This is a genomic window from Variovorax fucosicus (genome assembly GCF_030316825.1).
Taxonomy (GTDB): Bacteria; Pseudomonadota; Gammaproteobacteria; order Burkholderiales; family Burkholderiaceae_C; genus Variovorax; species Variovorax fucosicus.
The window spans coordinates 732,572-787,468 of the sequence record NZ_JASZYU010000001.1 but is presented as its reverse complement, the minus strand read 5'-3'; the positions used below and the strand labels follow the sequence as shown (position 1 = coordinate 787,468).

Here is a 54,897-nt window from a genome sequence, read left to right as displayed (position 1 = left end):
CGGCGCCTTCATCGCGAGCTACACGGTGGTCGACAGCTATGCGGTCAAGTGGCTTGCGATGTCGCCGATCCTGCTCGACTACTTCGGCAACTTCGTGCGCGTGCTGTTGCTGGTGCCGGCTGCCCTGCGCGACCGCGCCACCACCGCGCAACTCTGGCGCTCGCAATGGAAGTACGCACTGCTGGTCGCTGCGATCAGCCCGGTCTCGTACGTGCTGGTGCTCTACGCGGTGCAGCAGGCGCCGATTTCCCATGTTGCGCCGGCACGCGAGGTGTCGATGCTGTTTGCCGCCCTCATCGGCGGCCATCTGCTGCGCGAGGGGGATCGCCTCCTGAGACTCGCCGGCGCCGGCTTCATCGCAGCCGGCGTGATTGCGCTGGCGCTGGGCTGAGCTTTGCGGTGAAGGCCGTGCTGTTCGGTTGCGATTTTTCCAGCGCGCCCACTGCGCGCAAGCCGATCGTGGTGGCGCACGGTGGCGTCGACGGTCGCCACGTGGTCTTGCGCCGGCTCGACACCTTTGCCACGCTGGCTGCGTGGGCCGAGTGGCTCGCGCGCACGCCGGCATGGGTGGGCGGATTCGACTTTCCTTTCGGGCTGCCGCGCGAGTTGGTCGTGCAGCTGGGTTGGCCGTTGCAGTGGCAAGCCTTGATGGCGCACTACGCGGCCCTGAGCCGGGCCGAAATTCGCGCCGAGTTCGCGGCGTTCTGTGCAGGCCGGCCAGCCGGCGGCAAGTTCGCGCACCGCGCAACCGACGGCCCGGCCGGTTCGAGCCCCTCGATGAAATGGGTCAATCCGCCGGTCGCCTTCATGCTGCATGCAGGCGTGCCGCGTTTGCTGGCAATCGGCGCATGTTTGCCGGGGCTGCATGTACCGCGCGAAGGTTGCGAGCGCGTCGCGCTGGAAGCCTATCCCGGCTTGCTGGCACGCGAGCTGATCGGGCGGCGCAGCTACAAGGCCGACGACCGCGCGCGGCAAACACCGCAGCGCCATGTCGCGCGCGCCGACTTGCTCGATGCCCTCGTGACTTCCGGCAGCGCCCGGCTCGGCCTGCGACTTGCACTGGAGCCAGCGCAACGCGACATCTTGCTGGCTGATGCGCAGGGTGACCGGATCGATGCCGTGTTGTGCCTGCTGCAGGCTGCCTGGGCAGCCTCGCAACCCGCGTGGGGCCTGCCGGTTTCGATCGATCCCCTGGAAGGCTGGATCGTCAGCGCCTGACCTGTCCTACACCGGTTCGCGGCGAGCGCGACGGCAGTGCGGCCCGTCGTGTCGATAGATTGAACATGTGGTTCACCTGAGCCATGTGTCGAATCCAACGGAAGGAACCGCTATGAACAAGGACCAAGTCGCAGGCCGCGTCGAGCAGGCCAAGGGCAAGATCAAGGAAGTCACCGGCAAGGTGACGGGCAGCGAAAAGCTGGAATCCGAAGGCGTTGCCGACAAGGCGGCCGGCAAGGTGCAGAGCACCTACGGCGACGTGAAGGAAAAGGCCAAGGATGCCATCAAGTCGGGCGCGGACAAGCTCTGACCGCATCGAACCTCAGGAGATATTTGAAATGACATCGACGAATCAACCCATCGCGCGCTCGCGCACATTGCTGGCGGTGTTGCTGGCCGGCAGCGCGCTGGCGCTCGGCGCCTGCGGCAACAAGGCCAACGACACCACGGCCGGCCAAAAAGTCGACTCGGCGGTCGCCAAGACCGAGTCGTCGGCCAAGTCCGCGGAATCCAGCGTGAAGCAAGGCGCTGCCGAGGCCAAGGACGCCGTGAAGGATGCAGCCGCCACCGTGGGCAACAAGGTGGACGACGCCAGCATCACGGCTAAGGTGTCCGCAGGACTCGCCAAGGATCCCGATCTGAGTGCCATCAAGATCGACGTCGACACCAAGGGTGGAACCGTCACGCTCGCCGGCCCGGCGCCTACCGCGGCGGCCAAGGCGCGCGCTGGCGACATTGCCAAGAGTGTTGAAGGCGTCGGTTCTGTCGACAACAAGCTCGAAGTCAAGATGTAAAAAAGGCGACTTCCAAAAAGGAAGCCCGGCAATCGCCGGGCTTTTTTGATGGGCACGCGTTCGGCGCAATGTTCAGGCCTTGCCGTCCTTGTTGCGCATCACCGTGGTGACCATGTCGGCGATGTCCGAAGACTTCAGGGCAGCGGCCACCAAGGCACCCACAGACAGCAGTCTCCAGGGGCGAACCAGGACAATCACCGCGCCGGCAGCCGCAGCCACGGCAACCAGTTTGGCCGGATTTTCCCGCGCATAGCGATCGAGCACCGGTCTTGCGAGCTGGCCCACGGCATTGGCGGGGTGGCGACGCCACCAGCGCTCGGCCATCGAGCGCGCGACCGGCAACCACGCAACGCGATCGAACAGGCTCGGCTTTCGCGGGCGAGGAGGCTGCGCGCCGGATCGCGCGCGCTCAGGGGCAACAGGCGGCGCTTCGCCGCGCAGTTGCTGAACCAGCGCTCGGCGAGAAATGGCCAGACGCTGCTGCGGCGTCAAGGCATCGCGGTCAATCGGCATCGGAGCCTCCAGCGAGATGCAGGGCGCGCACGTCGGCATCGAGTTGCGCGCTCAGGTCCTGGAACGCGTTGAGGTCGGTCGGCCGCGTTGCCACCCAGGCCGACAGGGCGGCAACCACCACCGCCACGCCGGGCACGGCAACCAGTATCCAGTGAAAGCTTCCATGCAATACGCCCAACATGACGGCGATGCCGATCAAACAGAGCGCCAGCATCGCGCTGACCGCAGCGACCACGCCTGCCAGCGCACGCCTGATCAAGGCGCGGCTGGCAAGGGCACTTTCCTCGCGGATCAGCGCCGCGTAGTTGGCAAGATGATCCGCAATCAGTTCGGGCCGCCCGAGCACCGTGGAAAAAATCGGATGAAGCATGGTGCTGCGAGTATCGGCGCTGCGGATGGAACCTCAGTTCAATAGTCGTCCCGGCGGCGCGTGGCCAGCACCAGCAGTGCAGCGATCGCTGCACCGGCGGCTGCGGCGATCAGCACCGAGCGCACTGGTTGGTCGGAGATGTACTTCCCAGTCACATCGGCGGCCTGTTCGATCTGGCGCTGTGCACGGGCGCTGGTCTTCGATGCCGACTCCAGGCCGCGCTGCACGGCTTGCTGAACGCGGTTGGCCAACTGCTCCACGGCGGGTTCGACCTGGCCGCGCAGACCGCGCACCTTCTCGCCCGCTGCGTTCACCGCGTTCTGCGCGTAGGCGCGGGTTGATTCCAAGGCGTCGTTGGCGGTTTCGCGAGCTTCGTCGGCCAGTTGCGATGCGGTCTTGACGGGTGCATTCATGGTGTTGTTTCCTTTGCTGAGATGGAGATTATTGTGGCCTGGCGAAAGATGGTAGCGGTGCTAGCCCCTTCGCATCAAGCTGGCAATGAAGCTGACGAGCGCCAGCACGATGAAGATCACAAAAAGAATTTTTGCGATTCCGACCGCACCGGCCGCAATGCCGCCGAACCCGAAGAGCGCTGCCACCAGCGCGATGACCAGAAATATGACTGCGTAGTGCAACATGCTGAACTCCTGACCGAGGCAGACCTCGCGTTAGTGGGGCACGTTCAGGGCTTGAACGGGCTGACTCCAGCGTAGGGCGGCCCTCCCAAAAGGCCTGTCAGCAGCAGCGGCCGGGGAGCGTAGGAGAGCGGCGAATCGACCCGGCCCGCTCAGCTCAGTTGCGCTGCACCGGAATCATCGCCATGAGGCGGGTGCCCTGGCCCGGGGCCGATGTCACGGTGAGCTTTCCGCTCGCGGCCTGAACGCGGTGCCGCATGCCTGCCAGCCCGTGGGTGGAAGGGCGCGCTGCGTCGGGCTCGAAGCCCTTGCCGTTGTCGGTGACCTCGACGATTACGTGGTTCCCGTAGTTCTTGAGCACGATGGTCGCCTCGGTCGCCTGTGCGTACTTGCCGATATTGGTGAGGCTTTCCTGAACCATGCGGTAGACCGTGAGTTGGCGCGCTTCGTCCAGCAGCACGGGCTCGAGCGCCAGATCGATCTGCACACCGGATCGGTCACCGAACTCGCGCCCCAGAATTTCGAGGGAAGCCACCAGGCCCAGGTTGGCCAGCGACGACGGCCGCAGGTCTTCGATGATGCGGCGCTTGAGCGCGATGCCGCTGTTGAGCAACTCGGTCAGATGCTGCAGGCGCTGCGTCGCGTCCGGCGAATCGGCCAGCCGCGATTTCAGTCGCGCCACATCGAGCTTGGCTGCCGTCAACAGCGAGCCGAGTTCGTCATGCAACTCGCGCGCGAGGTAGCCGCGCTCGGTTTCGCGCACGTCCTGGAGATGGGTTGCGAGTTCGGTCAGTGTCGCGGTGCGCTCGCTGACTTCGGTTTCGAGTGCATTGCGCTCGCGCTGCAGCGCCTCTTGCTGTCGCTCACCGGCTGAGCGCAACGCATGCGTTTGCCGCAGATACAGCCAGAACGCCAGCAATGCAAACAAGGCGACCAGGCCGATACCCAGTCGCCCGAGCGTGAGCGCCCTGGAAATCTGCTGCTGTCCGACCGCGAGCGCATGGTTGCTGACCGCGATCAGCTCACTGGCCTGAACGCGGATGGCGTTCATTTCCTCGCGACCCACGTCGGTGGTCAGGACGAACTTCCAGGCGTCGTCGCTGCCGCTCTGGCGCAGCCGCAGGCTCATGTCCATCTCGGCCAGCTTGCGTGCAACATGGCCGGACAGCCGGTTCAGCCTGGCCTGTTCATCGGGCCGCTCGGCGTAGAGTGCGCGCAGACTTGCGAGGTTGCCATCGACCTTTTTCACGGCACCGTCGTAAGGTTCGCGGTAGCTGGCCTCCCCGGTCAAAAGATAGCCGCGCTGGCCGGTTTCGGCGTCGAGAATGTTCTGCAGCAGGCCGTTGAGCGCCGCTCGCGCCAGTTGCGCCTCGCTGATCTCGTTGAGCGCGCGGCGCGACTCCCGGTAACCCGCTTCGTTGATCCCGATCAAGACCAGGGCAGCCAGCGCCGCCAGGACCAGGCTGAGCGCCATCTTGGGAACCACTAACCAGCGCATGATGTCTCCACAGAATTTTCCATTGTCAAATTCGGGAATAATTGGCGCTGAACAGGGATCGGAAGAAGCGGCACTCGAGGCCGCTCAAATCGACGAAAGCAAAGAATGATCAAGATCGGCATTGTGGATGACCACGCCATCGTGCGCTCCGGCCTGAGACAGTTTTTTTCGGAGCACGTCGACCTGCGCGTTGCAGGCGAAGCTGCCAGCGGCCGTGAAGCGATCGAACTGGTTCGCACCACCGAACTCGATGTCCTCGTGATGGATCTTTCGATGCCCGGCCAGAGCGGCATCGATGCGCTGGCCATGATCCGCGCCAAGGCGCCCGATGTGGGCATCCTGATCCTGAGCGGCTATCCCGAAGAGCACTACGCGATGAACCTGATTCGTCAGGGCGCGAGTGGCTATCTCAACAAGGAATGCGATCCGATCGAGATCGTGAACGCGATCCGCACCATCTCGCTGGGGCGGCGCTACATCACGCCGACCGTTGCCGAACTGCTGGCGCGCCAGCTCGATCGCAAGGACGACGCGGCACCGCACGAGCAGTTGTCGGAGCGCGAGTTCCAGGTGTTCCTGAAGCTGGCCAAGGGCGAGACGGCGGGCGACATCGCCAAGACCCTGTCGCTGTCGGTCAAGACGGTCAGTACCTACCGCACGCGCCTGATGGAAAAGATGAACCTGTCCTCCAACAGCGACCTCACCTATTACGCGCTGAAGAACAAGCTCATCGATTGAGCAGTCACGGCAGGCCTCAACCGCCGCGCAGGGCGGTTTGGGCAATGCAGTAGTCGACCAGCGCATCGATTTCATTTGATTTATCGAAGACTGCGTCGGCGCCGAGCACGGCGCAGCGCTTGCGTACATCCGCAGTTGCATAGTTGCTCAACACCACCACGCGCTGCAAGGGCGTGCGCCGCGCGCATGCCTTCAACACGCCCAGCCCGCTGCCCTGCTTGAGAAACAGGTCGACGATAGCAAGCTGCCATCGTTCGGGGTTGGCATGCAGCCACGCACAGGCGTCAATCTCGGACGTGGCAAAGCCGACTGCGGTGACACACGCGAGTTCTTCGAGTGTGCCAGCGAGGTTCTCGCGAATCGTCTCGTTGTCTTCGACGATAAAGGTGTTGAGTGTGGCGCTCATGGCCGAACGCGCCGATCATGCAAGTTCCCGAGCCTCCAGGCTGTAGGCGGCTTCCGACAAACAGTGTGCGTAGGCGAGGGCGCACATCGGTTGCGGCCCGGAGCCGACCCGGAAAGTGCTGCGCCGGCCTCAGGCTTGCAATATGAACAATGCGATGCGCCCCCGCAGTTCCGGCATTCCGCTGTGGGGCCGCATCGCGGGCGGTATCGCCGCAGTGCTGGCAGTGCTGCTGGTCATCGTGATGTTCTTTCCGTGGGACATGCTGCGCGAGCCCCTCAATCGCTATGTCAGCGAGAAGACCGGACGCAAGTTCGAGATCACCCGCCGGCTCGACGTGACGCCTGGCTGGCGCGGCGCCACCATTGCATTCGACGGCGTCGAGTTCGCAAACCCCTCGTGGGCGCGCGAGCCGTATCTGGTGAAGGCGCAGCGCGCCGAGTTCGAGATACGGCTTTGGCCTCTCCTCGGGGGCAAGGTGGTCATTCCGCGCCTGATGCTGGTGTCGCCCACGATGGGCCTGCAGTTGGAGCAGGACGGGCGCCGCACCTGGGCGCTTGGCAAGGACACTGGCGATGCGGACACCGTGCCGACCATCGGACTGCTGCAGGTGGACGGTGGCGGTGTCGACTTTCTCGCGGAGCATCTCGGTGTCGACCTGCACGCCGATTTCACGTTCGACACTGCGCGCGGCGAGATGCCGCTCGACTTTCGCGTGAAGGGCCGCTATCAGCGGCAAACCCTGACTGCCCAAGGCAGCACCGGCAACGTACTGCAGCTCACGTCGGCCGGGCAGCCGCCGTTCCCCATGGAAATCAAGGCCGTGGCCGGCAAGACGCAGCTCTCCGCCAAGGGCACCGTGGCTGCGCTGGCCGATCTCGACGGCATCGACGCGCAGTTCCAGCTCAAGGGCCAGACCCTCGGCGATCTCTACCCGCTGCTCGGCATCGCCCTGCCGCAGACCTCGCCCTACGCGCTCAGCGGCGATTTGCGCAAGCGCGCCAAGCTCTGGGAGGTTCAGGGCCTGAAGGGCAAGCTCGGACTGTCGGACATCGGCGGCGACATGCGCTTCGACCAGGCCCCGAAAACGCCGCACCTCAGCGGCAGCCTTCGTTCCCGCGTCATGGACATGGACGATCTCGGCCCGCTGATCGGCCTGCCGCCGACCGAGCGCGCGGCCAAGGCCGTGGAGGGTGTGGAGCCGCCGCCATCGATCACTCAGGTCAAGCGCGCGCAAAAGGATCCGGGCCGCAAGGTGTTGCCGACTGCAAAGCTCGATTTCGAGCGGCTGCGTGCGATGAATGCCGAGGTGCAATACACGGCAGAGAAAATCCGCAACGTGCGCGACGTGCCGCTGGATCGCGGCAGCGTGCACGTGAAGCTGGTCGACGGCGTGCTGACGCTCGATCCGCTCGACCTCGGCCTGGCCAGCGGCAAGCTGGCTGGCGCGATCCGTATCGACGCGACGCAGAATCCGGCTGATATCCGCGCCTCGCTCGACATCCGGGCGATGCAGCTCAATCGGCTGATTCCGAAGGTCGAGACGCTTAAAACCAGCTTTGGCAAGCTCGACGGACGCATCAACCTGTCCGGCCGCGGCAACTCGGTCGCGAGTTGGCTGGGCGGGTCATCGGGCGACGTGGCCGCCATCACCGGGCGCGGCGAGTTCAGCAACCTGCTGCTCGAGTTCATGGGGCTCGATGGCGGAGAGATCATCAAGTTCCTGCTGCGTGGCGACCGCAACGTCACGCTGCGCTGCGCGGCGGTGGCTTTCGATGTCAGCAAGGGCGTGATGGTCGGACGCAGTCTGGTGTTCGACACCACCGACACGGTGTTCAACGCCAGCGGCCAGGCCAGCCTGTCCGACGAGACGATGCATTTCGTGGTTCGTCAGCAGCCGAAGGACATGAGCATTCTTTCGCTGCGAACGCCGCTCGTGATCGGCGGCACCTTCGCTTCGCCCTCGGTAGGCATCGAGGCGGGCCAGCTGGCCGGGCGCGGCCTGGCTGCGGTGGCGCTCGGCGTCATCAACCCGTTGCTGGCACTGGTCGCAACGATCGAAACAGGGCCGGGCGTAGACGCCGACTGCAAGGGTGTGCTGGCCGATGCGAAGCAGCCGACCGCCGGCGCCGCCGCCGCGGGCGCTGCCAAGGCCAAGACTGCGCGCCAATGAACGTGAAGTGCTTGACGTTTCGGGGTAGGCCCCTTCCGCGAATGTCCCCCGCCCTGGAACCTCAGTGCCGGATCAACGCTAGATCAAGATCTTTGAATGCAGGGCCGAATTAGACGGCTGGGCGTTGGCCGCAAACGCTGCACTGCGGGTCGCGCGCGGTGCGCAAGGTGTCGAACCGGGTGCTGCGCCCATCGAACATCAACAGCTGCCCGGCCAGCGACGAGCCGATCCCTGCCAGCAGCTTGAGCGCCTCATGCGCCTGCAGCGTGCCGATCGTGCCCACCACCGGCCCGAACACGCCAAGGACGGCGCAGCGCGTTTCCTCGAAATCGGCGTCGGGCGGGAACAGGCAGGCGTAACAGGGCGACGCCGCATCGCGCGTGTCGAAGACGCTGAGCTGGCCATCGAAGCGAATTGCCGCCCCGGACACCAGCGGCTTGGCATGGGCCACGCAGGCCTTGTTGACGGCCTGGCGCGTCGCGAAGTTGTCACTGCAGTCGATCACCACGTCGGCGCCGGCCACCAGGCGATCCAGCGCTTGGGCATCGGCGCGCTGCGTGATCGGCTCGATCGCAATGGTGGGGTTGATCGCGAGCATCGCCTCGGCGGCCGAAGTCACCTTGGCCTGGCCCGCACGCGCCGTGGTGTGGGCGATCTGGCGTTGCAGGTTGGTGAGGTCGACCGTGTCGTCGTCGACCAGCGTGATGTGCCCGACGCCCGCTGCGGCGAGGTAGAGCGCCACCGGCGAGCCAAGCCCGCCAGCGCCCACTACCAGCGCATGCGCTGCCGAGACCCTGGCCTGACCATCGATGCCGAACTCTTCCAGCAGGATATGCCGCGAATAGCGCAGCAGCTCATCGTCCTGCACGTGCCGGCCCGATCAGTTCTCTTTCTTTTCTTCCTTGTTGTCGACGATCACCTGCGTCTTGCTGACCAGCACCGGCTGGCCCTTGAGGCGGTTGAGCGCCTGCACCAGCGGGAAGTCCTTGTCGGTGCCGAACTCGGGGATCTTGCGGTCCTGCGGCGGCTTCTTGGCCTCTTCCTCGAGGCGCTTGCGGGCTTCGTCGCGTGCTTTTTCGCGCTCGGGGCTCTTGGCCTCGGGGCCTTGGCCGCTGGCCAGATGCTTTTCGAGATCGGCCTCGCGCATCCGCAGCGCGGCGAACGGGCTGCCTTCGGCACTTTCGTCGATCAGCACGTTCGGCACGATGCCCTTGGCCTGGATCGAGGTGCCACTCGGCGTGTAGTAGCGCGCGGTGGTGATCTTCAGGCCGGTGTCGGGGCCGAGCGGGCGCACCGTCTGCACCGAGCCCTTGCCGAAGGTCTGGCTGCCCATCACGACGCCGCGCTTGTGATCCTGCAGGGCACCGGCCACGATTTCGCTGGCCGAAGCCGAGCCTTCGTTCACCAGCACCACCAGCGGCACCGACTTCAGTGCGGCCGGCAGACTGCGCAGCGGGTCGGCGCCGGCGCGGCGCTGGTAGTCCGCCGGGATCGCCTTGTAGATCGACTTGCTCTCGCTCAGCTGGCCGTCGGTGGTGACCACCGTCACGTTTTCGGGCAGGAAGGCGGCCGAGACGGCCACCGCCGCATCGAGCAGGCCGCCCGGGTCGTTGCGCAGGTCGAGCACCAGGCCCTTGATGTTGGGATCCTGCTTGTAGATCTCGTCGACCTTTTTCACGAAGTCGTCGACGGTGCGCTCCTGGAACTGGGACAGGCGAATCCAGGCATAGCCCGGCTCGATGACCTTGCCGCGAACCGATTGCGTGCGAATCTCTTCGCGCGTGATCGTGACCGGGAAGGTGCGGTTCTCGTCCTTGCGGAAGATCGTGAGCAGCACCTTGGTGTTGGCCTCGCCGCGCATGCGTTTGACCGCCTCGTTGAGGCTGAGTCCGCGCACTGCGGTGTCATCGATCTTGGTGATCAGGTCGCTCGGCTTCAGGCCGGCGCGGAACGCGGGCGAACCCTCGATCGGCGACACCACCTTGATCAGGCCGTCTTCCTGCGAAATCTCGATGCCGACCCCGACGAAGCGGCCACTGGTGCCTTCCTTGAATTCCTTGAAGGACTTCTTGTCGAAATACTGCGAGTGCGGATCGAGCCCGGCGACCATGCCGGAGATCGCATCGGAGATGAGCTTCTTTTCGTCGACCGGCTCGACATAGTCGGTCTTGACCATGCCGAACACAGCGGCGAGCTGTTGCAGCTCCTCCAGCGGCAGCGGGGCCAGCGAACCGCGCGCGACGGTTTGCAGTGAAACGGTGGTCAGTACGCCTGCGACGGCGCCGGCTGCAACCCAACCGGTGATCTTGAGTTTTTGGCCCATTTAAAAGTGTCCTGAGAGTGTCGGCCGTGTGGCTCGAACCAATATACACACCTTGGAAGCAATTTGCCTGCCGCGGTTCCGTCGACATGTCAACGGATGTGCATTTAGTTCAGGCTTTCCCCTGCGATGCCACGGCTGCGGCGGCTTTCGCGGCCGCTTCGGCGTCGCCGAGGTAATAGTGGCGCAATGGTTTGAGTTCGTCGTCCAGTTCGTACACCAGCGGAATGCCGTTCGGGATGTTGAGTCCGACGATGTCACTGTCCGAAATGCCGTCGAGGTACTTCACCAGCGCCCGGATCGAGTTGCCGTGCGCCGCCACCACGAGCCGGCGGCCGCTGCGGATGGCGGGCGCCATCGACTCGTTCCAGAACGGCAGCACGCGTGCCACGGTGTCCTTCAGGCATTCGGTCAACGGAATCTGCTCCGGCGCCAGCCTGGCGTAGCGCACGTCGCCGCGCTCGCTGCGCGGGTCGTCAAGTGCCAGTGGCGGCGGTGGCGTGTCGTAGCTGCGGCGCCACACCAGCACCTGCTCGTCGCCGTACTTCTTGGCCGTTTCGGCCTTGTTCAGGCCCTGCAGACCGCCATAGTGGCGCTCGTTCAGGCGCCAGGAGTGCACCACCGGCAGCCAGGTGCGGTCGAGTTCGTCCAGCGTGTGCCACAGCGTACGGGTGGCGCGCTTGAGCACGCTGGTGCAGGCCACATCGAACTCGTAGCCTTCGGCCTTGAGCAGGCGGCCGGCCTGTTTGGCCTGTTCGACGCCGGTGTCGGTCAGGTCGACGTCGGTCCAGCCGGTAAAGCGGTTTTCGAGATTCCAGGTCGATTCGCCATGGCGAATCAGTACCAGCTTGTGCATGGGAGGAGGCCTTTGGTGTCGGAGGTCAGGGACTGCGGAACCCGCCATTCTAAAATCTGTGGCTTTGCCAATCCCAACTCCCCAAGGAACCCTGTGAAATTCATCGTCGACAACTGGATGCTGCTGCTGATCACGCTCAGCTCGGGCGGCATGCTGGCCTGGCCCTTGCTGCGCGGTGCCGGTACCGGCTCGCTGACGGCCCAGGGGGCGGTGCAGTTGATCAACCGCGAGCGTGCGGTGGTGGTGGACGTGCGCGAACCCGAGGAGTTCGCGGCCGGCCACGTGACCAACTCGAAGAACGTGCCGCTCAACCTGATGGAAGAAAAGCTGACCTCGGCTGTCAAGAACAAGACCGTGCCGCTGCTGCTGATCTGCGGCACCGGCGCGCGCGCAAACCGTGCGGTCGCCACCGCCAAGAAACTCGGCTATGAGCAGGCCCAAGCGATTGCGGGCGGACTCAAGGCCTGGAAAGACGCTAACCTGCCGATTGAAAAAGCCTAAGCATTGGGCTTGGCCCCAGTCTTCGCGCACTGTTGAAATTGTGAAAGTCTTCCCAAGGTAGAGCGCATGCAAACCGTCAAGATGTACACCACCGCCGTTTGCCCGTACTGCATTCGCGCGAAGCAAATCCTCAAGTCCAAGGGCGTCGAGCAGATCGAAGAGATCCGCATCGACACCGACCCGCAGGCCCGCGCCGCGATGATGGAGACCACCCGGCGCCGCACGGTGCCGCAGATCTTCATCGGAGACACCCACGTCGGCGGCTGCGACGACCTGGTCGCGCTGGACGGGCGCGGCGGCCTGATGCCCCTGCTGCAAGCCGCCTGACCGCCATTTGCGACCGGCGATAATCGCCGGCTACCTCCCAAGCCCGCTGCGGGAAACTTTTCCCGGCGGGCGTTGTTTTGACATCCGAAAGCTCCGCCATGGCAGACACCCAAGACCCCGTGTTCCAGATTCAACGCGTCTACCTGAAAGACCTGTCGCTCGAGCAACCCAATTCGCCCGCGATCCTGCTGGATCCCGAGCAGCCGACCGTCGATATCCAGCTCGGCGTGGACGCCCAGCCAGTGGCCGACGGCATCTTCGAAATCACTGTGTCCGCCACGGTGCAGACCAAGGTGCAGGACAAGACGGTGTTCCTGGTCGAGGCCAAGCAGGCCGGCATCTTCGAGATCCGCAACTTGCCGGAAGACCAGATGGGCCCGATCCTGGGCATCGCCTGCCCTCAAATCGTCTACCCCTACCTGCGCGGCAACGTGGCAGATGTGATCCAGCGCGGCGGTTTCCCGCCGGTGCACCTGGCCGAAATCAACTTCCAGGCGATGTACGAGCAGCAGCAGGCGCAGGCCGCCGGCGAGCCGTCGCCGATCGTCACGCAGTAAACCCGCGCCACGCGCCGCGGCTGCCGCATGAAAATCTGCGTGCTCGGTGCCGGCGCCTGGGGCACCGCGCTCGCGGTCAACGTGGCCGCACGCCACCACGTCACGCTGTGGGCGCGCGATGCCGTGCAGGCCGCGCGCATGAGCGCCACGCGCGAGAACGCGCGCTACCTCCCGGGCACGCCGCTGCCGGCCGCGTTGTCGGTGCAGGCCGGCGATGCCGCTTCGGCCGTGCACGGCGCCGACCTCGTGATCGTCGCCACGCCGATGGCCGCGCTGCGTGGCCAACTGCTTGCACTGCGCGATCTTTCGGTGCCGGTCGCCTGGCTCTGCAAAGGTGTCGAGCAGGCGCTCGGCGCCTCGCAGTCCTTCGGCCTGCTGGCGCACGAGATACGGGCTCAGGTTGCCCCGGATCTGCTGGCCGGCGTGCTCAGCGGCCCCAGCTTCGCGCAGGAGGTGGCGCAGGGCCGGCCGACCGCGCTGGTGGCCGCAAGCAGCCATGCCCGGGTGCGCGACGTGCTCGTCGAGGCCTTTCACGGCCCGGCACTGCGGGTCTATGCCAACGATGACATCGTCGGTGTCGAGGTCGGTGGCGCCGTCAAGAACGTGCTGGCGATCGCCACCGGACTGTGCGACGGGCTCGCCCTGGGCCTCAATGCGCGCGCCGCGCTGATCACGCGCGGGCTGGCCGAGATGACGCGCTTCGGCCTTGCGCTCGGCGCACGCGCCGAAACCTTCATGGGCTTGTCGGGCCTGGGCGACCTGGTGCTCACCGCCACCGGCGACCTGTCGCGCAACCGCAAGGTCGGCCTGTTGCTGGCCGGCGGCCAGACGCTGGCACAGGCGGTCGATTCGCTCGGCCACGTTGCCGAAGGCGTCTACTGCGCACGCACCGTGGTGCAGCGCGCGCGGCTGCTGGGGCTCGAGATGCCGATTGCCGAGGGCGTGGTCGCGCTGCTCGACGGCGCCGGCAGTCCGGCCCAGGTGGTCGCCGCCCTGATGGCGCGCGAGCCGTCGTCCGAACCCGGGTGAGGGCCGATTGATGGCTGCGCCGGCTTGAGTTACGGTCAGCGCTCCATTCACAAGGAGACCATCCATGACCCGTTGCCGTCCGTATTCTCTTGTCGTGTCGCTGGCCGCCGCCGCGGTGCTGGCCGGCTGCGGCGCCGGCGGGCCGATGGCGTCCGCCCCGGCGCAGAAGCCCATGGGCTTTTTCCTGACCAGCGCCAATCCGGGGCAGGGCGCTGACTTCGGTGGCCTGCCGGGCGCCGACCGTTATTGTCAGAGTCTGGCCGCCAAGGCCGGTGCTGGCGGACGCACCTGGCATGCCTACCTGAGCAACAGCGCGCTGGCCGGCAGCCCGGCGGTCAATGCGCGCGACCGCATCGGTACCGGCCCCTGGTACAACGCCAAGGGCGTTCTGGTGGCCACCAACCTTGACGAACTGCACGGCTCCAACATGCTGACCAAGCAGTCGGCCCTCACCGAGGCCGGCCAGCCGGTCATGGGGCGGGGCGATGCCACCAACCTGCACGACATCCTGACCGGCTCCTCGCCCGACGGCCGCGCCGTGAGCGACGGCAAGGACAACACCTGCGGCAACTGGACCAAGAGCGGCGATGGCTCGGCGATCGTCGGCCATCACGACCGCATGGGGTTGCGCGACGATGCGCCCTCGAAGTCGTGGAACTCCTCACATGCCACGCAGGGCTGCAGCCTGGACGCACTCAAAAAGACCGGCGGCGGCGGCCTGCTTTACTGCTTCGCGGTCAACTGAACCGAATGTGCCTGCGCGCGCGGGCAAAATCGGGGCGACATGAGTGCCACGATCACCGCCCCTTTTGATTTTTCCCCCGTGCAGATCACCGAACTGGCCAGTGCCGATGCCGCGCGCACGCTGGCCGAAGACGTGGGCGCCGGCGACCTCACTGCCGCGCTGGTGCCAGCCGCCCAGCGCGCGCGGGCCCGCTTGCTGGTGCGCGAGGCGGCCGTGCTTTGCGGCACGCCCTGGGTCGAGGCCGTATTGCGCCAGGTCGACCCAGGACTGAACCTTGACTGGCGGCGCGGCGAGGGCCAGTGCTGCGAGGCCAACGAGGTGCTGCTGGAAATCGAAGGTTCGGCGCGCAGCCTGCTGACCGCCGAGCGCAGCGCGCTCAACTTTCTGCAGTTGCTCAGCGCCGTGGCCACCAAGACTGCGACCTATGTGCAGGCCGTTGAAGGCACCCGCGCACGCATCGTCGACACCCGCAAGACCCTGCCAGGCCTGCGGCTGGCGCAAAAGTACGCGGTGCGCGTGGGGGGCGGGCTCAACCACCGCATCGGCCTGCATGACGCCGTGCTGATCAAGGAAAACCACATCGCCACGGCCGGCGGCGTATCGGCTGTGCTGCGGGCGGCCGGGCGCGTGGCCCACCAGGCCCGCTTCGTGGAGATCGAAGTCGAGACGCTGGCGCAACTCGACGAAGCGCTGGCCGCAGGCGCCAGCATGGTGCTGCTCGACAACATGGATTTGCCGATGCTGCGCGAAGCCGTGCGCCTGAACGCCGGCCGCGCAGTGCTCGAAATCTCGGGTGGCGTGACACTGGAGCGCGTGCGCGAACTGGCGCAGACGGGGGTCGACCGCATCTCCGTCGGCGCCCTGACCAAGGACGTGAGGGCGATCGACCTGTCGCTGCGAATGGAGATGCTGGCATGAATGCCGTGATCGATATCGAATACGAACAACCCGCCTGCAACACGCGCCACGCCTGGGCCCGCGTGCCGGCCGAGCCATCGCCCGGCGAACGCACTGCGCTCAAGGATCGGATCCGCCGCCTGCTCAAGGAACGCAACGCCGTGATGGTGTCGCATTACTACGTGCACCCGGATCTGCAGGATCTGGCCGAGGAAACCGGTGGACTGGTCAGCGATTCGCTCGAAATGGCGCGCTTCGGGCGCGACCATGCGGCGCAGACGCTGGTGGTCTCGGGCGTGCGTTTCATGGGCGAGACGGCCAAGATCCTCTCGCCCGAAAAGCGCGTGCTGATGCCCGATCTCGACGCCACCTGCTCGCTCGATCTGGGCTGCCCGGTCGACGAGTTTTCAGCCTTCTGCGATGCGCATCCCGATCGCACCGTGGTGGTCTATGCCAACACCAGCGCGGCCGTGAAAGCGCGCGCCGACTGGCTGGTCACCTCCAGCTGTGCACTCGACATCGTGCGCGCCCTCAAGGACAAGGGCCACAAGATCCTGTGGGCACCCGACAAGCACCTGGGCAACTACATCCAGCGCGAAACCGGTGCCGACATGGTGTTCTGGCGCGGTGCCTGCATCGTGCACGACGAGTTCAAGGCCTTCGAGCTGGAAGCGCTGAAGAAGGAGCATCCCCAGGCCAGGGTGCTGGTGCATCCCGAATCGCCGGCCGACGTGATCGCGCTGGCCGACGCCGTGGGCTCCACCTCGGCCATCCTCAACGCTGCGCGCGAGTTCGATGCAAGGGAGTTCATCGTCGCCACCGACAACGGCATGATGCACAAGCTGCGCACGCTCAACCCGGGCAAGGTGTTCTACGAAGCACCCACGGCCGGCAGCAGCGCCACCTGCAAGAGCTGCGCGCATTGCCCCTGGATGGCGATGAACGGCCTGGCCGGCCTGGCCCATGTGCTGGAGACCGGCGCCAACGAAATCCAAGTCGACCCGGCGCTGGGGCAGCGGGCCAAGCTGCCGATCGACCGGATGCTGGCGTTTACCGCGGCGCTGACGGCAGGGCAGGGCGCCGGGGCGCTGGTGCCGAACATCGGGGCGGCGTAGTACCGCAGGCCGTCAGGCCGCGCTCTTCTTCGTGCTTCGCGTTTTTGACTTGTGCGCGACGTCGACGGCTTCCCTTGCCAGGGCTACCAGCGCAACCGGGTCTTCGATGACCTCAGCCGGCACCTGAAAGTATTTTTTCACCTGCACCCGGCCCTTCCGGGTGGTGTACGAAAAGCAAACGCTGCCCATCTGCTCGTACTTCGGCCGGGTCGTGTCGTCGACGGTGAAGTAGAGCGAATTGCCCATGACCATCGCGAACTGAACCGAGTTGGCGGACAAGCCGACGCCACCGAAGAAGCGCTTGGCGCTCACCCGCTCCATCGAAGCGAGCTGCTCCACGACGAAGTCGACGAAGCCTGCCGTGCTCATAGTTCCAGGTTGTCGATCAGGCGCGTGGGCCCCAGCTTCGCCGCGCCCAGCACCACCAGCGGCGCGTCGAGGGCGGTTGGCGCTTGCAGATCGGCTTGCCGGCGCACCGTCAGGTAGTCGGGCTGCCAGCCGCGCCGGGCCAGTGTCTGCATGGCCTCGGCCTCGATCTCGGCGAAGGGTTGACCGGCCTTCACTTGCGTGGCCATCTGACGGAGCGTGCGCGACAGCCACACCGCTTCGGCGCGCTCGGCTTCGCTGAGGTAGCCGTTGCGCGATGACAGTGCCAGCCCATCGTCTGCGCGCTGCGTTTCGCCAGCCACGATCTCGGTCGGCAGCGCAAATTGCCGCACCATGCCGCGAATCACCATGAGCTGCTGGTAGTCCTTCTTGCCGAACACGGCCACGGCCGGCTGAACGCAGGCCAGGAGCTTCATCACCACGGTGCTCACGCCGACGAAGAACCCGGGGCGGAAGTGGCCTTCGAGGATGTTGGCCAGCTCGGCCGGCGGATGCACCTTGTAGCTTTGCGGCTCGGGGTACAGCTCGCGTTCGTCCGGCGCGAACAGCACGTCGCAGCCGGCCTCGGCCAGTTGGGCGCAGTCGGAGTCCCAGGTGCGCGGATAGGTGTCGAAGTCTTCGTGCGGCAGGAACTGCAGTCGGTTGACGAAGATGCTGGCCACGGTGGCGTCGCCCCGTGTTCTGGCCTGGCGCACCAGGGCGATATGGCCCGCGTGCAGGTTGCCCATGGTGGGCACGAAGGCCGGGCGTTCGCTGCGGCTCAGCAGTTGTCGCAGTTCGGCGATGGTGTGGGCGATTTGCATGGTTCAGTAACCGTGTTCGGGGCCAGGAAAGCTTTGCTCTTTGACGGCGCCCACGTAGCGCCGCACGGCGGCCTCGATGCTGTCGCTGTCCGGCATGAAGTTGCGCACGAAGCGCGGCAGCCGGCCCGAGGTGAGGCCCAGCATGTCGTGCAACACCAGCACCTGGCCGCTGCATTGCACGCCGGCGCCAATGCCGATAACGGGGATCTGGAGTGCGGCCGTGACTTCCGCGCCCAGCGCGGCCGGCAGCAGCTCGAGCACCAGCATGCTGGCGCCGGCGTCTTGCAGTTCGCGCGCATGCTGCCTGAGCAGCGCGGCGCTGTCTTCGTCGCGGCCCTGGATGCGGTAGCCGCCCAGGGCGTGCACCGATTGCGGCGTCAGGCCCAGATGGCCGCACACCGGAATGCCGCGCTGCACCAGGAAGCGCACGGTTTCGGCAGTCCAGCCGCCGCCTTCGAGCTTGACCATGTGCGCGCCGGCCTGCATCAGCACGGTGGCGCTGCGCAGCGCTTGTTCCTTCGATTCCTGGTAGCTGCCGAAGGGCAGGTCGCCGACGACCCAGGCGCCGCGGTTGCCGCGCGCCACGCAGGCCGTGTGGTAGGCCATGTCTTGCAGGGTCACGGGCACCGTGCTGCCCAGGCCCTGCAGCACCATGCCGAGCGAATCGCCGACCAGCAGGCAGTCGACGCCAGCGGTATCGAGCACGCGCGCGAAGCTCGCGTCGTAGCAGGTCAGCATGGCGATTTTTTCGCCCGCCGCGTGCATTTCGCGCAGGCGGTGCAAGGTCAGCGGCTTGCGCGCTGAGGAGGCTTGTTCGCTCATGTCGGGCGCCTTGCGCCGCGACGCGAAGCGCCGATTAGGCGCCGTGCAGCATCTCGTGCCGGTTGGCCGCTGCAAACAGATCGTCGGCAAAGCGCCGATCGGTCTTGAGGTAGCTCACGGCCAGCGCGCGAACCTGTTCGGCTTCTTCGCTGGCGCTCAACGGCCGCGTGGCGGCAGTCTGGAACAGCGTGGCACGCAATGCCGCAAGGACATGGGCCGCGGCGACGGCCAGTTCGTGCAGAGCGGTGCCGATGGCCGGCGCCGGTGCCTGGCTGGGCATGGACAGAATGGGGGACATGACGATCACTCCTCGGCATCGGATTGATGCTGCAGTGCATTATAGGGTTTACCCTAATCATCTTGTGGAGTGTTCCTTCTAAACCGCTGAGGGCGGCACCAGCACGGTGGGTTCGGCCACCTCGGCCGGCGCGGGGTAGTCGCGGCTGAAATGCAGGCCGCGGCTTTCGTGCCGTGCCTGTGCCGAGCGCACGATGAGCCCGGCCACCTGCACCAGGTTGCGCAGTTCCAGCAGGTCGCGGCTGACGTGGAAGTGGGCGTAGAACTCCGCGATCTCGCCCTGCAGCAGCGCAATCCGGTGGCTGGCGCGCTCCAGCCGCTTGTTGGTGCGCACGATGCCCACGTAGTCCCACATGAAGCGGCGCAGCTCGTCCCAGTTGTGCGAGATGACCACGCATTCGTCGGCATCGGTGACGCGGCTGTCGTCCCAGCGCGGCAGCGCCGCCACCGCCGTCCCGGGCGCCTGGGCAATGGCCTCGGCCGCCGCGCGCGCGAACACCATGCATTCGAGCAGCGAGTTGCTGGCCAGCCGGTTGGCGCCGTGCAGGCCGGTGCAGGCGGTTTCGCCAATGGCATACAGGCCGGCCAGGTCGGTGCGGCCCGCGAGGTCGACGCGCACGCCGCCGCAGGTGTAGTGCGCTGCCGGCACCACCGGAATGGGCTGTTGCGTGATGTCGATGCCCAGCGCCAGACAGCGCGCCTGGATGTTGGGGAAGTGCTCGGCAATGAAGGCCGGTGGCTTGTGCGAGATGTCGAGGTGCACGCAGTCCAGCCCGTGCTTCTTCATCTCGAAATCGATGGCGCGCGCCACCACGTCGCGCGGCGCCAGTTCGGCGCGCTCGTCGTGGGCGGGCATGAAGCGGGTGCCACCGGCCGATTCCGGCAGCAGCAGCCGTCCGCCCTCGCCACGCACCGCCTCCGAGATCAGGAAGGACTTGGCTTGCGGGTGGTACAGGCAGGTCGGGTGGAACTGGACGAACTCCATGTTCGCCACCGCGCAGCCGGCGCGCCAGGCCGCAGCAATGCCATCGCCGGTGGCCGTGTCGGGGTTGGTGGTGTAGAGGTAGACCTTGCCCGCGCCGCCGGTCGCCAGGATGGTCTGCGGCGCGGCGAAGGTCAGTACTTCGTCGGTTTCCGCGTCCAGCGCGTACAGCCCCAGGCATCGGTTGGGCCCCGGCAGGCCCAGCTTGGCCGAGCCGATCAGGTCGACCAGCGTGTGCCGCTCGAACAGCGTGATGCCGGGCGTGCGCCGCACCTGGTCGACCAGCGTGCGCTGCACGGCGGCGCCGGTGGCGTCGGTCACGTGCGCGATGCGCCGCGCGCTGTGGCCGCCTTCGCGCGTGAGATGGAGCGCGCCGTCCTCCAGCGAGAACGGCACGCCCAGTTCGCGCAGCCAGGCGATGCATCCGGGCGCGTGCTCGACCACGAAGCGGGTAGCGGCGTCGTCGCACAGGCCGGCACCGGCAACCAGCGTGTCTTGCACATGCGACTCGAAGCTGTCGCCTTCGGCCAGCACGGCGGCGATCCCGCCCTGGGCCCAGCCGCTGGCGCCATCGGTCAGCGCGCGCTTGGTCAGCACCGCGACGCGGTGGGTCGGCGCCAGGTGCAGCGCCGCCGACAGGCCGGCCAGGCCGCTGCCGACGATCAGCACGTCGAACTGGAGGGGGTCCAATGGCACGAGATCGGGGTCGGGTCAGGCCGGCGAATACGCCAGCCGTACGTAGATGGGGGCAAAGGCCTCGGCCTGGGTGATGTCGACCAGTGTTTCCTTCCCAAGTTCGAGCAGGGCGATGAAGGTCACGATCAGCACCGGCGTGCCGCGGGTCACGTCGAACAGGTTCTCGAACTCGACGAACTGGCGCCCCTGGAGCTTGCGCAGCACGATGCTCATGTGCTCGCGCACGCTGAGTTCCTCGCGCGATATCTTGTGGTGCTGCACCAGCTTGGCGCGCTTGAGGATGTCGGCCCAGGCGTCACGCAGGTCGACCACGTTCACATCGGGAAAGCGCGGCTTCAGCGACTGCTCGATGTAGACCTGCCCCTTCCAGAAATCGCGCCCGGCCTGCGGCATGGCACTGATTGCAGCGGCCTGCACCTTGGTCTGCTCGTATTCCAGCAGGCGCCGCACCAGCTCCGCGCGCGGGTCTTCGGCTTCCTCGCCCTCGGCCGTCTTGCGCGGCGGCAGCAGCATGCGCGACTTGATCTCGATCAGCATCGCCGCCATCAGCAGGTACTCGGCTGCCAGCTCGAGGTTGGTGCGGCGCACCTCGTCGACGTAGGTCAGGTATTGCCGCGTCAGCCCGGCCATCGGGATGTCGAGAATGTTGAAATTCTGCTTGCGGATCAGGTAGAGCAGCAGGTCGAGCGGGCCCTCGAAGGCTTCCAGGAACACCTGCAGCGCTTCGGGCGGGATGTAGAGGTCGTTCGGCAGCGCGAACAGCGGCTCCCCATAGAGCCGGGCCAGCGCCACCTGGTCGATCACGTCGGGCATGGTGGCGAGCACCACCGTGCCGTCGGCCTCGACCGCGTCGCGCGCCGAATGGGCGGTCTTGCCGATCATGGGGTTGCTGCGAAATTCATAGCGCCACGCGCAGGCCTGGCGGGCGCGGCGGGCCGAATCGGCACTTACTTGACTTGGGTCTGGTAGACGTAGGGCTGCTGCGGCACGCGGGCCTCGCCGTACTCTTCCTGCAGGCCGCGGTCCAGATTCTTGTCCCACAGCAGGGCACGGCCGGCGCGCTGTTCGGCCTCGAGCGTCGGCTTCTTCTGCTTCATCTCTTCGATGAAGTTTGTGATCTCGGACGTGTAGTGGGGGCGATTGAAGATGGACATAGACTGAACCTTTGAGCCGAATTTTAAGGGGGATGGGATGGCGCAAAAGACACAACACATTTTTCGGGGCGCACGGGCGGGCTGGACGGCTGCCGCCATGGCCGGGCTCCTGTTGCTGGCCGCCTGCGATCCGCAGCGCATCAGCGAGCTGGAGGAGGGCGTGGCCACCGAGGCCGACGTGCGCGCCAAGTTCGGCCAGCCCGAGAACATCTGGGACGCGCCCGGCGGCGGCCGCGTTTTCGAATACAACCGCCAGCCGGCCGGCCAGAAGAACTACATGATCACGATCGGCACTGACGGCAAGATGAGCGCGCTGCGCCAGGTGCTCACGCCCGAAAACTTCGCCAGGGTGCAAACCGGCATGGCGATGGAAGACCTGCGCAAGATGCTTGGCAAGCCGGCCAAGGTTGCGCCCTATCCGCTGCGCAACGAAACCGAATGGGAATGGCGCTGGGTGCAGCCGCCGAATTCGCCGATGGTGTTTACAGCGGTTCTGAACAGCGACCAGCGCGTGCTGCGCAGCGGCTCGTCGCCGGATCGCTCGACCGAAGCGAACTGAGGCGGTTCGATTCAGCCGTGCGCCGGCTTGCCGCTCGCCAGCTCGTCCGCGAACCCCGAGCGTTCCATCACTTCGAGCGGCTGCGCCTGCACTGACTCGATGCACAGCACGCCGTCGCGCGAAAGCACGGCGCGGTGCAACTGGCGCAGCGCGTCGATGCCGGTGGCGTCGATGGAAATCAGATGCATCGCGTCGAGCACCACCGTCATGCCGCGCGGCGCGCGCTCGACCGCGGCAATCGCCTCGTCGAGCTTGGCAGCTGCGCCGAAGAACAGGGCGCCGTAGAGCTTGTAGGTGAGCACCGGCGGTTGCAGCGACACCAGCTCGACCGTGAACAACCCACTCATGCGCCGGATGAACAGCGCACAGGCCAGCACGATGCCGACCTGTACCGCCACCGTGAGGTCGAACACCACCGTCAGGAAAAACGTGCCCAGCATCAGCAGCCGATAGTGCCGGCTGAAGTGGCGCAGCCGGTACGGCGTGAACTCGCGCCACTCCCCCATGTTCCAGCCCACGAACACCAGAATGCCGGCCAGCACCGACAACGGCACGTGGTAGGCCAGTGGTGCCGCCAGCAGCACGATCACCAGCAGCGTCACCGCGTGCACGATGCCTGCGATGGGCGACGTGCCGCCCGAGCGGATGTTCGTCACGGTGCGCGCAATGGTGCCGGTGGCCGGCATGCCGCCGAAGAACGGCACCACCACGTTGGCGATGCCTTGCGCCATCAATTCCTGGTTCGGGTCGTGGCGCGGCTGGCCGCTGAGCTGGTCGGCAACCCGCGCGCACAGCAGCGATTCGATCGCACCGAGCAAGGCGATCGTGATGGTCGGCGTCACGAGCTGCTTCACGGTTTCCCACGAAAAGTTGGGCAATGCAAAGGCGGGTACACCCTGCGGAACGCCGCCGAAGCGGGTGCCGATGGTTTCCACCGGCAGCTTGAACGCCCATGCCACCAGCGTGAGCGTGACCAGCGCCACGATCGGGCCCGGCGTGCGCGCACCGCGCTGCACCGCGCGCGTCATCGTCACGCGGCTGGCCACGCGATGCACCACATGCCCGATCCGCGAATCGATGCGCAGCAGCAGCGGCCAGATGAACAGCCCCAGCAGGCAGACCAGCCCGAGGCCGAGCGCATAGGGGTTGAAGGTGTCGAGGTGCTGCGCCATGGTGTGCAACTGCGAAAACACGTCTGCCGGCATCTTCGCGATCGACAGCCCGAGCAGATCCTTCAGCTGCGATAAAAGAATCAGCACGGCGATGCCATTGGTGAAGCCGACCACGATCGACAGCGGAACGTAGCGCACCAGCGTGCCGAGCTTGAACAGCCCCAGCAGGAACAGCAGCACGCCGGCGCAAGCCGTGGCGATCAGCAGGTTCGCCAGGCCGTAGCGCTCGACGATGCCGTAGACGATCACGATGAACGCGCCGGCCGGCCCGCCGATCTGTATCACCGAGCCGCCCAGCAGCGAGATCAGGAAGCCCGCGATGATGGCCGTCCAGATGCCGGCTTCGGGCGTCAGGCCCGAGGCGATGGCGAAGGCCATGGCCAGCGGCAGCGCCACGATGCCGACCGTGGCGCCCGCGCCGAGATCCTTGAAGAAGCGTTCGCGGTTGTAGCCCTGGAGCGCGTCGATCAGCTTCGGGTGAAAGCGGGCGAGCTGCAGGCGGGAGGACATGGCGCCTATTGTGGGGTGCAGCGCGTCATCGCACCCGCATCCCGGGGGTCGCGCCGGGCCAGGGTTCGAGCACGTGGATGCCGGGGTTGGCCTTCTCGTCGGCATGGCCGGCCGCGAGCACCATGCCTTCGCTGATGCCGAACTTCATCTTGCGTGGCGCCAGGTTGGCGACCAGCACGGTGAGCTTGCCGATCAATTGTTCAGGCTGGTAGGCCGAGGCGATGCCGCTGAACACGTTGCGCTCGCGGCCCTCGCCGGCATCCAGCGTCAGGCGCAGCAGCTTGGTCGAGCCTTCGACCTTTTCGCAGGCCACGATCTTCGCCAGGCGCAGGTCGATCTTCACGAAGTCGTCGATGGTGATCAGCGGCGCTATCGCCTCGCCGCCGGGCAGGCTGCTGCCGGATGGCGCTTGCGCGGCGACGGCAGCAGCCGGCACCGGTGCTGCCTCGGCCGGCTCGAACAGCTTGTCGACCAGCGCGGGGTCGACGCGCTGCATCAGGTGCTTGTAGTCGTCGATCGCATGGCCCGCGCCGAGCGCGCCCGCCGCATCGGCCCATTCGAGCGGCGCGATCTTCAGGAAAGCCTCGACATTCGCGGCCAGTGCCGGCAGCACCGGTTTGAGGTACAGCGTGAGCAGGCGGAAGGCCTCCAGGCACACCGTGCACACGTCGTGCAGGCGCGCTTCCATGCCGGCCTTCTTGGCCAGTTCCCAGGGCTTGTTGGCGTCGACGTACTCGTTCACGCGGTCTGCCAGCGCCATGGTGTCGCGCAGCGCGCGGGCATAGTCGCGCCCATCGTACAGTGCGCGCAGGTTGCCGGCTTCGGCGCGCAGCGCGGCCAGCAGCTCGGCGCCGTCGGCCGACACCTCGCCCAGCTTGCCGCCGAAGCGCTTGCCGATGAAGCCGGCACTGCGGCTCGCGATGTTGACGTACTTGCCGACCAGGTCGCTGTTCACGCGGGCCACGAAGTCGTGGGGGTTGAAGTCGATGTCCTCGTTGCGGCCGCTGAGCTTGGCCGCGATGTAGTAGCGCAGGTGCTCGGGATTGAGCCCCACCGACAGGTAGCGCAGCGGATCGATGCCGGTTCCGCGGCTCTTGCTCATCTTCTCGCCGCTCACCGTGAGGTGGCCGTGCACGAAGATGTGGTCGGGCGCCTTTCGTCCGCTGAAGTACAGCATCGCGGGCCAGAACAGCGTGTGGAAGGTGATGATGTCCTTGCCGATGAAGTGCACCTGCTCCAGCTCGGGGTCGGCCATGTACTCGGTGTAGGAGATGCCGTCGCCGCCGGATTCGATGCAGCGCTTGTCCAGCAGGTTCTTCAGCGACGCGAGGTAGCCCACCGGCGCGTCGAGCCACACATAGAAGTACTTGCCCGGCGCATCGGGAATCTCGATGCCGAAGTAGGGCGCATCGCGGCTGATGTCCCAGTCGCCGAGGCCGCCCTTGCCTTCGTCGTCCTTGTAGAGCCACTCGCGGATCTTGTTCTGAACCTCGGGCTGAACATGGCCCGGCGCGGCGGTCCATTCCTTGAGGTAGGCCTCGCAGCGCGGATCCGACAGCTTGAAGAAGAAGTGTTCGGAGCTGCGCAGCTCGGGCCTGGCGCCCGACAGCGCCGAATACGGGTTGATCAGCTCGGTCGGCGCGTAGACCGCGCCGCACACCTCGCAGTTGTCGCCGTACTGGTCCTTGGAGTGGCAGTTCGGGCACTCGCCCTTGATGAAGCGGTCCGCCAGGAACATGCGCTTTTCGGGGTCGTAGAACTGCTCGACGCTCTTGCTCTCGATCAGCCCGGCCTTGTCGCGCAGGTCGCGATAGATCTGCTGCGCCAGGTCGTGGTTCTCGGGCGCGTCGGTCGAGTGCCAGTTGTCGAACGCGATGTGAAAGCCGTCGAGGTAGGGTTTCCGGCCGGCCGCGATCGCGGCCACGAAGGCCTGCGGCGACACGCCTTCCTTGTCGGCCGCGATCGTGATGGCGGCGCCATGCGCATCGTCGGCGCAGACGAAATTGACCTCGGCCCGGTTCATTCGCTGGAACCGCACCCAGATGTCGGCCTGGATGTATTCCATCATGTGGCCGATGTGGAACTTGCCGTTGGCATACGGCAGGGCGGTGGTGACGAAGAGTTTGCGCGGGGCGGACATCGGGAAGGGGCGCTTTCTGGGAGGGAGGAGCGGCATTTTAGGTGGCGGTCGCTGCGCCTTGCCGCGCGGCAACACCCCGAAGCCGGGTGGTGCGCCAAACTGCTGCGCGGCTTCTGGCTAAATATAGTGTCCCGTGTCCCGACCCGAAAGAAAGCTGCCGATGACGATGACCCCCATTCCCGCAACCCTTATTCCCGGCGACGGCATCGGCCCCGAGATCGTTGATGCCACGCTGGCCGCGCTCGATGCGCTCAAGGCTCCGTTCGAATGGGATCGCCAGATTGCCGGCCTCGGCGGCGTGCAGGCGGCCGGCGACCCGCTGCCGGCGGCCACGCTCGACAGCATCCGCCGCACCCGCCTGGCCCTCAAGGGGCCGCTCGAAACGCCGTCGGGCGGCGGCTACCGCTCGTCGAACGTGCGGCTGCGCGAGGAGTTCCAGCTGTATGCCAACCTGCGCCCCGCCCTCACCATCATTCCGGGCGGGCGCTTCGACAAGATCGACCTGATGGTGGTGCGCGAAAACCTCGAAGGCCTCTACATCGGCCACGAGCACTATGTGCGCATCGACGGCGACCCGCATGCCGTCGGCATGGCCACCGGCATCAACACCCGCCAGGGTTGCCGCAGGGTGCTCGAGTACGCCTTCGAGACCGCCATCGCCACCGGCCGCAAGAAGGTGACGCTGGTGCACAAGGCCAACATCATGAAGGTGCTGACCGGCCTGTTTCTGGAGACCGGCCTGCAGATGTACGAAGAAAAGTACAAGGGCAAGTTCGAGCTCGACACCATCATCGTCGACGCCTGCGCGATGAAGCTGGTGCTCAACCCCTGGCAGTTCGACATGCTGGTCACGACCAACCTGTTCGGCGACATCCTGTCCGACCTGGTGGCCGGACTGGTCGGCGGGCTCGGCATGGCGCCGGGCGCCAACATCGGCGCCGACGCGGCAATTTTCGAAGCGGTGCACGGCTCGGCGCCCGACATTGCCGGCAAGGGCATCGCCAACCCGATCGCGTTGCTGCTGGCCGCGGCGCTGATGCTCGACCACTGCAAGCTGCCCGAGAAAGCGACGCGGCTGCGCCGCGCCATTGACGAAACGCTCAACATCGACAAGGTGCGCACCGGCGACCTGGGCGGCACGGCCAACACCGCCGCGTTTACCAAGGCCCTGGTCAGCCGCATTCACGGGGCCTGAGGCGCGATGCCGTCGACCCTGCCCACGCTCTCCCTGCTCGAGACGCGCGTGCTCGGCGTGCTGGCCGAGAAGCAACGCACCGTGCCCGACAGCTACCCGCTGACGCTCAACGCGCTGGTGTCCGGCTGCAACCAGAAGACCAGCCGCAATCCGGTGCTGGAGGTGTCCGACGCGCAGGCCCAGGCCGCGCTCGACAGCCTGAAGGGCTACAGCCTGGTGTCGGAAACCAGCGGCGGCCGCAGCTTTCGCTATGCGCACAACGCGGACCGGGTGCTGCATCTGCCGTCGCAGTCGGTCATCCTGCTGACCGTGCTGATGCTGCGCGGCCCGCAGACGGCCGGGGAGTTGCGCATCGCCTGCGACCGCATGCACAACTTTGCCGACATCTCTTCGGTCGAAGGTTTTCTTGAAGAAATGGCGGAGCGCCCGGCGGGCGCGCTGGTGGTCAAGCTGGCCCGCCTGCCCGGTGCGCGGGAAAGCCGCTGGGCCCACCTGCTCAGCGGCGTGCCGGCCGAAGCAGCGGCTGGCCCGGAGCCGGTGTCTGCGGGTGACGATGTGTCGCTGGGTGAAGTGGCGGCGCTCAAGGCCAACCTTGCGCGGCTCGAGGCCGAGGTCGCCGACCTGAAAGCCCTGGTCGCACGCGTTTGCTCGGAGCTCGGAATCGCTTCGCCGGTGTAGCCGTCCATGAACTGTCTGCGACGGAATGTGATCGCTGTCGGCCTGCTGTTGGCGCTGGGGCTGACGGCGGCCGCCCGGGCGGCGCCGCTGGCGCCCAAGCCTGACGAACTGCCCATGTATGGTGGCGTGAACCGGGCCGCGATTCCGGAACTGAAGGTGGCCGACGAACGCTTCATCGCCGAGGTCAGCGCTCAATACGGCTCCCGCGAAAAAGCGGCGCGCGTCTGGACCGAGCAGGGTTTCATGTTCTATCAAAGGAACAACCTCGACATGGCGGTGCGGCGCTTCAACCAGGCCTGGCTGCTCGATCCGCGAAACGCCGAGCCTTATGCCGGCTTTGCTTCGGTGCTGCACGACCAGGGCAAGATCTGCGACGCCATGCGCATGATGGACGAAGCGCTCAAGCGAAATCCGCCGTCGTACCAGGGCATCTACCCCGATGCCGCGCGGATCACCACGCTCTGCGCCGTGAACGACCAGGCCCTCGTGCCGACGGTACGGGACGAGTTGCTGGGCAAGGCCGAGGCGCTGTACCAGAAGGCCGAGCAGATCGAGCCCGACAAGCGCTATGTCTACAGCTCGTGGGCCACGGCCTACTACTGGCGCGGGCTGTACGCCCGGGCCTGGTCGATGGTAGCCAGGGAGCGCGCCGCGGGGGGTCAACCCGCCGATGGCTTTTTGCGCCAGCTCAGGGCCAAAATGCCCGAACCTTCACTGCCGTGACCGAAACAGGACCAACCATGCACAACGATGCCCTCGCAGCCTGGCACGAACTCGTGCGCAGCCGCAACATGCGCGGCCTCGATGCGCTGTTGTCGGACCAGGTGGTTTTCCATTCGCCGGTGGTGCACACGCCGCAGGTCGGCAAGGCTGTCACGGCGCAGTACCTGCGCGCCGCCTTCAACGTGTTCTTCAACGACACCTTTCGCTACGTGCGCGAAACCGTTGCCGCCGACCACGCGGTGCTGGAGTTCCAGGTCGAGATCGACGGCATCGGCGTGAACGGTGTCGACATGATCAGCTGGGACGATGCGGGCAGGATCACCGCGTTCAAGGTAATGATCCGGCCGCTCAAGGCCATCAACCTCATCCATCAGAAGATGGCGGCGATGCTGCAGGCGAACCAGTAACAGCCGCGCGTCGCCCCGGCCCCGTTCACCAAGAGGAGCTCCCCATGCGCTGCACCCGTAGGCTTCTTGCTTCCATGGCCATGTCCGCCGTCGTTGCAGCTTCTGCACCGGCGCTGGCCGAGGACGCGCCGAGCACCGCTTTCGACGGCCTCTACAACGTCACGCTCACCTGTCCGCCGCACAACGAGGAAGACGATGCCAAGGGCTACGTGCACTACTTTCCGGCGGAAATCCGGCAGGGTGTGTTGCGTGGCACGCATGGCACCGAAGGGCAGCCGAGCTGGCACCTGCTCACCGGTACGGTTCCGGCCAACGGCGCGACCGTCCTGAAGCTCGATGGCATCGTCAGCAACCCGGCCTATGCGATCAACGGTGCCACCCGCGGCAAGCCCTACACCTATCGCGTGCGTGCCGCATTCGACACCAGCGGCGGCACCGGGCAGCGGCTCGGCAAGCGAAGGTGCGATTTCGTGTTCAAGCGTCGCTAGGCCGACGGCCGAGCCCATCCGAAGAACCGCATCACCTCGGCCCGTTGCCGCAACGCATCGGCGCGCCCGAGTGCCATCAGTTCGCGCGTGAAGGCGGTGTCGAACAGCAGGTAGCTCGCGAGCGCCGAGCCCTTGATGTCGGTGCCGCTGAGGCCTGCGCGCACTCCGAACAGGCGGCGCACGGCGCCGGGCAGGACGCCGACGTGGCGCGCGGCAATCACGTCGATGCGCTCCGAAGGCGCGATCACCAGCAGTTCCACCGGGCGCAGGCGGGACTGTGCGCGCAGCTCGGGCGGAATCAGCGTCAGCGTCTGGTTGATGCGGCGCAGCCGCTCGATATCGGCGGCGAGCGCATCCAGGAAGATGCTCGACATCGCGTGGCCGGCGATCTGCGCCAGCGTGGGGTAGCCGGTCATGGTGTTGGGGCCGGGGTCGGCCGGAGGCTCGTGCAGCCGGCCGGCACCGATCACCAGGATGCGCTCGGCGCCCAGGTGGATGGCCGGCGAGATCGGGGCGGACTGGCGCATCGAACCGTCGCCGAAGTATTCGGTATGGCCGTGGATCGGCAGCGCCGTGGCTGGAAACACGAACGGGATCGCCGAAGAGGCCATCAGGTGGTCGTGCGTGATGGAACCGGCCACCGCGATGCGCTGCGAGCGCACCCAGGGCTCCATCGGCAGCGCTGAATCGAAGAAGGTGAAGTGCTCGCCCGAGCTGTAGCTCGATGCCGTCACCGCCAGTGCCTGCACATGCCCTGCGGCCATGAGTCCGGGCAAGCGGTCGAGCGGCACCAGGCGCTGCAGCAGCGCGGCCAGCGGGCCGTTGTCGAGCAGCGAACGCGGGCGCATGCGAAGCCACCTGGCCAGCAGTTGGCCAACGCCCAGCAGCAAACGCATGCGGCCCATCGCGTCGAGCATGCCGAGCGCATCGGCGCGGTACACCTGCCCGGTGCTGAAGCCCTGCCAGACGTCCGCAATGCGGCGCACCGTGCCGTCGAAGTCGTCGGCACCACAGGCCAGCGCGGCGGCGTTGATGGCGCCGGCCGAGGTGCCGGTGATGATGGGAAAGGGGTTGGGCTGGTCGATTGCGCCGGCTTCGCGACGCAGGTCGGCGATCGCCTCCAGCACCCCGACCTGGTACGCCGCGCGGGCGCCGCCGCCCGTCAGGAGCAGTCCGGTGGCTGACAATGGGACGGGGCGCGGCGAGGGCATACCTGGGCCACTAGACTACCCGCCACTCAGGAGTTTGATCAATGGCAGTTACCCAAGAGGCAGTGATGGGCGCGCTCGGCGCCGTCGTCGACCCGAACACCGGCCGCGACTTCGTCGCCAGCAAGGCGCTGAAGAACGTGCAAATCGCCGACGGTGACGTGTCGTTCGAACTCGAACTCGGCTACCCCGCCCGAAGCCAGCACCCCGCACTGCGCAAGGCGCTGGTGGCGGCGGCCCGTACCGTGCCGGGCGTGAGCAACGTGTCGGTCAACATCACGACCAGGGTCACGAGCCATGCCGTGCAGCGCGGCGTCCAGTTGCTGCCCAACGTCAAGAACATCATCGCCGTGGCCTCGGGCAAGGGCGGTGTGGGCAAGAGCACCACGGCCGCCAACCTCGCGCTGGCCCTCGCGGCCGAGGGCGCAGCCGTTGGCCTGCTCGACGCCGACATCTACGGCCCGAGCCAGCCGATGATGCTGGGCATCGACCGGCGGCCGGAGAGCGAGGACGGCAAGACCATGGAGCCGCTCGAAAACCATGGCGTGCAGGTCATGTCGATCGGCTTCCTGGTCGACCAGGACGAGGCCATGATCTGGCGCGGACCCATGGCCACCCAGGCGCTGGAGCAGTTGCTGCGCCAGACCAACTGGAAGGATCTCGACTACCTGATCGTCGACATGCCGCCGGGCACCGGCGACATCCAGCTCACGCTGAGCCAGCGCGTGCCGATGACGGGCGCGGTGATCGTCACCACGCCGCAGGACATCGCGCTGCTCGACGCCAGGAAGGGCATCAAGATGTTCGAGAAGGTCGGCGTGCCGATCCTCGGCATCGTCGAGAACATGGCGGTCCACATCTGCTCCAACTGCGGCCACGTGGAGCACATCTTCGGCGCCGACGGCGGCAAGAAGATGGCCGAGCAATACAGCATGGCCTACCTTGGCGCGCTGCCGCTGGACATCAACATCCGGCTGCAGGCCGACAGCGGCAAGCCGACCGTGGTGGCCGACCCCGACGGCGCGGTGGCCGGCATCTACAAGAGCATCGCCCGCAGCGTGGCGGTGGGCATCGCGGAGAAGGCGAAGGACTTCTCGGCGAAGTTCCCGACCATCACGGTCAGCAAGAACACTTAAGAGGAATGGGCCCCACTCTCCGCATTGCGCGATGAACGTCCTGGCGTCGATGCGCTACCTGGTGGCGCTCAACGAGCATCGCCATTTCGGCCGTGCGGCGCTGGCGTCGCACATCACCCAGCCGGCGCTGTCGAACGCGCTGCGGGCGCTGGAGGCGGAATTCGGCGTGCTCATCGTCAAGCGCGGGCGCGCCTTTGCCGGCCTCACGGTCGAAGGCGAAGCGGTGCTCGCCACCGCGCAGCGCATGCTGCACGAGCAGGAGCTGCTGCGGCAGCGCCTGCGCAGCGAAGTCGGCCAGCCGAGCGGGCGTCTGCGCCTGGCGGCGGTTCCCACCGCGATGACGATCCTGTCCAGCTTCGCCATCGAGCTGCAGATGCGGCATCCGGGCATTGCGCCCACCGTGGTCTCGCTCAGCTCGCTCGAGATCGAGACGGCGCTCGACAGCATGTCGGTCGACCTGGCGCTCGGCTACATCGACCGCACGCGCGTGCGCAGCGTGAGCCTGACGTCGTGGCCGCAATGCACGGAGCTGTACTACCTGGTTCAACGGGCCACGCCGGTGCGGGGCGGCGCCAACCTGCGCTTCGGCCCGCCGATCGAATGGGCCGAAGCGGCCACGCTGCCGCTGTGCCTGCTGACGCCTGACATGCACAACCGCGCGATCGTCGACCGCGCCTTCAAGTCGGCCGGCCTGGGGATCACGGCGGCCATGGAGACCAACTCGATCCACACCTTGGCCAGCAGCGTGGGTGCGGGTGCGCTGGCGAGCGTGTTGCCCGGTGCTGCGCTCGAGCTGCTGCGCGCCGACGGGGCATTCGAGGCGCGGCCGCTGGTGGCACCCCTGCTGCGCACGCCGCTGGGATTCATGACCTATGCCAGCGACCGGGTCTCGCGTGCGCTGGAGGCGGCCATCGAACTCCTGCAAAGCGAAGCCTGGCTGCGGCAGTTGAACCGCCTGGTCGAGGCGCCGCCAGCGCCAGCCGCCTCAAACTGAGGTCCTTCGCATTCATTTCCAAATTGAATTGGGGTATGTCCCGATCTGATTGGAAGCAATTTGTCACGAATCGTAGACTGCGCCGGCGCCGGTGAGGGATACCCGGCAGTTTTCGACGACCAACGACAAATTTGAGGAGTGCCATGGCCGAAACATCTTCCGGAGCTGTGTACAACGAGTCCATCGCGATTCCGGGCCATCTGCCCGGCGGTGGCAGCCCTGCCGCTGGTGCGGCACCGGGCTGGCTCGACAAGGAGCGCATCATCGCGGGCACCGGCTTCAACCGCTGGCTGGTGCCGCCCGCCGCGCTCGCGATCCACCTGTGCATCGGCATGGCCTACGGCTTCTCGGTGTTCTGGCTGCCGCTGTCCAAGGCCTTGTCGACCGCAGGCAACGGTGCCGTGGCTTGCGCCAAGGACATGAGCTTCTTCGCCGAGCTGTTCGCCAGCGGCTGCGACTGGCGCATTGCCACGCTGGGCTGGATGTACACGCTGTTCTTCGTGTTCCTCGGCTGCTCGGCTGCCATCTGGGGCGGCTGGCTCGAACGCGTCGGCCCGCGCAAGGCCGGCGTGGTCAGCGCGCTGTGCTGGTGCGGCGGCATGCTGTTCTCGGCGCTCGGCATCTACACCCACCAGTTCTGGATGATGATCCTCGGCTCGGGCGTGATCGGGGGCATCGGGCTGGGCCTGGGCTACATCTCGCCGGTGTCGACGCTGATCAAGTGGTTTCCCGATCGCCGCGGCATGGCGACCGGCATGGCCATCATGGGCTTCGGCGGCGGCGCGATGATCGGCTCGCCGCTGGCAGTCGACCTGATGAAGACCTTTGCCACGCCCACCAGCGTCGGCGTGCTGCAGGCCTTCGTGGTCATGGCCATCGTCTACTTCGTCTTCATGATGGCCGGCGCGCTCGGCTACCGCGTGCCGCCGACCGGCTGGAAGCCCGAAGGCTGGACGCCGCCCCCGGCGGCCGCCAACGCGATGATCACGCAGCGCCACGTGCACGTGAAGAAGGTCTGGGGCATTCCCCAGTTCTGGCTGCTGTGGGTCGTGCTGTGCATGAACGTCAGCGCCGGCATCGGCGTGATCGGCATGGCCAGCCCGATGCTGCAGGAAGTGTTCGGCGGCGCGCTGATCGACGTGCCGAAGAAGTTCGGCGAACTCGACAAGACCCAACTCGCCGCCATTGCGGGCGTGGCCGGCGGCTTTACCGCGTTGCTGAGCCTGTTCAACATCGGCGGCCGATTCTTCTGGGCCAGCCTGTCCGACAAGCTCGGCCGGAGGCTCACCTACGTGGTGTTCTTCGTGCTGGGCGGCGTGCTTTACTTCAGCATTCCCTCGTCGGCTGGCGCCGGCAGCAAGCTGCTGTTCGTGGGTGCGTTCTGCATCATCCTCTCGATGTACGGCGGCGGCTTCGCGACCATTCCGGCCTACCTGGCCGACCTGTTCGGCACCCAGTTCGTCGGCGCCATTCACGGCCGGCTGCTCACGGCGTGGGCCACGGCGGGCATTCTCGGGCCGGTGGTGGTCAACTACATGCGCGAGTACCAGCTGGGTCTCGGCATTCCGCGCGAGCAGGTGTACAACCAGACCATGTACATCCTGGTCGGCATGCTGGTGATCGGGCTCATTGCCAATCTGATGGTGCGTCCGCTGGCCGACAAGTGGTTCATGAGCGATGCCGAGCTGGCCGAAGAAAAGCGCCTGGCGCACGAGAAGGCATCGGCCTCCGAAGTGGGCGCCGGCTCGGGTCGCTCCGACACTGTCAGTCCGCTGGTCGTTGCGCTGGCGTGGGCGGCGGTCGGCATTCCGTTGGCATGGGGCGTGTACCGCACCTTGATCAGCGCCGCGAAATTTTTCACTTGATTCCCCGGCGGCAAGACAAGCCGCCTGCACCGAAGGCCGAGGCAAATGAACTACCCAGGCACAGCGGAAGCAATCCAGGCGGTGCCGCTCGCCACCGCCGACGAACTGCGGGATCGCATCCGCAAGAAGAGCAAGCTCAAGGGGCGCCAGCCTGAAGCTGCGTCGCTTGAGCAGGTGTGCGCGCTGATCGGGCCGCGCCCCGAGGGCGGCCATCGGGGCGATCTGCTGATCGAGTACCTGCACCGGCTCAACGACGCGCATGGCGCGCTGCACGACCATCACCTGGTGGCGCTGGCGCGCGAGATGAACATCCCGATGGCGCAGGTGTACGAGGTCGCGACCTTCTATCACCACTTCGAGATCGTGCGCGGCGGCGATGCGGCGCCCGGCCTCGCGGTGCGCGTGTGCGACGGGCTGGCCTGCGAGTTGGCCGGCGCGCAGGATCTGCTGGCGCGGCTGCCGGCGCTGCTCGGTGCGCAAGGCCGAGGCGACGTGCGCGTGATCGCGGCGCCGTGCATCGGCCGCTGCGAGCAGGCACCGGCTGCGCTGGTGCACCAGCAGGCGGTGCCGTGTGCCACGGCCGAGAAGCTGCTGCATGCCGTGGGATCCACGCAAGACGAAGCTGCAACGCCCGGCCGGCCGGCACGAGAGCATGTCAATTTCATTCCATCCGACTTTGCGCAGCGCAGCGTGTCGCCGTCGACTGGAGCGATCGAGGCGGTGCCCGCTTTCACCGACTACGCCACCTACCGCGCCCATGGCGGCTACGCGCTGGCTGCGGCGATGGTCAACGGCGAGGAAGATGTCGAAGCCCTGATCCGCGCGATGGAAGACTCGGGCCTGCGCGGCCTCGGCGGCGCAGGCTTTCCGGCCGGCCGCAAGTGGCGCATCGTGCGCGACCAGCCGGCGCCCAGGCTCATGGCCGTCAACATCGACGAGGGCGAGCCCGGTACCTTCAAGGATCGCACCTGGCTCGAGCGTGACCCGCACCGCTTTCTGGAAGGGCTGCTGATTGCGGCCCAGGTGGTCGGCACCGAGGCCTGCTACATCTACCTGCGCGACGAATACCACGACTGCCGCCGCCTGCTCGAGGCCGAACTGGCCGCACTCCAGGCCGACCCGCCGTGCGTGCTGCCGCGCATCGAGCTGCGCCGTGGCGCCGGTGCCTACATCTGCGGAGAAGAGTCCGCGATGATCGAAAGCATCGAAGGCAAGCGCGGCGAGCCCCGCATGCGCCCGCCCTACATCGCGCAGGTCGGCCTGTTCGGCCGGCCTACGCTGGAGCACAACTTCGAGACGCTGTACTGGGTGCGCGACATCGTCGAGAAGGGCCCGCAATGGTTCAGCGGCTTCGGCCGCCACGGCCGCAAGGGGCTGCGGTCTTTCAGCGTCAGCGGCCGCGTGAAGCAGCCGGGCGTCAAGCTCGCGCCGGCCGGCATCACGGTGCAGGAACTCATCGACGAATACTGCGGCGGCATGCTCGACGGGCACACTCTGTACGCCTACCTGCCCGGCGGCGCGTCCGGCGGTATCCTGCCGGCCGCACTGAACGACATCCCGCTCGATTTCGACACCTTGCAGCCGCACGGCTGCTTCATCGGCTCGGCCGCCGTGATGGTGCTGAGCCAGCACGACCGCGCGCGTGACGCGGCGCTGAACGTGATGCGCTTCTTCGAACACGAAAGCTGCGGCCAGTGCACCCCGTGCCGGGTCGGCACGGCCAAGGCCGCGGCGCTGATGCAGGCGCCGGTGTGGGACGAGGCCACGCTCGAAGACCTGGCGCAGGTGATGGAAGACGCCTCCATCTGCGGCCTGGGCCAGGCCGCGCCCAATCCGATCCGCAGCATCCGCAAGTACTTTGCACAGGAGGTGCAATGAACGCGCCGACGCACCTTGCCGAACTGATGCCGCAGACCGTCGCGTTCACGCTCGACGGCCGCGCGCTGGAAGCCTTCGAAGGCGAAACGATCTTCAAGGCGGCCGAGCGCCATGGCGTCGACATTCCGCACCTTTGCTACACCGACGGCCTGCGTGCCGACGGCAACTGCCGCGCCTGCGTGGTCGAGGTGAAGGGCGAGCGCACGCTGGCGCCCAGCTGCTGCCGCAACGTGACGGCCGGCATGGAGGTGAAGGCGACCAGCGAACGCGCATTGAAGAGCCAGCGCATGGTGGTCGAGATGCTGCTGTCCGACATGCCCGACGCGGGCTACAAGTGGATTGGCGACGATGCGACGCGCCCGCATGGCGAGCTCAGCGAATGGGCCGGCAAGCTCGATGTTGCCGTGCGCCCCGCACTCAAGGCCCTGCGCCGGGAGCAACCCGCGGCCGACATCTCGCACCCTGCGATGGCCGTGAACCTCGACGCCTGCATCCAGTGCAACCGCTGCGTGCGCGCCTGCCGCGAGGAACAGGTCAACGACGTGATCGGCTACGCCATGCGCGGCGAACACAGCAAGATCGTGTTCGACCTCGACGACGCGATGGGCGACAGCACCTGCGTGGCCTGCGGCGAATGCGTGCAGGCCTGCCCGACCGGCGCGCTCATGCCCAAGAGCCACATCGGCTCGCAGCAGGTCGACCGCAAGGTCGACTCGGTCTGTCCTTTCTGCGGGGTCGGCTGCCTGATCACCTACAACGTGAAGGACGAGAAGATCGTCAGCGTCGACGGCCGCGACGGCCCGGCCAATCACAGCCGCCTGTGCGTCAAGGGCCGCTTCGGTTTCGACTACGCGCACCATCCGCAGCGCCTCACCCAGCCATTGATCCGCCGCCCCGGCGTGCCCAAGAACCTCGACGCACCGCGCCCCGGCGACTGGCGCGAGGCATTCCGCGAAGCGACCTGGGACGAGGCCCTGGCGCTCGCTGCCGGCAAGCTCAAGGACTTGCGCGACACGCACGGCAAGAAGGCGCTGGCCGGCTTCGGCTCGGCCAAGGGCAGCAACGAAGAGGCCTATCTGTTCCAGAAGCTGGTGCGCACCGGCTTCGGCAGCAACAACGTCGACCACTGCACGCGCCTGTGCCACGCATCGAGCGTGGCCGCCTTGCTCGAAGGCGTGGGCTCGGGGGCGGTGAGCAACCAGGTCAACGACGTGGCGCATGCCGAGCTGATCTTCGTCATCGGCTCCAACCCGACTGCCAACCATCCGGTGGCCGCGACCTGGATGAAGAACGCCGCCAGGCGCGGCGCGAAGATCGTGCTGGCCGACCCGCGCCGCACCGACCTCAGCACCCACGCCTGGCGCACGCTGCAGTTCAAGGCCGACACCGACGTCGCCATGCTCAACGCGCTGATCCACGCGGTGATCGACGAAGGCCTGGTCGACGAGGCCTTCGTGCGGGATCGGGCCAGCAACTACGAAGCGCTGCGCGAGAACGTCAAGGGCTACAGCCCCGAAGCCATGGCGCCGATCTGCGGCGTGCCGGCCGAAACGCTGCGCGAAGTGGCGCGTGCGTTCGCCACCGCGAAGGGCGCGATGGTGCTCTGGGGCATGGGCATCAGCCAGCACGTGCACGGCACCGACAACGCACGCTGCCTGATCGCGCTGGTGACCGTCACCGGCCAGATCGGCAAGCCCGGGTCGGGCCTGCATCCGCTGCGCGGACAGAACAACGTACAGGGCGCGAGCGACGCGGGCCTGATCCCGATGATGTTTCCCAACTACCAGCGCGTCGACAACGCCGGCGCGCACGCGTGGTTCGAAGACTTTTGGGGCATGCCGCTCGACGACAAGCCGGGCTACACCGTCGTGGAGATCATGCACAAGGCACTGGCGCCCGACGACGATCCGCACAAGATCCGCGGCATGTACATCATGGGCGAGAACCCGGCCATGAGCGACCCCGACCTGAACCATGCGCGCCATGCGCTGGCCAGCCTCGAACACCTGGTGGTGCAGGACATCTTCATGACCGAAACGGCCTGGCTGGCCGATGTGGTGCTGCCGGCCAGTGCCTGGCCCGAGAAGACCGGCACCGTGAGCAACACCGACCGCATGGTGCAGCTCGGCAAGCGGGCCCTGAACGCGCCGGGCGAGGCCAAGCCCGACCTCTGGATCATCCAGCAGCTGGCAAGACGGATGGGCCTCCCCTGGCACTACGAAGGCGAGGAGTCGGGCGTCGCCGCTGTCTACGAGGAGATGCGCCAGGCCATGCATGCGGCCATCGCCGGCATCACCTGGGAGCGCCTGCAGCGCGAGTCGAGCGTGACCTATCCGTGCCTGAGCGCCGAAGATCCGGGCCAGCCGACGGTGTTCATCGAGCGCTTTCCCACGGCCACCGGCCGCGTCAGGCTGGTGCCGGCCGACATCATTCCGGCGAACGAGCGGCCCGATGCCGAGTACCCGTTCGTGCTGATCACCGGCCGGCAGCTCGAGCACTGGCACACCGGCAGCATGACGCGCCGCACCACCGTGCTCGATGCGCTCGAACCCATGGCCACGGCGTCGATGAACCAGGCCAGCCTGGAAGCACTCGGCCTGCAGCCCGGCGATGTCATCACGATCCAGTCGCGCCGCGGGGAGGTGGCGATCCACGTGCGGCGCGACGACGGCACGCCGACCGGCGCGGTGTTCGTGCCCTTCGCCTACTACGAGGCGGCGGCCAACCTGATGACCAACGCCGCGCTCGACCCCTTCGGCAAGATCCCGGAGTTCAAGTACTGCGCGGTGCGCATCGCGCGCGGCGGCACGCCCGTGGCGGCAGCGGGGTATGGCACAGGCGCGGTCGCCTCATTTTCTTTTTGAATCGGGGCATACCCCGATTCAATTTGACCCGGCGGCGGGCCACCCCAACACTGCCCGCATGGCAGACCAGAAGATCGAGTTCTACAAGGGCCCCGCGGGCGGCTGGGGCGCGCTGCGCAGCGTGACGAATGCGCTGCTGCGGCAGGACATCCCGGTCAAGGGTGCGAAGACGCTGTTGTCGGCCAACCAGCCCGACGGTTTCGATTGCCCGGGCTGCGCCTGGCCGGATCGCAACCACGCCTCCAGCTTCGAGTTCTGCGAGAACGGCGTGAAGGCGGTGGCGGCGGAAGCCACCGCGCGCCGCGCCGACCCCGCGCTGTTCGCGAAACACACCGTGGCCGAGTTGATGGCCAAGAGCGATTTCTGGCTCGAAGACCAGGGCCGGCTCACGCATCCGATGGTGTATGACGCGGCCAGCGACAAGTACGTCGCCATCGAATGGGACGATGCCTTCGCGCTGATCGCAAAGCACCTCAATGCCTTGCCCGACCCGAACCGCGCGATCTTCTACACCTCGGGCCGGGCCAGCAACGAGGCTGCGTTCCTGTACCAGCTGTTCGTGCGCGAGTACGGCACAAACAACTTCCCCGACTGTTCGAACATGTGCCACGAGCCCAGTGGCAGCGGCATGCGGCCGCAGTTCGGCGTCGGCAAGGGCACGGTGACGCTGGACGATTTCGAGAAGGCCGATGCCATCTTCATCTTCGGCCAGAACCCCGGCACCAACCACCCGCGCATGCTGGGCGAGCTGCGCGCGGCGCACAAGCGTGGCGCGCGCATCGTGAGCTTCAACCCGCTGCGCGAGCGCGGCCTGGAACGCTTCGCCGATCCGCAGGACAAGCTCGAGATGGCCACGCTCGGCTCCACGCCGATCAGCACGCACTACTTTCAGCTGCGCGTGGGCGGTGATTTCGCGCTCGTCAAGGGCATGATGAAGCATCTGCTCGAGCGCGAGGACGCGGGCGAGCAGATGCTCGACCATGACTTCATCGCCACGCACACCAGCGGCTTCGAGGCGCTGGAGGCCGATTTGCGCGCCGAGTCGTGGAGCGTGCTGGTGCAGGAGTCCGGCCTGGCCGAAGCGCAGATCCGCGAGGCCGCCGACATCTACCGCAACGCTCCTGCCGTGATCGCATGCTGGGGCATGGGCATCACGCAGCACCAGAACTCGGTCGCCACGATCCAGATGATCGGCAACCTGCTGCTCATGCGCGGCAATGTCGGTCGCCCGGGCGCCGGCCCGTGCCCCGTGCGCGGCCACAGCAACGTGCAGGGCGACCGCACCATGGGCATCTGGGAGAAGCCGCCGACGGCACTGCTCGACCGCCTGCAGCGGGTGTTCGGCTTCGAGCCGCCACGCGCGCACGGTTGGGACACGGTCAGCTCCATTCAGGCCATGCTGGACGGCAAGGGCAAGGTCTTTTTCGCGCTCGGCGGCAACTTCGCCGCGGCCACGCCCGACACCTACGAGACCTGGAAGGCGCTGCGCCAGTGCGATCTGACGGTGCACGTCACCACCAAGCTGAATCGCAGCCATGTGGTGCATGGGCGCGAGGCGCTGATCCTGCCGTGCCTCGGCCGCACCGAGATCGACATGCAGGCCGGTGGCGTGCAGGGCGTGACGGTGGAAGACTCGATGAGCATGGTGCACCTGTCGCACGGCATGAACGCGCCGGCCTCGCCGCAACTGCTGTCGGAGCCGGCCATCGTGGCGCGGCTCGCGGCGGCCACCATCGGCCACCGGAGCAAGACACCCTGGCTCTGGCTGATCGAGGACTACAGCCGCATCCGCGACAAGATCGAAGCGGTGTTCGACGACTTCAAGGACTTCAACGCGCGCGTCGCGGTGCCGGGCGGCTTCCGCCTGCGCAACACGGCGAGCGAGCGGGTGTGGAACACGGCGTCGAAGAAGGCCGGTTTCTTCGCGCATCCGGTGCCGGTGGACACGCCTTCGCATCGGGCCCGCGCCCGCCTGCGCGACACGGTGGTGTTCACCCTGCTCACGACGCGTTCGCACGACCAGTACAACACCACCATCTACGGCCATGACGACCGCTATCGTGGTGTGTTCGGCCAGCGGCGCGTGGTGTTCATCCACGCCGAGGACATCAAGGCGCTCGGCATGAAGGACGGCGACTGGGTCGACATCAAGACCGTGTGGGACGATGGGCACGAGCGCCGCGCCGACAGGTTCAAGCTGGTGGCCTACAACATCCCGCGCGGCAACCTCGCGGCCTACTACCCCGAGACCAATCCGCTGGTGCCGCTGGCGTCGGTGGCGCTCGATGCGGGCACGCCGGCCTCCAAGTCGATCCCGGTGGTGCTGGTGCCGCATGCGGTGCCGGCCGCAGCGCCGGCCGCGGCCGACGTTGCGCTGGCCTGATGCAACTCGATCTCGAACTCGCCCTGCCGCCGCCGTTGGCACGACTGGACGTGCGCGGGTTCGGCGAGCCGGCGGCGCCTACATCCGGCCGCCTGCGCGAAGACACGCTGGCCGCCGAGGTGCCGGTGGCATTGGTGTTCAACGGCGTCTCGCACGCCGTGATGATGGCCACGCCGCAAGACCTGGAAGCGTTTGCGCTCGGCTTCGCACTGAGCGAAGGCATCCTCGACCATGCGCGCGACTGCCATGACATCGAGGTCCGAACGCTCGACGCGCAGCAAGCCTCGCTGCCCGAAGGTGTGTCGGCCATCGAGGTCGAACTGACGATTTCCACCCGCAGCTTCGAGCGGCTCAAGGGCCGCCGCCGCAGCATGGCGGGGCGCACCGGCTGCGGAGTATGTGGCGTTGAGAGCTTCGCCGGGCTCGATCTGGATCTGGCCCCGGTCGCGCCGCGCGGCTGGATCGGCCGTGTCGACGCGCCGACCGTGCTGCGCGCCTTTGCGGCGCTGCCCGCGCGCCAGTTGCTCAATGCCTCGGCCGGTGCGATCCACGCCGCCGGCTGGGCCACGCCCGACGGCACGCTCACCGATGTGCTCGAAGACATCGGCCGCCATAACGCGCTCGACAAGCTGCTCGGCACGCTGGCGCGCAGCGGCCGGCTCACCGAGCCTGGCTTCGTGGTGATGACCAGCCGTGGCAGCCACGAACTCGTGCGCAAGTGCGCGCGGCTGGGCGTCGCCGCGCTCGCCACGATTTCGGCACCGACCGCCATGGGCGTGCGCATGGCCGAACTCGCCGGCCTGCGCCTGTGGGGCCTGTGCCGCGCGCCGCAGGCGGTGCTGTACGCGCCGGGCTGGATCGCACGCCCGGCTTGATCGCTGGCTGCCCGATCCCTGTGGCAAGCTCGCGAGGATCATCTACCTTCAGTGAGCGCGCATGCTGATCGCCCAGCTTTCCGACCCGCATGTTCGCCCCGCCGGCATGCTGTACCACGGCGTGGCGGACTCCAACCGCATGTTGGCCGACGCCATCCGGCATCTGCAGCAACTGGATCGCCGGCCCGACCTGGTGCTGCTCACCGGTGACCTGGTCGAAGAAGGGCGGCCCGAGGAGTACGCGCAGGTGCGAGCCCTGCTGGCCGCGCTGACGATTCCGTGGCTCGTGATTCCCGGCAACCACGACCATCGCGACAACTTCCGCGCTGCCTTCGCCGACCAGTGCCGGCTGCCCGCCGAAGGGCCGCTGCATTACTGCGACGACGCGCATCCGGTGCGCATCGTCGCGCTCGACTCCTGCGTGCCGGGCCGGCACCATGGGCACATCGAGCCCGAAGGCCTGCGCTGGCTGCACGCCACCCTGTCTGCCGACCCGCACAAACCCACGCTGGTGATGCTGCACCACCCACCGTTCGTGAGCGGCATTCCGTACATGGACGACTACCGCTACATGGCGCCGGAACCGCTCGAGGCGGTGCTGCGCGCTTTCGACAACATCGAGATCGTGCTGTGCGGACATGTGCACCGGGCCATGCTGCGGCGCTGGGCCGGCACCGTGGTGTGCGCCTGCCCGAGCACCACCACGGAGATCGCCCTGCAACTGCGCCCCGACGCGCCACCGCAGTCGTACCTGGGCACGCCCGCCTGCATGCTGCACCTGTGGAGCGCGGAGCACGGCATGGTGAGCCATCTCAGTGCCATCGGCGAGTTCGAGGGGCCTTATCCGTTTGCGTGAGCGCGCCAGCGTCTGTGCTTCAATTTCGGCTGACGTTCCTCCAACGACCGACAGGAGACTCGATGACTTCAAGACGCGAACTGATGCTCGCCGGCGCGGCCGCGGCACTGGCCACGGGGTGCGGGGGCATGCGCAGCGGGCCGCAGTCCAGCAAGGTCCCCGGCGTGGTGCCGTCGGACTGGCAAACCGCCGCCCCCGAAAGCCAGGGCATCGACCCCGCGGCCCTGGCCGACGTGCTGCGCGACGGCGCGCAACTGCCGCCGCTGCGCAGCCTGCTGGTGGTGCGCAACGGCGTGCTGGTGGGCGAGCGCTACTACGGCGGCGCGTCGGCCGCCGATCTGCTGGCGATCAACTCCGTCACCAAGAGCGTGAGCTCGATGCTGGTCGGGCAGGCGTTGCAGAAGGGCACGCTCCCCGGCTTGTCGGCGACGGTCGGCCAACTGCTGCCGGACGCTGCGGCGCAGGTGCCGGGCTCGGCGGTGGCCGGGATCACGCTGGAGAAAATCCTTCTCGGCCGCACCGGGCTTGCCTTCGACTGGACGACGCAAACTAACGCATTCGCCGCCGCACCCGATCCGGTGCGCTTTGCCCTGGACCTGCCCGCGAACCCGGCCGCACGACCGGATGCATGGAGCTACAACGACGCGGCCGTGGGCCTGCTGTCGCCGATCCTCCGGCGCGCGCACGGTCTCGACTTGGCCGACGTGGCTGCGCGCGACCTGTTCGCTCCGCTGGGCATCGAGCGCTTTGCCTGGCGGCGCGACCGCGCCGGCAACCCGATCACGTACGGTGGCCTCTCGCTGCGCACGCGCGATATGTTGAAGCTGGCCTGGACGATGGTGGATGGCGGCCGCTGGCGCGGCACGCAGGTGCTGCCGGCCGCCTGGGTTGCCGACAGCACGCGGCCGCACGGCCCGGCCAGCTGGCGCGTGACGCCGGTCACCGACGTGGGCTATGGCTACCTGTGGTTCACCGGCCTGCTGCACGGCAGGCGGGTCGCGTGGGGCTGGGGCTACGGCGCGCAGTTCGCATTGCTGGTGCCCGAACTGCGGCTGGCCGTGGCCACCGCCGCGACCGCGCCGCAGATCGGGGCACTTGCGGGGCAGAACGACGCCGTCATGGCACTGGTGGCGCGCATCGTGCGGGCGACTGCATAGGTCGGCACCAGGGTCGAAACCGCCGCAATCCACCGCCGCCGCTGCGCATCGGCTATGGTGCGCCGTATGTCCAGTTCCGACGCCGCTTCGTCCGCCGACACCGCCCGACCCACGCTCGACGTGGCCGTGGTGCTGCGGCGCGAGCGCATCCATGGGCCGGCGAGCCGCTGGCAGCCCTGGCGCTGGGTGCTCGACAGCGTGGTGCGCGACGAGCCGGGCTTTGGCCGCGAGCCGCGCCTGCTGACGCAGGACGACCAGGCCCAGCGCTGGCTGCATCCGGGCTTCCAGGTGCAGCTGTTCCGCGACGATCTCGAGGGCTACTACCTCAACGCAACCACCGAGGCCCCTTGCTGGTTCGTGCTCTGGCGCATGGACGAGCAGCCGACGCTGGCCGAGTGGCCGATCGCGCGGCCGGTGGCGGTGAGCCTGAGCTACCACGACGCGGGCCGCTGGCTCGACGCACAGGAGTATGTGGACCAGGTGCCGGCGCCGGTCGATGTCATCGGCTGGCTCAGCAGCTTCATCGATGCGCACTACGTGGTCGAGCCCAAGCGCCGCCGCCGCCCCGAAAGCTTCCGGCCGCTGGTGGACCGCTTCGGCAACCCCGCAACCGTGTCGACCGAAAAGAAGCAGGGCAGGGGTGCCGGCGATGTCTGATGAAGGCTTTCTGGGACGCTGGTCGCGCCGCAAGCTGGAGGTGCTGGAGCAGGAGAAGAAGGACTTGCTCCCTGCCCCGACGCAGGAGAGCGGGGGTGGGGCCATGGCCGCTCTTGTGCCGGCCGCGAGCCCCCATCCCGGCCTTCCCCCGGAAGGGGAAGGAGAAACTCCGACCCCGCCACCGCTCACGCTGGCCGACGCCGCGTCGCTCACCATCGACTCCGACTTCAAGCCCTTCCTCGCCAAGGCCGTGGCCGCCGACGTCAAGAACGCGGCGCTCAGGAAGCTCTTTGCCGATCCGCACTTCAATGTGATGGACCGGCTCGACATCTACATCGACGACTATTCCAACCCCGCGCCGCTCCCGGAGAGCACGCTGCGCCAGATGGCGAGCGCAAAGTTTCTGAACCTGTTCCAGGAAGAGGAGCCCGAAGCCGTGCCCGCCGTGGCACAGTCCGACCCTGCCGAGAGCCCTCCCAGCCCGCCGGTTGCCGTTGCCGATGCAACGCAACCTGCCAGCCAAGAACACGATGCCCACCAAGACGCTGATCTGCGACTGCAACCAGACGATGCCGCTCGAGCCGAAGACGCTCGGCGCGGCGCTGGCTGAGCCCCAACCGCTCACGCTCCATTCGAGCCTGTGCCGCCGCGAGGCGCCGGCATTCCAGCGTGCCCTTGGCAGCGGCGACGACATCGTCGTGGCCTGCACGCAGGAGAAGCGCCTCTTCACCGAACTGGCCGAGCAGACGCCCGGCGCGGCCGAAGCCGGATCGGTGATCCGCTTCGTCAACATCCGCGAGACCGGCGGCTGGAGCCGGGATGCCAGGAGCGCGATGCCGAAGATCGCGGCACTGCTCGCGGCCGCGCACCTGCCGGATCCGGAGCCGGTGGCCACCGTGGGCTATGCAAGCCAGGGCCGGCTGCTGATCGTCGGCCCGCTCGATGAAGCAGAGCGCGCCGCAGCGCTGGTGGGCGAGTCGCTCGACATCACGATCTTTTCGCAGGGGCCGGGTGCAGCCGGCGGCATGCAGGAGCGGCGCTACCCGGTGATTGCGGGGCGCATCGCATCGCTCGCCGGCTGGCTCGGCGCGTTCAAGCTCGGTTGGACACGCGACAACGCGATCGACCTCGACCTCTGCACGCGCTGCAATGCCTGCGTCGTGGCCTGCCCTGAACAGGCGATCGGGCTCGACTACCAGATCGACAACAGCAAATGCACCTCGCACCGCGATTGCGAGCGTGCCTGCCGCGTGGCCGGCGCCATCGACTTTGCGCGCCCGCCCGAAACCCTCGACGCCGCGTTCGACCTGGTGCTCGACCTCGGCGCCGCGCCGCTGATCGACTGGCATGCGCCGCCGCAGGGCTACTTCCATCTGGCCGGCGGCCTTGCCAACGCCGAAGGCCTGCAGACATTGCTGCGCCTGCGCGAGCTGGTCGGCGAGTTCGAGAAGCCCAAGTTCTTCGACTACAAGCAGAAGCTGTGCGCCCACAGCCGCAACGAGGTGGTCGGCTGCAACGCCTGCATCGAGGTCTGCTCGGCGCACGCGATCAGCAGCGACACGGCGCGGCAACGCATCGTCGTCAACCCGAATCTCTGCGTGGGCTGCGGCGCCTGCAGCACCGTGTGCCCGACCGGCGCGCTCGGCTACACCTACCCGCGCACACCCGACCAGGGCCGCAAGATGCGCACGCTGCTGTCGACCTACGCGAAGGCCGGCGGGCGCGACGCGGCGCTGCTGCTGCACAGCGAGGAACGCGGCCAGGCACTGATTGGCGAACTGGGCCGCGCCGCGCAACTCGGACGCGTGCGCGGCGTGCCGGCAAACGTGATGCCGCTGGCGCTGATGCATGTGGCCAGCGTCGGCATCGACCTGTGGCTCAGCGCCATCGCCTTCGGTGCCTCGCAGATCGCGGTGCTGACGACCGGTGACGAGGCGCCGCAGTACGTCGCGGCGCTGCAGCAGCAGATGACGATGACCCAGACGCTGCTGCGCGGGCTTGGCTACGCAGGCACTCACTTCCATCTGATCGAGGCGACCACACCGGCCGCGCTCGATGCCGCGCTGGCCGGCCTGGGCGCCACGCGCCAGCAACTGCCGGCACAGGTCGCGCGCTTTGCGGTGGGCGCCGAGAAGCGCAGCACGCTCGAGCTCGTACTCGACCATCTGATCGATGAAGCGCCTGCGCTCAAGGCGGCACCCGCCGTGCAGGCGCTGGCCATCGCGCTGCCCGCCGGTGCGCCGTTCGGTGCCATCACGGTCGACAAGGACACCTGCACGCTCTGCCTGGCCTGCGTGAGTGCCTGCCCGGCCAGCGCGCTGCTCGACAATGCCAACGCGCCGCAACTGCGCTTCATCGAGAAGAACTGCGTGCAGTGCGGCCTGTGCGAAAGCACCTGCCCCGAAGACTCGATCGCGCTGGTGCCGCGCCTGCTGGCAGGGCCCGAGCGCAAGCAGCAGGTGGTGCTCAACGAGGCCAAGCCCTGGGCTTGCGTGCGCTGCAGCAAGCCGTTCGGCACGCAGAAGGCGATCGAGGCGATGCTGGGTCGCCTTGCCGGCCATGCGATGTTCCAGGGCGAGGCGCTGGAGCGTCTCAAGATGTGCAGCGACTGCCGTGTCATCGACCTGTTCAGCGCGCAGAACGAAACCAGGATCACCGACCCATGAACGAATCTCCACCGCTGTCTTCCGCCCTCGACGAGGAGATCGCGCGCGCCGAGGTCTATGGCCTGCTGGCGCGCCTGTGGTTCGCGCCGCCCGACGCGGAGCTGCTCGGCGCGCTCGGCGTCGCGGTCACCGAGGCACCGGCCGCCGGCGGCTTTCTCGAAGAGCCCTGGCGTGCGCTGGTCGGCGCGGCGCGCGGCACCGATGCGGCGGGCGCGCGCGCTGAATACGACGCGTTGTTCGGCGGCATCGGCAAGCCCGAGGTGCTGCTCTACGGCTCGCACTACCTCAGCGGTTTCCTCAACGACAAGCCGCTGGCACAGCTGCGAACCGACGTGGCGCGGCTGGGCCTCGCGCGCGACGAAACCATCGGCGAAACCGAAGACCACATCGCCTGCCTGTGCGAAGTGATGCGCTACCTGATCGCGGGCGACGACGTGGCCGTGGCCAACCTGAAGGAGCAGCAGGCCTTCTTCGCGCGCCATGTGCAGCCTTGGGTGCCGGCGATGTGCGACGCGGTGCTGCAGCATCCGAAAGCGCGGCTCTACGCGGCACTGGCCGGCTTCACCCACGCGTTCGTCGGCGTCGAAGCCCAGGGCTTCGACATGCTGGACGGATCGTTCTAAAAAATAATGACTTACCAGTAGGTTTTGGACTCAGGGTCTGGACTAGTATCCAAACGTATGCAAATCAGTTCATATCTGGTTTGCAAGCCCAGCCACTCCTGGAGTTGATATGCAGGACAGCCATTCCACCGCCGCCATGCCGGCCTCACGCCGCCGTTTCTTCGCAGGCGCTGCCGCTGTCGGCGCGGCTGCTGCCGCCGTCGCGGTGTTGCCCCGGGGGGGCGATGCGCCCGCTGAAGTGCAAGCCGCGCCGGTGCTCCCGCCAGCCCCCGCCAATGGCGGCGGCTACTCGCTGAGCGAGCACGTCAAGCGCTACTACCAGACCGCTTCGACCTGACGAGGACAACACCCCATGTTGCTGACACCCAAGAAGTCCGGCGCTCAAGCCACCACGCGCGCCTCTTCATCGCCGTTCGTCCACAGCCTGCGCCGCGGCCTCGCCAACGCATTGCCGACCATGGATCGGCGCGCCTTCCTGCGGCGCTCCGGCCTGGGCGTGGGCGTCGGCCTCGCGGCCGGCCAGCTCACGCTGATGCGCCGGGCAGGCGCTGCCGAAGGCAAGGTTTCGAACGTCGGCGCCGGCAAGGTCGAGGTCAAACGCACCGTCTGTTCGCACTGCTCGGTCGGCTGTGCCACCGACGCGGTGGTCGAGAACGGTGTCTGGGTTCGGCAGGAGCCGGTGTTCGATTCGCCGATCAACCTGGGCGCGCACTGCGCCAAGGGCGCCGCACTGCGCGAGCACGGCCACGGCGAGTACCGGTTGCGCTATCCGATGAAGCTGGTCGACGGCAAGTACCAGCGCATCAGCTGGGACACGGCGCTCGACGAGATCACGGCCAAGCTGAAGGAACTGCGCCAGGCCAGCGGGCCCGATTCGGTCTACTGGATCGGCTCGTCGAAGCACAGCAACGAGCAGGCCTACCTGCTGCGCAAGTTCGTCAGCTTCTTCGGCAGCAACAACTGCGACCACCAGGCGCGCATCTGCCACTCGACCACGGTGGCGGGCGTGGCGAACACATGGGGCTACGGCGCCATGACTAATTCGTACAACGACATGCGCGGTGCCAAGGTCGCGATGTACATCGGCTCGAACGCCGCCGAGGCCCACCCGGTGAGCATGCTGCACATGCTGCATGCCAAGGAGCATGGCTGCAAGATGATCGTGGTGGATCCACGCTTCACCCGCACCGCGGCCAAGGCCGACGAATACGTGCGCATCCGCTCGGGCTCAGACATCGCCTTCCTGTTCGGCATCCTGCACCACATCTTCAAGAACGGCTGGGAAGACAAGCAGTACATCAACGACCGCGTGTTCGGCATGGACAAGGTGCGCGAAGAGGTGCTGGCCAAGTGGACGCCCGACAAGGTCGAGGAGGCCTGCGGCGTGAAAGAGGCGCAGGTGCTCAAGGTCGCGACCTGGCTCAATGAAAACCGCCCGGGCACCATCGTGTGGTGCATGGGCCAGACGCAGCACACCATCGGCAATGCGATCGTGCGCGCCTCGTGCATCCTGCAGCTGGCGCTTGGCAACGTCGGCAAGAGTGGCGGTGGCACCAACATCTTCCGCGGGCACGACAACGTGCAGGGCGCAACCGACGTGGGCCCGAACCCTGATTCGCTGCCCGGCTACTACGGCCTGGTCGAAGGTTCGTGGAAGCACTTCGCCGCCACCTGGGGCGTCGACTTCGAGTGGATCAAGAGCCGCTACGCGTCGCCCGCGATGATGAGCAAGCCCGGCATCACGGTGTCGCGCTGGATCGACGGCGTGCTCGAGAAGAACGAGCTGATCGACCAGGACTCGAACCTGCGCGGCGTCGTCTACTGGGGCCATGCGCCGAACTCGCAGACGCGCGGGCTCGAGATGAAGCGGGCAATGGACAAGCTCGACCTGCTGGTCGTGGTCGATCCGTATCCTTCGGCCACGGCTGCGATGGCTGCGATGCCGGGCAAGGAGGGCGATCTCAATCCGAATCGCGCCGTCTACCTGCTGCCCGCGTGCACGCAGTTCGAGACCAGCGGCTCCGTCACGGCGTCGAACCGCTCGCTGCAATGGCGCGAGAAGGTCATCGAGCCGCTCTGGGAAAGCCGCAGCGACCACATGATCATGCAGCAGTTCGCCGACCGCCTGGGCTTCGGCAAGGAGCTCAGCAAGAACTACAAGATGCAGAAGGTCAAGGGCATGGACGAGCCCGTGCCCGACGACATCCTGCGCGAAATCAACAAGACCTGCTGGGCCGTGGGCTACACCGGCCAGAGCCCGGAGCGGCTGCAGGCGCACATGCGCAACATGGGCGCCTTCGACGTGCGCACGCTCAAGGCCAAGGGCCCGCTCAAGGACAAGGTCAACGGCTACGACATCGGGGGCGACTACTTCGGCCTGCCATGGCCCTGCTACGGCACACCCGAACTCAAGCACCCGGGCTCGCCCAACCTCTACGACACCTCCAAGCACGTGATGGAAGGCGGCGGCAACTTCCGTGCGAACTTCGGCGTGGAGCGCGACGGCAAGAACCTGCTGGCCGAGGACGGCTCGCATTCGCTGGGCGCCGACATCACGACCGGCTACCCCGAACTCGACCACGTGCTGCTCAAGAAGCTGGGTTGGTGGGACGAACTCACCGAGGCCGAGAAGCCCAAGGCCGAAGGCAAGAACTGGAAGACCGACAGCTCGGGCGGCATGATCCGCGTGTTCATGAAGAACCACGGCTGCCACCCGTTCGGCAATGCCAAGGCACGGGCGCTGGTCTGGAACTTCCCGGACCCGATTCCGCAGCACCGCGAGCCGCTCTACGGCAACCGGCCCGACCTGATGGCCAAGTACCCGACGCACAACGACATGGCGACCTTCTGGCGCCTGCCGACCCTCTACAAGAGCGTGCAGCAAAAGAACATCGCCGACAAGCTGGCCGAGAAGTTCCCGTATGTCATGACCTCCGGCCGGCTGGTCGAGTACGAGGGCGGTGGCGAGGAAACGCGCTCCAACCCCTGGCTGGCCGAGTTGCAGCAGGAGATGTTCATCGAGATCAACCCGAAGGTTGCGGCAGAAAAGGGCATCCGCAACGGCGAGCGCGCCTGGGTGCACACGCCGACCGGCGCCAGGCTCAACGTGCAGGCGCTGGTGACCGAGCGCGTGGGCCCCGACACCGTGTTCATGCCGTTCCACTTCTCGGGCCGCTGGCAAGGCGTGGACATGCTGCCGCACTACCCGAAGGGCGCGGCGCCGATCGTGCGCGGTGAGGCCATCAATACCGGCACCACCTATGGCTACGACAGCGTGACCATGATGCAGGAAACCAAGACCACGGTCTGCAACGTAGAAAAGGCATAAACCATGGCCCGCATGAAGTTCGTCTGTGATTCCGAGCGTTGCATCGAATGCAACGGCTGCGTCACGGCCTGCAAGAACGAAAACGAAGTGCCGTGGGGCGTGAACCGCCGCCGCGTGGTCACGCTCAATGACGGCGTGCCCGGCGAGAAGTCGATCTCGGTTGCCTGCATGCATTGCTCCGACGCGCCCTGCATGGCGGTGTGCCCGGTGCAGTGCTTCTATCGCACCGAAGAGGGCGTGGTGCTGCACGACAAGGACGTCTGCATCGGTTGCGGCTACTGCTCCTATGCCTGCCCGTTCGGTGCGCCGCAGTTCCCGTCGCAAGGCACCTTCGGCGTGCGCGGCAAGATGGACAAGTGCACCTTCTGCGCCGGCGGCCCCGAAGCCAATGGCTCGGAAGCCGAGTTCGAGAAATACGGCCGCAACCGCCTGGCCGAAGGGAAGCTGCCGGCCTGCGCCGAGATGTGCTCGACCAAGGCGCTGCTGGCCGGTGACGGCGACGTGGTGGCCGACATCTTCCGCAACCGCGTGGTTCAGCGCGGCAAGGGCGCCGAAGTGTGGGGCTGGGGCACGGCCTACGGCTCGCAGCAGGCCGGCAAGCCGCCGGCCGAGGGAGCCAAGCGGTGAGCCGCCCGGGCTGGCTGCTCGCGGCCGTCGCGCTGGCAGGCCTGGCCGCCTGCAGCGAGAAGCCGCAGACCAATGCCGAAGGCGTGAAGCACGACGCGGCGCCCTGGGCGGGCACCGGTAGGCAGGCAGATGCCGGCACTGCCTTCACCGCTTCGGGCTGGAAGGTCGGCGACAAGACGGCCTGGGAGCAGCAACTCAAGAGCCGGACGCAAAACGGCCAGAACGAATACAACAAAGAGAACTGAGCCGGAGGCCATCGCATGTCCAGAGTGCTCACCGCCGTTCTTTTGACTGCCGTGCTCGGCTTCGGCCCGGCGATGGCGCAGACCGCGCCTGCGGCGCCCGCACCCGCGCCGGGCGGCATCCAGAGCCAGAACATCTTCGAGGTCAAGCCCGAGGCCAGCGCCGACCCCAACTACCTGAACCAGAGCAATGGCGAGCGCAACAAGGTGCAGCCCGGCAACAACGCGCCGATGTGGCGCCAGGTGAGCGGCGGCGTCACGGGCTACAGCAGCCTGCCGGTGGCGGAGGCGCCCGAGGCCGGCAATCTCATCCAGCCCTTCGTGCAGTACCCCGGCTCGCGCTTCACCAACGCCGGCGAAGCCTGGCGCCAGGTGCGCAACGACTGGATCATTCCGTACGGCGCGGCACTGCTGTTCGTCACGTTGCTGGCGCTGGCCATCTTCTATTTAACGCGCGGCTCGATCAAGCTGCATGGCCCTGAAACCGGCCGCAGGATCGAGCGCTTCACGCCGTTCGAGCGCGCCACGCACTGGTCGAATGCGATCGCCTTCGTCACGCTCGCGATCAGCGGCATCGTGATGGCTTTCGGCAAGTTCTTCCTGCTGCCCGTCATGGGCGGCGCGCTGTTCGGCTGGCTCGCCTACGCCCTCAAGAACATCCACAACTTCATGGGGCCGCTGTTCGTGGTGACGACGATCTTCATGATCGTCACCTTCATCCGCAGCAACTGGCCCAGCGCAGGCGACCTGAAATGGCTGGTGCGCGCGGGTGGCCTGTTCGGCGGCAAGGAAGTGCCTTCGCATCGCTTCAACGCCGGCGAAAAGGTGGTGTTCTGGGGCGGCGTGCTGTTTCTCGGCAGCATCGTGATCGGCTCCGGCCTGTTCCTGGACAAGCTCATTCCGGGCGTCGTCTACCTGCGCGGCGACATGCAGATCGCCCACATGATCCACGGCGTGGCGACGCTGTTCATGATGGCGCTGATCATGGGCCACATCTACATCGGCACGCTGGGCATGCAGGGCGCGTACAAGGCCATGCGCGAGGGCCATGTCGACGAGACCTGGGCGCGTGAACACCACGAACTCTGGTACGACGACATCGTCGCCGGCAAGATCCCGGCGCAGCGCTCCGGCATGCCCCCTGCGGCGCGCCCGCTGCCGGCGGAAGGACACACGACATGAAGAAGCTGCTGACCCTGTGCGCATTGGCCGCACTCGCCTCGACCGCGCTGGCCAAGCTGCCGGCCCCGAGCCCCGAAGCCAAGGCCAAGGCGGCCGAGACCGCGGCGCGCACCGCCTGGAACGGCAAGTCCGACGGCTACAAGCTCTGCGTCGCGCAAGACCAGGTGGCGGCCAAGTACCGCGCCAGTGCCGCGGCAGCCGGCAAGCCGGTGCCTACCGCAATGGCAACGCCGGCCTGCACCGACCCGGGCCCGTTCGTCTATGCGGCGGCCGAGCCGGCCAAGCCGCTCGAGGCCTCCGGTGCACATTCGCCGGCCACCACGGCCGCGTCGCCGCCTAGCGGCGCACAGCCGGCGGCGGTGACCAACCCCACGCCCAAGCAGTGACACTGCCGCGCCTGACGGCGGCCCGCGCCGCGCTCACGCGCGAGATCGCCGTCATCGACGAGCACGGCGTGCGCAGCACCGTCTCGATTCCTGCGGAGCGCGATCTCACCGTGTACGTGGATCGGCGCGAGCTGGTCACGCTGATGACGCTGGGCGCCCAGCCCGAACTGCTGGTGCTCGGCTATCTGCTGAACCAGCGCCTCATCGAATCGGCTGCCGATGTCGAGTCGATCACGGTCGACTGGGAGGTTGGTGCCGCAGCCGTCAA

Annotated in this window: 58 protein-coding genes (2 of these 58 only partly in view); 39 read left to right on the top strand and 19 right to left on the bottom strand. The window is 67.1% G+C overall.

What is annotated here, in order from left to right:
• The 4 genes from QTI05_RS03690 to QTI05_RS03675 form a co-directional block, all read left to right on the top strand.
• Positions 1-391, top strand: the 3' portion of a protein-coding gene (locus QTI05_RS03690; protein ID WP_286622951.1) for an EamA family transporter. Its footprint begins 491 nt before the window's first position; 391 of the gene's 882 nt are visible here — the last part of the coding sequence; the start codon falls outside the window, past its left edge; its stop codon occupies positions 389-391.
• 17 nt (positions 392-408) lie between these two features.
• A complete protein-coding gene (locus QTI05_RS03685) occupies positions 409-1,218 on the top strand; it encodes a DUF429 domain-containing protein (protein WP_286623355.1) in 810 nt (269 codons plus the stop codon).
• A 112-nt stretch (positions 1,219-1,330) separates the two neighbouring features.
• Positions 1,331-1,528 carry a CsbD family protein gene (locus tag QTI05_RS03680; protein WP_286541969.1) on the top strand — a complete coding sequence of 66 codons (198 nt, stop codon included), beginning with the start codon at positions 1,331-1,333 and terminating at the stop codon, positions 1,526-1,528.
• Between the two features lie 28 nt (positions 1,529-1,556).
• Positions 1,557-2,012: a BON domain-containing protein gene (locus QTI05_RS03675; RefSeq protein ID WP_286622950.1), complete on the top strand. Its 456-nt coding sequence runs from the start codon at positions 1,557-1,559 to the stop codon at positions 2,010-2,012.
• 72 nt (positions 2,013-2,084) lie between these two features.
• Here QTI05_RS03675 and QTI05_RS03670 read toward each other — a convergent pair whose 3' ends face one another.
• The 5 genes from QTI05_RS03670 to QTI05_RS03650 all read right to left on the bottom strand — a co-directional run bounded on the left by QTI05_RS03670 (position 2,085) and on the right by QTI05_RS03650 (position 5,028).
• Positions 2,085-2,525 carry a hypothetical protein gene (locus QTI05_RS03670; protein ID WP_286622949.1) on the bottom strand — a complete coding sequence of 147 codons (441 nt, stop codon included), beginning with the start codon at positions 2,523-2,525 and terminating at the stop codon, positions 2,085-2,087.
• Positions 2,515-2,895, bottom strand: coding sequence for a hypothetical protein (locus tag QTI05_RS03665; RefSeq protein ID WP_286622948.1), 381 nt, complete (start codon positions 2,893-2,895; stop codon positions 2,515-2,517). Before QTI05_RS03665 ends, QTI05_RS03670 begins: the two co-directional genes overlap by 11 nt.
• A 38-nt stretch (positions 2,896-2,933) precedes the next feature.
• Positions 2,934-3,308, bottom strand: coding sequence for a hypothetical protein (locus QTI05_RS03660; protein WP_286541973.1), 375 nt, complete (start codon positions 3,306-3,308; stop codon positions 2,934-2,936).
• A gap of 60 nt (positions 3,309-3,368) precedes the next feature.
• Entirely contained in the window at positions 3,369-3,533 is a 165-nt protein-coding gene (locus tag QTI05_RS03655) for a DUF1328 domain-containing protein (RefSeq protein WP_286541974.1), read from the bottom strand.
• A gap of 154 nt (positions 3,534-3,687) precedes the next feature.
• The gene (locus QTI05_RS03650) at positions 3,688-5,028 is read right to left on the bottom strand and encodes a CHASE3 domain-containing protein (protein ID WP_286541975.1); all 1,341 of its coding nucleotides are present in this window, start codon (positions 5,026-5,028) and stop codon (positions 3,688-3,690) included.
• 105 nt (positions 5,029-5,133) lie between these two features.
• Here QTI05_RS03650 and QTI05_RS03645 point away from each other — a divergent pair, with 105 nt between their 5' ends.
• Positions 5,134-5,766, top strand: coding sequence for a response regulator (locus tag QTI05_RS03645; RefSeq protein ID WP_286541976.1), 633 nt, complete (start codon positions 5,134-5,136; stop codon positions 5,764-5,766).
• A 16-nt stretch (positions 5,767-5,782) separates the two neighbouring features.
• Here QTI05_RS03645 and QTI05_RS03640 read toward each other — a convergent pair whose 3' ends face one another.
• Positions 5,783-6,172: a response regulator gene (locus tag QTI05_RS03640; RefSeq protein ID WP_286622947.1), complete on the bottom strand. Its 390-nt coding sequence runs from the start codon at positions 6,170-6,172 to the stop codon at positions 5,783-5,785.
• 154 nt (positions 6,173-6,326) lie between these two features.
• Here QTI05_RS03640 and QTI05_RS03635 point away from each other — a divergent pair, with 154 nt between their 5' ends.
• Complete coding sequence (locus QTI05_RS03635) at positions 6,327-8,342, top strand: AsmA family protein (protein ID WP_286622946.1); 2,016 nt, start codon at positions 6,327-6,329, stop codon at positions 8,340-8,342.
• 109 nt (positions 8,343-8,451) lie between these two features.
• On the opposite strand, the gene QTI05_RS03630 is transcribed toward QTI05_RS03635, so the two are convergent.
• From QTI05_RS03630 to gpmA, 3 genes are all read right to left on the bottom strand, one after another.
• Complete coding sequence (locus QTI05_RS03630; RefSeq protein WP_286622945.1) at positions 8,452-9,210, bottom strand: HesA/MoeB/ThiF family protein; 759 nt, start codon at positions 9,208-9,210, stop codon at positions 8,452-8,454.
• Positions 9,211-9,222: 12 nt separating this feature from the next.
• A complete protein-coding gene (locus QTI05_RS03625; RefSeq protein ID WP_286622943.1) occupies positions 9,223-10,665 on the bottom strand; it encodes a S41 family peptidase in 1,443 nt (480 codons plus the stop codon).
• A gap of 109 nt (positions 10,666-10,774) precedes the next feature.
• Positions 10,775-11,518 (bottom strand): 2,3-diphosphoglycerate-dependent phosphoglycerate mutase, encoded by a 744-nt coding sequence (gene gpmA, locus QTI05_RS03620; protein WP_286622941.1) that lies wholly within the window; start codon positions 11,516-11,518, stop codon positions 10,775-10,777.
• Positions 11,519-11,611: 93 nt separating this feature from the next.
• Here gpmA and QTI05_RS03615 point away from each other — a divergent pair, with 93 nt between their 5' ends.
• From QTI05_RS03615 to nadA, 7 genes are all read left to right on the top strand, one after another.
• Positions 11,612-12,019, top strand: a complete 408-nt coding sequence (locus QTI05_RS03615) for a rhodanese-like domain-containing protein (RefSeq protein ID WP_286541981.1) — start codon at positions 11,612-11,614, stop codon at positions 12,017-12,019.
• Between the two features lie 66 nt (positions 12,020-12,085).
• Positions 12,086-12,346: a glutaredoxin 3 gene (gene grxC / locus QTI05_RS03610; protein ID WP_286622940.1), complete on the top strand. Its 261-nt coding sequence runs from the start codon at positions 12,086-12,088 to the stop codon at positions 12,344-12,346.
• A gap of 98 nt (positions 12,347-12,444) precedes the next feature.
• On the top strand, positions 12,445-12,903 hold the full coding sequence (secB, locus tag QTI05_RS03605) for a protein-export chaperone SecB (protein WP_286541983.1): 459 nt from the start codon (positions 12,445-12,447) through the stop codon (positions 12,901-12,903).
• A gap of 27 nt (positions 12,904-12,930) precedes the next feature.
• On the top strand, positions 12,931-13,932 hold the full coding sequence (locus tag QTI05_RS03600) for an NAD(P)H-dependent glycerol-3-phosphate dehydrogenase (protein ID WP_286622939.1): 1,002 nt from the start codon (positions 12,931-12,933) through the stop codon (positions 13,930-13,932).
• 64 nt (positions 13,933-13,996) lie between these two features.
• Entirely contained in the window at positions 13,997-14,677 is a 681-nt protein-coding gene (locus QTI05_RS03595) for a hypothetical protein (protein ID WP_286541985.1), read from the top strand.
• A 39-nt stretch (positions 14,678-14,716) separates the two neighbouring features.
• On the top strand, positions 14,717-15,595 hold the full coding sequence (gene nadC / locus QTI05_RS03590) for a carboxylating nicotinate-nucleotide diphosphorylase (RefSeq protein WP_286541986.1): 879 nt from the start codon (positions 14,717-14,719) through the stop codon (positions 15,593-15,595).
• On the top strand, positions 15,592-16,689 hold the full coding sequence (gene nadA, locus QTI05_RS03585) for a quinolinate synthase NadA (protein ID WP_286622938.1): 1,098 nt from the start codon (positions 15,592-15,594) through the stop codon (positions 16,687-16,689). The genes nadC and nadA overlap by 4 nt, the downstream gene beginning before the upstream one ends.
• A gap of 12 nt (positions 16,690-16,701) precedes the next feature.
• On the opposite strand, the gene QTI05_RS03580 is transcribed toward nadA, so the two are convergent.
• The 7 genes from QTI05_RS03580 to QTI05_RS03550 all read right to left on the bottom strand — a co-directional run bounded on the left by QTI05_RS03580 (position 16,702) and on the right by QTI05_RS03550 (position 21,830).
• Positions 16,702-17,058: a TfoX/Sxy family protein gene (locus QTI05_RS03580; RefSeq protein WP_286541988.1), complete on the bottom strand. Its 357-nt coding sequence runs from the start codon at positions 17,056-17,058 to the stop codon at positions 16,702-16,704.
• Positions 17,055-17,879 (bottom strand): pantoate--beta-alanine ligase, encoded by an 825-nt coding sequence (gene panC, locus QTI05_RS03575; protein WP_286622937.1) that lies wholly within the window; start codon positions 17,877-17,879, stop codon positions 17,055-17,057. The genes QTI05_RS03580 and panC overlap by 4 nt, the downstream gene beginning before the upstream one ends.
• Positions 17,880-17,882: 3 nt before the next feature.
• Positions 17,883-18,701: a 3-methyl-2-oxobutanoate hydroxymethyltransferase gene (gene panB, locus QTI05_RS03570; RefSeq protein WP_286622936.1), complete on the bottom strand. Its 819-nt coding sequence runs from the start codon at positions 18,699-18,701 to the stop codon at positions 17,883-17,885.
• Between the two features lie 34 nt (positions 18,702-18,735).
• The gene (locus tag QTI05_RS03565) at positions 18,736-18,999 is read right to left on the bottom strand and encodes a hypothetical protein (RefSeq protein ID WP_286541991.1); all 264 of its coding nucleotides are present in this window, start codon (positions 18,997-18,999) and stop codon (positions 18,736-18,738) included.
• Between the two features lie 78 nt (positions 19,000-19,077).
• Positions 19,078-20,676 carry an L-aspartate oxidase gene (gene nadB, locus QTI05_RS03560; RefSeq protein ID WP_444812864.1) on the bottom strand — a complete coding sequence of 533 codons (1,599 nt, stop codon included), beginning with the start codon at positions 20,674-20,676 and terminating at the stop codon, positions 19,078-19,080.
• 15 nt (positions 20,677-20,691) lie between these two features.
• The gene (locus QTI05_RS03555; RefSeq protein ID WP_286543534.1) at positions 20,692-21,489 is read right to left on the bottom strand and encodes a segregation and condensation protein A; all 798 of its coding nucleotides are present in this window, start codon (positions 21,487-21,489) and stop codon (positions 20,692-20,694) included.
• A 134-nt stretch (positions 21,490-21,623) separates the two neighbouring features.
• Positions 21,624-21,830 (bottom strand): DUF3460 family protein, encoded by a 207-nt coding sequence (locus QTI05_RS03550; protein ID WP_286541992.1) that lies wholly within the window; start codon positions 21,828-21,830, stop codon positions 21,624-21,626.
• Positions 21,831-21,927: 97 nt separating this feature from the next.
• Here QTI05_RS03550 and QTI05_RS03545 point away from each other — a divergent pair, with 97 nt between their 5' ends.
• Positions 21,928-22,389: an outer membrane protein assembly factor BamE gene (locus QTI05_RS03545; RefSeq protein WP_286622935.1), complete on the top strand. Its 462-nt coding sequence runs from the start codon at positions 21,928-21,930 to the stop codon at positions 22,387-22,389.
• 11 nt (positions 22,390-22,400) lie between these two features.
• Here the strand turns inward: QTI05_RS03545 and QTI05_RS03540 are convergent, their stop codons facing one another.
• The gene (locus QTI05_RS03540) at positions 22,401-24,071 is read right to left on the bottom strand and encodes a SulP family inorganic anion transporter (RefSeq protein WP_286622934.1); all 1,671 of its coding nucleotides are present in this window, start codon (positions 24,069-24,071) and stop codon (positions 22,401-22,403) included.
• Positions 24,072-24,096: 25 nt separating this feature from the next.
• Positions 24,097-26,211, bottom strand: a complete 2,115-nt coding sequence (metG, locus tag QTI05_RS03535) for a methionine--tRNA ligase (protein WP_286622933.1) — start codon at positions 26,209-26,211, stop codon at positions 24,097-24,099.
• A gap of 166 nt (positions 26,212-26,377) precedes the next feature.
• Here metG and QTI05_RS03530 point away from each other — a divergent pair, with 166 nt between their 5' ends.
• The 5 genes from QTI05_RS03530 to QTI05_RS03510 are packed head-to-tail and all read left to right on the top strand — an operon-like array spanning position 26,378 to position 29,702.
• On the top strand, positions 26,378-27,406 hold the full coding sequence (locus tag QTI05_RS03530; RefSeq protein WP_444812885.1) for an isocitrate/isopropylmalate dehydrogenase family protein: 1,029 nt from the start codon (positions 26,378-26,380) through the stop codon (positions 27,404-27,406).
• Positions 27,407-27,412: 6 nt separating this feature from the next.
• The gene (locus QTI05_RS03525; RefSeq protein ID WP_286622931.1) at positions 27,413-28,084 is read left to right on the top strand and encodes a YceH family protein; all 672 of its coding nucleotides are present in this window, start codon (positions 27,413-27,415) and stop codon (positions 28,082-28,084) included.
• Between the two features lie 6 nt (positions 28,085-28,090).
• Positions 28,091-28,807 (top strand): tetratricopeptide repeat protein, encoded by a 717-nt coding sequence (locus QTI05_RS03520; RefSeq protein ID WP_286622930.1) that lies wholly within the window; start codon positions 28,091-28,093, stop codon positions 28,805-28,807.
• A gap of 17 nt (positions 28,808-28,824) precedes the next feature.
• The gene (locus tag QTI05_RS03515) at positions 28,825-29,214 is read left to right on the top strand and encodes a nuclear transport factor 2 family protein (protein WP_286622929.1); all 390 of its coding nucleotides are present in this window, start codon (positions 28,825-28,827) and stop codon (positions 29,212-29,214) included.
• A gap of 44 nt (positions 29,215-29,258) precedes the next feature.
• Positions 29,259-29,702, top strand: a complete 444-nt coding sequence (locus QTI05_RS03510) for a hypothetical protein (protein ID WP_286622928.1) — start codon at positions 29,259-29,261, stop codon at positions 29,700-29,702.
• On the opposite strand, the gene QTI05_RS03505 is transcribed toward QTI05_RS03510, so the two are convergent.
• The gene (locus tag QTI05_RS03505) at positions 29,699-30,913 is read right to left on the bottom strand and encodes a patatin-like phospholipase family protein (RefSeq protein ID WP_444812863.1); all 1,215 of its coding nucleotides are present in this window, start codon (positions 30,911-30,913) and stop codon (positions 29,699-29,701) included. The genes QTI05_RS03510 and QTI05_RS03505 overlap by 4 nt on opposite strands.
• 41 nt (positions 30,914-30,954) lie before the next feature.
• Between QTI05_RS03505 and apbC the strand changes: the two genes are divergently transcribed.
• From apbC to QTI05_RS03405, 20 genes are all read left to right on the top strand, one after another.
• Positions 30,955-32,046 carry an iron-sulfur cluster carrier protein ApbC gene (gene apbC, locus QTI05_RS03500; RefSeq protein WP_286622926.1) on the top strand — a complete coding sequence of 364 codons (1,092 nt, stop codon included), beginning with the start codon at positions 30,955-30,957 and terminating at the stop codon, positions 32,044-32,046.
• A gap of 31 nt (positions 32,047-32,077) precedes the next feature.
• Positions 32,078-33,040 carry a LysR family transcriptional regulator gene (locus QTI05_RS03495; RefSeq protein WP_286622925.1) on the top strand — a complete coding sequence of 321 codons (963 nt, stop codon included), beginning with the start codon at positions 32,078-32,080 and terminating at the stop codon, positions 33,038-33,040.
• Between the two features lie 143 nt (positions 33,041-33,183).
• Complete coding sequence (locus QTI05_RS03490; protein ID WP_286542004.1) at positions 33,184-34,905, top strand: OFA family MFS transporter; 1,722 nt, start codon at positions 33,184-33,186, stop codon at positions 34,903-34,905.
• A gap of 45 nt (positions 34,906-34,950) precedes the next feature.
• Positions 34,951-36,783, top strand: coding sequence for an NADH-ubiquinone oxidoreductase-F iron-sulfur binding region domain-containing protein (locus QTI05_RS03485; protein ID WP_286622924.1), 1,833 nt, complete (start codon positions 34,951-34,953; stop codon positions 36,781-36,783).
• Positions 36,780-39,647: a formate dehydrogenase subunit alpha gene (gene fdhF / locus QTI05_RS03480; protein WP_286622923.1), complete on the top strand. Its 2,868-nt coding sequence runs from the start codon at positions 36,780-36,782 to the stop codon at positions 39,645-39,647. The genes QTI05_RS03485 and fdhF overlap by 4 nt, the downstream gene beginning before the upstream one ends.
• A gap of 58 nt (positions 39,648-39,705) precedes the next feature.
• Positions 39,706-42,030: an FdhF/YdeP family oxidoreductase gene (locus tag QTI05_RS03475; protein WP_286622922.1), complete on the top strand. Its 2,325-nt coding sequence runs from the start codon at positions 39,706-39,708 to the stop codon at positions 42,028-42,030.
• Positions 42,030-42,905 (top strand): formate dehydrogenase accessory sulfurtransferase FdhD, encoded by an 876-nt coding sequence (gene fdhD, locus QTI05_RS03470; protein ID WP_286622921.1) that lies wholly within the window; start codon positions 42,030-42,032, stop codon positions 42,903-42,905. Before QTI05_RS03475 ends, fdhD begins: the two co-directional genes overlap by 1 nt.
• Before the next feature lie 61 nt (positions 42,906-42,966).
• Positions 42,967-43,761: a phosphodiesterase gene (locus QTI05_RS03465; RefSeq protein WP_286622920.1), complete on the top strand. Its 795-nt coding sequence runs from the start codon at positions 42,967-42,969 to the stop codon at positions 43,759-43,761.
• 62 nt (positions 43,762-43,823) lie between these two features.
• On the top strand, positions 43,824-44,918 hold the full coding sequence (locus QTI05_RS03460) for a serine hydrolase domain-containing protein (RefSeq protein ID WP_286622918.1): 1,095 nt from the start codon (positions 43,824-43,826) through the stop codon (positions 44,916-44,918).
• A 66-nt stretch (positions 44,919-44,984) separates the two neighbouring features.
• Positions 44,985-45,575: a DUF3305 domain-containing protein gene (locus tag QTI05_RS03455; protein ID WP_286622917.1), complete on the top strand. Its 591-nt coding sequence runs from the start codon at positions 44,985-44,987 to the stop codon at positions 45,573-45,575.
• On the top strand, positions 45,568-46,185 hold the full coding sequence (locus tag QTI05_RS03450; protein WP_286622916.1) for a DUF3306 domain-containing protein: 618 nt from the start codon (positions 45,568-45,570) through the stop codon (positions 46,183-46,185). Before QTI05_RS03455 ends, QTI05_RS03450 begins: the two co-directional genes overlap by 8 nt.
• Entirely contained in the window at positions 46,145-48,241 is a 2,097-nt protein-coding gene (locus tag QTI05_RS03445) for a 4Fe-4S binding protein (RefSeq protein WP_286623353.1), read from the top strand. Before QTI05_RS03450 ends, QTI05_RS03445 begins: the two co-directional genes overlap by 41 nt.
• Positions 48,238-48,864: a TorD/DmsD family molecular chaperone gene (locus QTI05_RS03440; RefSeq protein ID WP_286622915.1), complete on the top strand. Its 627-nt coding sequence runs from the start codon at positions 48,238-48,240 to the stop codon at positions 48,862-48,864. The genes QTI05_RS03445 and QTI05_RS03440 overlap by 4 nt, the downstream gene beginning before the upstream one ends.
• 109 nt (positions 48,865-48,973) lie before the next feature.
• Positions 48,974-49,201 (top strand): formate dehydrogenase, encoded by a 228-nt coding sequence (locus QTI05_RS03435; protein WP_286622914.1) that lies wholly within the window; start codon positions 48,974-48,976, stop codon positions 49,199-49,201.
• Between the two features lie 15 nt (positions 49,202-49,216).
• Positions 49,217-52,192: a formate dehydrogenase subunit alpha gene (locus tag QTI05_RS03430; RefSeq protein WP_286622913.1), complete on the top strand. Its 2,976-nt coding sequence runs from the start codon at positions 49,217-49,219 to the stop codon at positions 52,190-52,192.
• Positions 52,193-52,195: 3 nt separating this feature from the next.
• Positions 52,196-52,819 (top strand): formate dehydrogenase FDH3 subunit beta, encoded by a 624-nt coding sequence (gene fdh3B / locus QTI05_RS03425; protein ID WP_286542016.1) that lies wholly within the window; start codon positions 52,196-52,198, stop codon positions 52,817-52,819.
• Positions 52,816-53,064 (top strand): hypothetical protein, encoded by a 249-nt coding sequence (locus tag QTI05_RS03420; protein ID WP_286542017.1) that lies wholly within the window; start codon positions 52,816-52,818, stop codon positions 53,062-53,064. Before fdh3B ends, QTI05_RS03420 begins: the two co-directional genes overlap by 4 nt.
• 15 nt (positions 53,065-53,079) lie before the next feature.
• Positions 53,080-54,243 (top strand): formate dehydrogenase subunit gamma, encoded by a 1,164-nt coding sequence (locus QTI05_RS03415; protein WP_286622912.1) that lies wholly within the window; start codon positions 53,080-53,082, stop codon positions 54,241-54,243.
• On the top strand, positions 54,240-54,629 hold the full coding sequence (locus QTI05_RS03410) for a hypothetical protein (protein ID WP_286622911.1): 390 nt from the start codon (positions 54,240-54,242) through the stop codon (positions 54,627-54,629). The genes QTI05_RS03415 and QTI05_RS03410 overlap by 4 nt, the downstream gene beginning before the upstream one ends.
• Positions 54,626-54,897: the 5' end (the start) of a formate dehydrogenase accessory sulfurtransferase FdhD gene (locus tag QTI05_RS03405; protein ID WP_286542020.1), read on the top strand. It continues 580 nt past the right edge of the window; 272 of the gene's 852 nt are visible here — the first part of the coding sequence; its start codon is at positions 54,626-54,628; its stop codon lies off the right edge, out of view. Before QTI05_RS03410 ends, QTI05_RS03405 begins: the two co-directional genes overlap by 4 nt.

Bases quoted from the DNA above. Each gene is read 5' to 3' on its own strand.
- QTI05_RS03415 (WP_286622912.1), top strand. From the start codon at position 53,080: ATGTCCAGAGTGCTCACCGCCGTTCTTTTGACTGCCGTGCTCGGCTTC.
- QTI05_RS03640 (WP_286622947.1), bottom strand. From the start codon at position 6,172: ATGAGCGCCACACTCAACACCTTTATCGTCGAAGACAACGAGACGATT.
- QTI05_RS03475 (WP_286622922.1), top strand. From the start codon at position 39,706: ATGGCAGACCAGAAGATCGAGTTCTACAAGGGCCCCGCGGGCGGCTGG.
- nadA (WP_286622938.1), top strand. From the start codon at position 15,592: ATGAATGCCGTGATCGATATCGAATACGAACAACCCGCCTGCAACACG.
- QTI05_RS03645 (WP_286541976.1), top strand. From the start codon at position 5,134: ATGATCAAGATCGGCATTGTGGATGACCACGCCATCGTGCGCTCCGGC.
- QTI05_RS03515 (WP_286622929.1), top strand. From the start codon at position 28,825: ATGCACAACGATGCCCTCGCAGCCTGGCACGAACTCGTGCGCAGCCGC.
- QTI05_RS03490 (WP_286542004.1), top strand. From the start codon at position 33,184: ATGGCCGAAACATCTTCCGGAGCTGTGTACAACGAGTCCATCGCGATT.
- QTI05_RS03660 (WP_286541973.1), bottom strand. From the start codon at position 3,308: ATGAATGCACCCGTCAAGACCGCATCGCAACTGGCCGACGAAGCTCGC.
- grxC (WP_286622940.1), top strand. From the start codon at position 12,086: ATGCAAACCGTCAAGATGTACACCACCGCCGTTTGCCCGTACTGCATT.
- QTI05_RS03550 (WP_286541992.1), bottom strand. From the start codon at position 21,830: ATGTCCATCTTCAATCGCCCCCACTACACGTCCGAGATCACAAACTTC.
- QTI05_RS03435 (WP_286622914.1), top strand. From the start codon at position 48,974: ATGCAGGACAGCCATTCCACCGCCGCCATGCCGGCCTCACGCCGCCGT.
- QTI05_RS03675 (WP_286622950.1), top strand. From the start codon at position 1,557: ATGACATCGACGAATCAACCCATCGCGCGCTCGCGCACATTGCTGGCG.
- QTI05_RS03580 (WP_286541988.1), bottom strand. From the start codon at position 17,058: ATGAGCACGGCAGGCTTCGTCGACTTCGTCGTGGAGCAGCTCGCTTCG.
- QTI05_RS03445 (WP_286623353.1), top strand. From the start codon at position 46,145: ATGCCGCTCGAGCCGAAGACGCTCGGCGCGGCGCTGGCTGAGCCCCAA.
- nadC (WP_286541986.1), top strand. From the start codon at position 14,717: ATGAGTGCCACGATCACCGCCCCTTTTGATTTTTCCCCCGTGCAGATC.
- QTI05_RS03510 (WP_286622928.1), top strand. From the start codon at position 29,259: ATGCGCTGCACCCGTAGGCTTCTTGCTTCCATGGCCATGTCCGCCGTC.
- QTI05_RS03525 (WP_286622931.1), top strand. From the start codon at position 27,413: ATGCCGTCGACCCTGCCCACGCTCTCCCTGCTCGAGACGCGCGTGCTC.
- secB (WP_286541983.1), top strand. From the start codon at position 12,445: ATGGCAGACACCCAAGACCCCGTGTTCCAGATTCAACGCGTCTACCTG.
- QTI05_RS03430 (WP_286622913.1), top strand. From the start codon at position 49,217: ATGTTGCTGACACCCAAGAAGTCCGGCGCTCAAGCCACCACGCGCGCC.
- QTI05_RS03410 (WP_286622911.1), top strand. From the start codon at position 54,240: ATGAAGAAGCTGCTGACCCTGTGCGCATTGGCCGCACTCGCCTCGACC.
- QTI05_RS03680 (WP_286541969.1), top strand. From the start codon at position 1,331: ATGAACAAGGACCAAGTCGCAGGCCGCGTCGAGCAGGCCAAGGGCAAG.
- fdhF (WP_286622923.1), top strand. From the start codon at position 36,780: ATGAACGCGCCGACGCACCTTGCCGAACTGATGCCGCAGACCGTCGCG.
- QTI05_RS03650 (WP_286541975.1), bottom strand. From the start codon at position 5,028: ATGCGCTGGTTAGTGGTTCCCAAGATGGCGCTCAGCCTGGTCCTGGCG.
- QTI05_RS03600 (WP_286622939.1), top strand. From the start codon at position 12,931: ATGAAAATCTGCGTGCTCGGTGCCGGCGCCTGGGGCACCGCGCTCGCG.
- QTI05_RS03665 (WP_286622948.1), bottom strand. From the start codon at position 2,895: ATGCTTCATCCGATTTTTTCCACGGTGCTCGGGCGGCCCGAACTGATT.
- QTI05_RS03565 (WP_286541991.1), bottom strand. From the start codon at position 18,999: ATGTCCCCCATTCTGTCCATGCCCAGCCAGGCACCGGCGCCGGCCATC.
- panC (WP_286622937.1), bottom strand. From the start codon at position 17,879: ATGCAAATCGCCCACACCATCGCCGAACTGCGACAACTGCTGAGCCGC.
- QTI05_RS03440 (WP_286622915.1), top strand. From the start codon at position 48,238: ATGAACGAATCTCCACCGCTGTCTTCCGCCCTCGACGAGGAGATCGCG.
- metG (WP_286622933.1), bottom strand. From the start codon at position 26,211: ATGTCCGCCCCGCGCAAACTCTTCGTCACCACCGCCCTGCCGTATGCC.
- QTI05_RS03595 (WP_286541985.1), top strand. From the start codon at position 13,997: ATGACCCGTTGCCGTCCGTATTCTCTTGTCGTGTCGCTGGCCGCCGCC.
- QTI05_RS03460 (WP_286622918.1), top strand. From the start codon at position 43,824: ATGACTTCAAGACGCGAACTGATGCTCGCCGGCGCGGCCGCGGCACTG.
- QTI05_RS03450 (WP_286622916.1), top strand. From the start codon at position 45,568: ATGTCTGATGAAGGCTTTCTGGGACGCTGGTCGCGCCGCAAGCTGGAG.
- QTI05_RS03495 (WP_286622925.1), top strand. From the start codon at position 32,078: ATGAACGTCCTGGCGTCGATGCGCTACCTGGTGGCGCTCAACGAGCAT.
- QTI05_RS03635 (WP_286622946.1), top strand. From the start codon at position 6,327: ATGCGCCCCCGCAGTTCCGGCATTCCGCTGTGGGGCCGCATCGCGGGC.
- QTI05_RS03465 (WP_286622920.1), top strand. From the start codon at position 42,967: ATGCTGATCGCCCAGCTTTCCGACCCGCATGTTCGCCCCGCCGGCATG.
- QTI05_RS03505 (WP_444812863.1), bottom strand. From the start codon at position 30,913: ATGCCCTCGCCGCGCCCCGTCCCATTGTCAGCCACCGGACTGCTCCTG.
- QTI05_RS03455 (WP_286622917.1), top strand. From the start codon at position 44,985: ATGTCCAGTTCCGACGCCGCTTCGTCCGCCGACACCGCCCGACCCACG.
- QTI05_RS03485 (WP_286622924.1), top strand. From the start codon at position 34,951: ATGAACTACCCAGGCACAGCGGAAGCAATCCAGGCGGTGCCGCTCGCC.
- QTI05_RS03555 (WP_286543534.1), bottom strand. From the start codon at position 21,489: ATGCCCGACGTGATCGACCAGGTGGCGCTGGCCCGGCTCTATGGGGAG.
- apbC (WP_286622926.1), top strand. From the start codon at position 30,955: ATGGCAGTTACCCAAGAGGCAGTGATGGGCGCGCTCGGCGCCGTCGTC.
- QTI05_RS03670 (WP_286622949.1), bottom strand. From the start codon at position 2,525: ATGCCGATTGACCGCGATGCCTTGACGCCGCAGCAGCGTCTGGCCATT.
- gpmA (WP_286622941.1), bottom strand. From the start codon at position 11,518: ATGCACAAGCTGGTACTGATTCGCCATGGCGAATCGACCTGGAATCTC.
- QTI05_RS03625 (WP_286622943.1), bottom strand. From the start codon at position 10,665: ATGGGCCAAAAACTCAAGATCACCGGTTGGGTTGCAGCCGGCGCCGTC.
- QTI05_RS03545 (WP_286622935.1), top strand. From the start codon at position 21,928: ATGGCCGGGCTCCTGTTGCTGGCCGCCTGCGATCCGCAGCGCATCAGC.
- fdh3B (WP_286542016.1), top strand. From the start codon at position 52,196: ATGGCCCGCATGAAGTTCGTCTGTGATTCCGAGCGTTGCATCGAATGC.
- QTI05_RS03655 (WP_286541974.1), bottom strand. From the start codon at position 3,533: ATGTTGCACTACGCAGTCATATTTCTGGTCATCGCGCTGGTGGCAGCG.
- QTI05_RS03520 (WP_286622930.1), top strand. From the start codon at position 28,091: ATGAACTGTCTGCGACGGAATGTGATCGCTGTCGGCCTGCTGTTGGCG.
- QTI05_RS03530 (WP_444812885.1), top strand. From the start codon at position 26,378: ATGACCCCCATTCCCGCAACCCTTATTCCCGGCGACGGCATCGGCCCC.
- panB (WP_286622936.1), bottom strand. From the start codon at position 18,701: ATGAGCGAACAAGCCTCCTCAGCGCGCAAGCCGCTGACCTTGCACCGC.
- QTI05_RS03540 (WP_286622934.1), bottom strand. From the start codon at position 24,071: ATGTCCTCCCGCCTGCAGCTCGCCCGCTTTCACCCGAAGCTGATCGAC.
- fdhD (WP_286622921.1), top strand. From the start codon at position 42,030: ATGCAACTCGATCTCGAACTCGCCCTGCCGCCGCCGTTGGCACGACTG.